Origin of the sequence: Roseateles amylovorans, assembly GCF_025398155.2 — a bacterium.
In the GTDB taxonomy this organism is placed as follows: Bacteria; Pseudomonadota; Gammaproteobacteria; order Burkholderiales; family Burkholderiaceae_C; genus Roseateles; species Roseateles amylovorans.
This window is the reverse complement of record NZ_CP104562.2, coordinates 1,317,785-1,375,078: the sequence shown is the minus strand read 5'-3', so window position 1 is coordinate 1,375,078 and position 57,294 is coordinate 1,317,785. Positions and strand designations below refer to the sequence as shown.

Genomic DNA, 57,294 nt, shown 5'->3' with positions numbered 1-57,294 from the left:
TTCCCGGTCACTGAGCTGTGGCGGGTGCTGCGTGGCGAAGTCGTCGCCCGTCGCCAAGCCGACGAAGTGACGGTGTTCGACTCGGTCGGATTCGCGCTGGAGGACTTCGCCACGCTGCGTTGGCTGCGCGACCAGTCGCAGGCGCTGGGACTGGGCCAGGATCTGGCGCTGGTGCCGGCGCTGCGGGATCCGAAGGATTTGTTCGATGAGCTCGGGCTGACTGCGGGCTTGGCCGGCGTGGAGCCGATCGCGGCCGCGCAGGGGCGTCCTGGAACTGCTGTGGCGAGCCCTGTTCCAGCGAAGCCGGTGGCACAGCCCGCCTGACGGAAGGCGTTGTGCAAGGCGCTGGTTGCAGGCGGCGCAAGCTGGCGTGCGGATCGTCGGATGCCCCGCGGGCGAGTCCTCGCCGGGCGGCCGGCCCACCACAGGGTCAATTCCCGCGGTGGCTGGCACCCCGATCGTGGCCTCTACACTGCCGCCATCAGGCGCCACGCACGCAGTCGGCGCAGTCCCCCACGCCCTCCACGCATGCACACCTACGACCCCTCCTCGCCGAACCTTGCGCACAATCCGTTCAACGCCATCGTCGGGCCCCGTCCGATTGGCTGGATGTCCACGAAGAGCAAGTCGGGCCAAGTGAATCTGGCGCCGTACAGCTTCTTCACCGCGCTGAACTACACGCCGCCGATCATTGGCTTTTCCAGCATCGGACGGAAGGATTCGCTGCGCAACATCGAAGAGACCGGGGAGTTCGTGTGGAACCTCGCGACGCGCGAATTGGCCGAGGCCATGAATGCCACCTGCGCGGCCGTGCCGCACGGCGTCAATGAATTCCAGCTCGGGCACCTGACCGAGGTCGCCTCAGTCAAGGTGGCACCGCCGCGCGTCGGCGAAAGCCCTGTCGCGTTCGAGTGCAAGGTATCCCAGATCATCCGCTTGACATCGGCGGAGAACCAGCCGGTCGACACCTGGATGATCATGGGTGAGGTCGTGCTCATGCACATCGCCCCTCACCTGTTGAAAAACGGCGTGTTCGACACCGCAGCCGCCGGGCTGATCCTGCGCGGCGGCGGCCCCGGGGACTACTTCGAACTGGGCGAGAAGTTCGTGATGAAGCGGCCCGAGTAGGCCGCACCGGTCAACCTGCTCGGACGCCACGGCGGCCCGACGCCCCCCCCGGCCACTCACGCACAGCGTCTGCCGCCGCGCGCCGCGCGCCGATCCGCCGCACCCGCCGCACCCGCCTCTTAAGATGCGGCACCCGATCGACGGCCCGGCGCCCGCCGACCCGGTCGGACGGACAGCCCATGGACTACGCCCCCCTCATCAAGGAAATCGGCCGCGGCGCTCGCGGCGCGCGCGACTTGACCCGCGACCAAGCGCGGGAACTCTTCGGCGCGCTGCTGGACGGCACGGTGCCCGATCTGGAACGCGGCGCGATCCTGATCGCGATGCGCATCAAGGGCGAAAGCCAGGACGAGTTGCTCGGCTTCGTCGACGCCATGCAGGCCCGCACCGCGCGCCTCACCGCGCCGGCCGACGGACCGCGCACCGTCGTCCTGCCCACCTTCAACGGCGCCCGCAAGCAAGCCAACCTGATGCCGCTGGTGGCGCTGCTGCTGGCGCGTCGCGGTGTGCCGGTGCTGATCCATGGTCGACATGATTTCGACAGCCGCATCAGCCCCTTCGAGCTGTTCGCCGCGCTCGGTCTGCCCGTCAGCATGGATACCGCTGAGGGGACACGTCGACTGGCCTCGCCCGAACCGCTGGCCATCCTGCCCACCGCCGTGCTCAATCCGGGCCTGGACGCGATGATGGCTGAGCGCCCTCGCCTGGGCCTGCGCAACAGCAGCCACAGCGTGGCCAAGCTGATGGACCCATTGCCCGGACGCAGCGTGCGGGTGGTGGCCGTGACCCATCCCGAATATGTGGACAGCATGGGCCAAGCCCTGCCGGTGCTCAGCGCCGACGGCGGACGCGCCCTGCTGATGCGCGCCAGCGAAGGCGAGGCCTATCTGCACCTGCGCCGCAAAGCCCATCTGCAAGGCTTCGCGGATGGGCAAGCCATCGATCTCCAGCCGTCGGTCAACGAGGATCTGGACTGGCCGCTCTCCCCGGCCTGCGAACCCGCCGAGAACGCCGCATTGATTCGCGCCATCCTGGCGGGCGATGAACCTATCCCGCCGCGCATCGTGGACCAATTGGCCGCCTTGGAGCGGCTCGCCCGCGACGCCTGATCGGGCGCCCTGAGGTGTTCAGGGTCGAGGCCGCAGCGCTGGACGGCGCCCGGGCGGGCCTGTAGAACGATCGATGGGCTCCGCGCTGCCGCCTCGAGCGGCCGGTGAGCGGATGTGGACCTTCGCACGGACCGGACGCTGCTGCCCGTCTCAGTTCCTTTTGCAGCGTGCTTGATATGCTTATTCAAGAATAAGCAATCTACGATTTTGTAGTTCCCATATATATAAAGCGTTCTTAGAGTCACCACTCCCGGGCTTCCCTGGACCGATTGCCGCACGCGTCGTGCGGTGGCGGGCCTCCGAGACCGGGCGCTCCGTCGCCATCCGCTGACACCCATGTACGCCTATACCGATTTCGACCGCCAGTTCGTCCACGCCCGCGCCGCGCAGTTCCGCGACCAGCTCGAACGCCATCTGGCGGGTCAGTTGCCTGATGACGATTTCCGGGCGCTGCGCCTGCAGAACGGCTGGTACATCCAGCGCCATGCGCCGATGCTGCGCATCGCCGTGCCGTATGGCGTGCTGTCGGCGCGGCAGATGCGGCAGCTCGCCCGCATCGCCCGGGAGCACGACCGCGGCTATGGCCACTTCACCACCCGCCAGAACCTGCAGTTCAACTGGATCCCGCTGCCGCAATCGGCCGACGTGATGGACCTGCTGGCCGAGGTCGACATGCATGGCATCCAGACCAGCGGCAACTGCATCCGCAACATCACCGCCGACGTGACCGCCGGCGTGGCTGCGGATGAGCTGGTCGACCCCCGACCCTATGCCGAAGTGCTGCGCCAGTGGAGCACGCTGCATCCCGAATTCGCCTTCCTGCCGCGCAAGTTCAAGATTGCCATCTCCGGCGCGAAGGAAGACCGGGCCGCCATCGGCTGGCATGACATCGGCCTGCAACTGCGCAAGAACGACGCCGGTGACGTCGGCTTCCAGGTGCTGGTGGGCGGCGGCATGGGCCGCACCCCGATCGTCGGTCAGGAGATTCATGCCTTCGTGCCGTGGCAGGACATCCTGCTCTATCTCGAAGCGATCGTGCGCACCTACAACCGCTTCGGCCGGCGCGACAACATGTACAAGGCCCGCATCAAGATTCTGGTGAAAGCCGAGGGCCAAGCCTTCTTCGATGCGGTCAATGCCGAATACCAGGCCATCCTGAGCGACGACACTGGCAGCCACGAGCAGATCATTCCCGCGGCCGAACTGGCGCGCGTGGCCGCGAGCTTCGTCGAGCCGGCCGGTGTGACGCCGACCGCCTCGGTGGACATCTTCGCCGGTGCCTCGCCCGCCTATCGCCGCTGGCTGGAGCGCAATGTGCATGCGCACCGGGTGAGCGGCTATCGGTCGGTGACCCTCTCGCTCAAGCGCCTGGGCCTGCCGCCCGGTGACGCCACCGACGCCCAGATGGATGCCGCCGCCGACCTGTCGGACCGCTACAGCCATGGCGAGCTGCGCGTCTCCCATGACCAGAACCTGCTGCTGCCCTGGGTGCGTGAGGCCGACCTGCCGGCGCTGTATGAAGCGGCCAAGGCCGAAGGCTTCGCCACGCCCAACATCGGCCTGCTGACCGACATGATCGTCTGCCCCGGCGGCGACTTCTGCGCCCTGGCCAATGCCCGTTCCATTCCGGTGGCCGCCGAGATCACCGAGCGCTTCCAGGACCTGGACGAGCTCTGGGACATCGGCGACATCGACCTGCACATCAGCGGTTGCATCAACAGCTGCGGCCACCACCACAGCGGTCACATCGGCGTGCTCGGGGTCGACAAGGACGGCACCGAGTGGTATCAGATCACCCTGGGCGGCTCGGACGGTTCGACGCTGTCCGGCGCGGCGGTCCCGGGCAAGGTGATCGGTCCGTCCTTCGCTGCCGACGAGGCCGCCGATGCGGTCGAAGCGGTGATCGCCACCTACCGGCGCGAGCGCCAGCCGGGCGAGCGCTTCATCGCCACGGTTCGCCGCATCGGGCTGGACGCCTTCAAGCAGGCGACCAACGCCATCCGCCGTACCACCGCCGTTCACTGACCCTCGCCGCCGCCATGAAGTTCGTCACCCCCGCTCAAGACCCCTGGCACACCTGCGCTGGCGAGGACGGCCCGCAGCCGCACCCGGCCGCCGCCGATCACAAGCTGCTCACGCTGGAGCAATGGCACGCCGTGCGCGACACCTGGCCGCAGGGCCTGGCCACCGGCGTGCTGCTGTCCAATGAGGCCGATGTGGCCGAGCTCGCCGCCGATCTGCCGCGCCTGTCGCTGGTCGTGCTGCAGTTCCCCAAGTGGGTCGATGGCCGCGCCTATTCGCAAGCGCACATGCTGCGCGCCCGCTACAAATTCCCCGGCGAGATCCGCGCCATCGGCGAGGTGCTGGTGGACATGCTGCCGCTGCTCAAGCGCTGCGGCGTCGATGCGGTCCAGCTGCGCGGCGACCAGCGCCAGGACGCGGCCGAGCGCGCGCTGGGCTTCTTCCCCGGCCACTACCAGGCCGATGTCAACGAACCCCGCCCGCTGTTCGCGCGCACCGGAGCCTGATCGATGAGCGCCGAGGAGTCGCCGCTCGTGTCGTCCCTGGATCGCGGTGCGGCCACGGTGTCGTCGCTGGATGCGCCAGGCGCGGTCTCCGCCATCGGCGCCGGTCCCGGTGCCGGGGCCAAAGGATCGGCCATCGGCCTGTACGCCCGCGCCACGCCGGGTTTCGACGAGCGTCTGGCGCGCACCGTCGAGGTCCTGCGGCAGGTGGCCGCGGACTTCGGCCCCGGCGCGCTGCAGTCCACCTCGCTGGGCGTGGAGGACATGGTGATCACCGACCTGATCGCCCGCCATCACCTGCCCATCGCGCTGGCCACGCTCGACACCGGCATGCTGCATGACGAGACGCTGGCGCTGATCCCGCGCATCCGGAACCGGTATGGTCTCGAGGTCGAGGTCTTCACCCCGGTGCGCGAACAGGTGCTGCACTTCGTGCGGGCGAACGGCGAGTTCCCGATGACCCGCAGCGTCGAACTGCGCAAGGCCTGCTGTGGCGTGCGCAAGCTGGAGCCGCTGTCGCGCATGCTGACCGGCCGCAGCGCCTGGATCACCGGCCTGCGCCGTGAGCAGAGCGCCAACCGCGCGGACGTGCCCTTCCGCGAGGACGACGGCCAGGGCCGCACCAAGATCAATCCGCTGGCCGAATGGCGTTGGGCGGATGTCTGGCACTACGTCCAGCTCCATGACGTCCCCTACAACCCGCTGCATGACCAGTTCATGCCCAGCATCGGCTGCGCGCCCTGCACCCGGGCGATCGCCGTCGGCGAGGACTTCCGCGCCGGCCGCTGGTGGTGGGAAGACAGTGCCAAGGAATGCGGCCTGCACGCCAGCCACAGCGATGCGCCCAGCGCCACCGAATCCCCGACGTCGGCCACGACGACGTCCCACGCGACCTCCGGAGCCCCGGTATGAACGCCCCCGTCAATCTCGAAAAACTGTTGCCGCTGGCGGACCACCGCCACCTCGACCATCTGGAAGAGGAAGCGATCTTCATCCTGCGCGAAGTGGCTGCCGCCTTTGAACGGCCGGCGCTGCTGTTCTCCGGCGGCAAGGATTCCTGCGTGGTCCTGCGCCTGGCCGAGAAGGCCTTCAAGCAGCGGATTGCCGGCAACGACTTCAAGGGCAAGCTGCCCTTTCCGCTGGTGCATGTGGACACCGGCCACAACTTCCCCGAGGTGATCGAATTCCGCGATCGCCGCGTGGCCGAGATGGGCGAGCGCCTGGTGGTCGGCCATCTGGAAGACTCGATGAAGAAGGGCACGATCCGGCTCTCGCATCCGCTGGAATCGCGCAACGGCCATCAGACGGTGACGCTGCTGGAGACCATCGAAGAGCACCGCTTCGATGTGCTGATCGGCGGTGCCCGTCGCGACGAGGAAAAGGCGCGCGCCAAGGAACGCATCTTCAGCCACCGCGACAGCTTCGGCCAATGGCAGCCCAAGGAGCAGCGGCCCGAGCTGTGGAACCTGTTCAACACCCGCATCCGTCCGGGCGAACACTTCCGTGCCTTCCCGATCAGCAACTGGACCGAGCTGGACGTCTGGCTCTACATCGCCCGCGAGAACATCCCGCTGCCGTCGCTCTATTACGCCCATGACCGCCAGGTCATCCGCCGCAAAGGCCTGCTGGTGCCGCTGACCGAGGTCACGCCGCCGGAGCCGGGCGAGCAGGTCGAGACCGCGCAGGTGCGTTTCCGCACCGTCGGCGACATGACCTGCACCTGCCCGGTCGAAAGCCCGGCGGCCAATGCGGCCGACGTGGTCGCCGAAACATTGACCGTGACCGTCAGCGAGCGCGGCGCGACCCGCATGGATGACCGCACGTCCGACGCCTCGATGGAGCGTCGCAAGAAAGAGGGCTACTTCTGATGTCTGCTCAAACGTCCCACGCGGCGGCCGATTCGGCTTCCGCCACCGCCGCCGGCAAGGTCCACCAATCGGAGGTGGACACCACCCACCGCGCGCTGCGCTTCCTGACGGCGGGCAGTGTCGACGACGGCAAGAGCACCCTCATCGGGCGCCTGCTCTTCGACAGCCGCGCCATCCTGGCCGACCAGCTGGACACGCTGGCCAAGCGCGCCGCCGGCCAGCCGATCGACCTGAGCCTGCTGACCGACGGCCTGGAGGCCGAGCGCGAGCAGGGCATCACCATCGATGTGGCCTACCGCTACTTCGCCACCAAGCAGCGCAAGTTCATCATTGCGGATGCGCCGGGCCATGAGCAGTACACCCGCAACATGGTCACCGCCGCAGCAGGCAGCGATGCCGCCGTGGTGCTGGTGGACGTGACCAAGCTGGACCTTGACGCCGCCGAAGTGCCGCTGCTGCCGCAGACCCGTCGCCACAGCCTGCTTGCCCATCTGCTCCGGGTGCCCAGCATCGTGTTCGCGATCAACAAGATCGATGCTGCCGCCGATCCGGGCGAAGCCTTCCGCAAGGTCGGCATCGCACTGGAGAAGTTCGCCGCTGCGGCCGGCATCCGCGTGACCGCCGTGGTGCCGGTCTCCGCCCTGCGCGGCGACAACGTCACCCAGCCGTTGGCCGCCGACTGGTACCAGGGCCCTTCGCTGCTGCAGGTGCTGGAATCGCTGCCCACGGTGCAGGAGACGGTGGAAGCGCCGCTGGCGGTGCCGGTTCAGTATGTCGCCCGGGAAGGCGAAGGCACCGGCAACCAGCCGCGCACGCTGTGGGGCCGCATTGCCCAGGGCCAGGTGCGCGCCGGCGACAGCGTGCAGATCCTGCCCAGCGGCGTGACCGCCGTGGTGGCCGAACTGCGTCGCGCGGGCGAGGTGGTGGACGCCTGTCTGGCCGGTGAATCGGCCGGTCTGGTGCTGGACCGCCAGGTGGATGTCTCGCGCGGGGACTGGATCGTCGCCCCGGGTTCGGCCGCGCCGCGCCGCAGCGTCGAGGCCACGCTCGCCTGGCTCGATACCGAACCGGCCGTGCTGGGCCGCAAATACTGGGTGCGCCACGGCAATCGCTGGGTGCAGGCCCGCATCGTAGCCCTCCACCACCGGCTGGACATCCAGACGCTGGCGGAGACCGAGGCGCAGGAGCTGTCGGTCAACGAGATCGGTCATGTCACCGTCGAGCTGCAGGCCGATCTGCCGGTCCAGCCCTATGCGGAGAACCGCGTCGGCGGCGCCATGATCGTGGTCGACCCCACCAGCAACCGCACCAGCGGCGCGCTGCTGGTCCGCTGAACGCCGCCGCCACAGGAGCCGACATGGGACGCGTCATCTTCGTCAGCGCCGGGCCGGGCGCCGCCGACCTGATCACCCTGCGGGGTGCCCGCGCCTTGGCCCAGGCCGATGTGGTGCTGTTCGATGCGCTCACCGATCCCGCCCTGCGCGAGCTGGCGCCGGATGCCCACTGGATCGATGTCGGCAAGCGCGGCTTCGCCCATTCGACCCAGCAGACCGCCATCAACGCGACGCTGGTGCGCCAGGCGCGACAACATGCGCGGGTGGTGCGACTCAAGGGCGGTGATGCCAGCGTGTTCGGTCGCCTGGAGGAAGAGCTGGAAGCCTTGGCCGAGGCCGGCATCGACAGCGAAGTCATTCCCGGCGTCACTGCGGCGCTGGCCGCTGCGGCCCAGACGGCGCGTCCGCTCACCCGTCGCGGTAAAGGTCGCAGCGTGGCGCTGACCACCGCCATGACCCGCGAAGGCGAGCTGCAGGCCGGCAAGACAGCCGACACCGAGGTCTTCTACATGGCCGGGCAGCAACTGGCCGCGCTGTCTCGCCGCCTGATCGCTGCCGGCTGGCCGGCGGACACGCCGGTGAGCGTGGTCTCGCGCGCGGGTGCGGCCGATGCGTTGGCCAGCGAGCATCGGGTCGACACGCTGCCGGCCGCCGCCATGCTTCACCGAGGTCGGCCTACAGTGGTCGTTGTGGGCGCGGGGGCCGCGCCGGTGGCGGCGTCCCCCGGGAGCGCGACGCCGGGGGCCGATGCGCGATCCCCGCACGCTGACCGTGAGAAAAGCGCGTCGGAAACGCTGCATAACCACAGGCGGGGCACGCCGGAGACACTGGCACAAACCCCGAACGATTAAAATCCGCCGTTTTCTGTCCGCGCACGCCCGGAAATCGCTTCTCTGTGGGTCGACCTGACTTGGATGGTTTGGTTGTGTCTCCCGCTGAATGGCGTGCCCAGGTGCCGCGCAGACTCCCACGGGCCGCCGATGGCCCCCGCCTTTACAAGAGCCGCTCATGACCCACGTCGTCACCGAAGCCTGCATTCGCTGCAAGTACACCGATTGCGTCGATGTCTGCCCCGTCGATTGCTTCCGCGAGGGCCCCAACTTCCTGACCATCGACCCGGATGAATGCATTGACTGCGCGGTCTGCATCCCCGAGTGCCCGGTGAATGCCATCGTGCCGGAAGAGGACGTTCCCGGCGACCAGCAGATGATGATCAAGCTGAACGCCGACCTGGCCAAGAAGTGGCCCAGCATCACCAAGCGGAAGTCGCCGCTCCCGGACGCCGAGGAGTGGAAGGACAAGACGGGCAAGCTCGATCAGCTGATCCGCTGACCTTTCTCTCCCTCTCCGCGGGCGGCCGGGCCCTGCCGGCGCCCCATCAACGCAAGAATGGAAACGCAAGTGACTGAAGCGACCTCCGCCCCGCACGCGGGCGTGATCGAAACCGATGCCGTGATCGTGGGCGCCGGCCCGGTGGGCCTGTTCCAGGTGTTCGAACTGGGCCTGCTGGAGATCAAGGCTCACATCATCGACTCGCTCGCCTACCCCGGCGGCCAGTGCATCGAGCTCTATCCCGACAAGCCGATCTACGACATTCCGGCGCTGCCGGTGGTTACCGGCAAGGAGCTGACCGACAACCTGATGAAGCAGATCGAGCCCTTCGGCGCGACCTTCCATCTGGGTCAGGAAGTCACCACGGTGGAGAAGCAGGACGACGGCCGCTTCTTCGTGGCGACCAGCAAGGGCACGCAGTTCCTCACCAAGACCATCTTCATTGCCGGCGGCGTGGGCTCGTTCCAGCCGCGCACGCTGAAGGTCGACGGCATCGACAAGTACGAGGGCTCGCAGGTCCATTACCGCGTGCGCAACCCGGCGCAGTTCGCGGGCAAGAACCTGGTGATCATCGGCGGCGGCGACTCCGCGCTGGACTGGGCGCTGAACTTCTGCGCGGCCAATGACGACGGCAATCCGCACAAGGCCGAGAGCGTGATCCTGGTGCACCGCCGCGATGGTTTCCGTGCCGCGCCGGCCTCGGTCGCCAAGATGCGCGAGCTGTGTGATGCCTACGAGATGCAGTTCATCGTCGGTCAGGTGTCGGACCTGGACGAAGGCGAGGACTTCCTCAAGGGCGTGAAGGTCACTGGCGGCGACGGCGTCACCCGCGTGGTGCCGGCGGACCAGGTGCTGGTGTTCTTCGGCCTGTCGCCCAAGCTGGGCCCGATCGCCGAGTGGGGTCTGGCGCTGGAGCGCAAGCAGATCCTGGTGGATACCGAGAAGTTCCAGACCAGCGTGCCCGGCATCTTCGCGGTGGGTGACATCAACACCTACCCGGGCAAGAAGAAGCTGATTCTCTCGGGCTTCCACGAAGCGGCCCTGGCGGCCTTCGGTGCGATGCCGATCATCAATCCCGAGAAGCGAGTCCATCTGCAATACACGACCACCAGCCCGAAGCTGCACAAGGTGCTGGGCGTGGAGACGCCGGTCTTCGACTGAACGCGCTGCGCCTCGCGGCGCATTGCCTGTCGTCGGTCTGCATGGTCGACGATCATCAACCCGCCCGGTCCTGGACCCGGCGGGTTTTTTCATCGGCCTGGGACGGCGCGCTCAGGGCCCCGCGCTGGGGTCAGGCGCGGTTCAAGCTGCTGGGCGCTTGAGGGCGGCTGCGTGCTTCGCAGCTTCAAGCACGACACCGCTCATGCCCTCATACGCCACCCGGCCAGAGCGGGTACGGTCGGCGCCGGTGCGTGAGGTCTGTGGCAACAGCGATGCACGGCGAAGATCACCGTCCAGACCGGACCAGATCGCGTCACAGGCTTGACCCCACGCATGCACCGTCGGCCACCAACGGCTCAGCGGCATCGCCTTGGCGCCCCCGGCGACGCCGGAAGTCCGAAGCGCAAAACCGATGTCGTGCGCCAGGCTATCGAAGCGCAAGGCCTCAGCCACGCAGAACACCACCAGACTGCGTAGCTCGAATGCCTTGTCGCCATGCACGGTTCCGCCCGTCAGGCTGCGCACGGCGTGCTCCAACTTCGGCGCGCTGACGGACAGTTCACCGGTCAGGCTGCCATAACGCCCCATGTCGGTGACCGAGCCAATCTGCGTGATGTAAAGGTCGCTGGGGCGAAGTCGCAGCGGCAGCGCCACGCGCCGATCGGACGTAGCGACGAGCAGAGGCACAGGTGGCCCGCTGTGGCAGCAGCGGTAGAAGGTATTGCCCCAGCTGATGAGGTTGGTGTCCTCGGTCAGACGGCTGCGCAGTTGGCTGATTTGCAGCGCCCAATCCGGGCGAATGACAAGCTCATGCATCGGTCTCTCCCTGTGTTCGGGGCACCATAGTTCAGCGACTCGCGACGATCAATAGGCTGTCCCCAATGTCGTGTGAAGCGTCTGGATGAGATCTTCGTCCCAGTCGCGCTGACGAGACCAGGAGCTGCGAGCTTGGCGCACCGGCAATGGGCCCCGGCTGCATTCAGCGGACGCCGGTGACGTCCCTTCTCGAGACAGCCCTGCCAGCCAATAACAACCATCTGCTGCCGTAGAATCGCGGTCGTTCGGCGGTTCACCGTCGAGTTTCGCTAGGGGTGCTGGCGCTGCTGATGAATCGGCGGACCGGCTGAGAAAGTCCCTTTGAACCTGATCAGCGGCTTCGGCTGCCAGGCCGCAGCGTGATCTGCGGCCCGAGGTAATCCTCGCGCAGGGAAGCACGCCATCCGACACCTTTCGTGTCCGACACCCGACTTCTCATCGGCGTGTCCGGTTTGCCGACCTGCCATCGCATCACTGGCTTCGGCATATCGATGGCAATTTCGTCTGTTTCCTTCCTCCCCACCCTCCCCGCTCTGCGGCTGAACCAACTCGCGATCGCGCTGATCGCCGGCGGCTTCGGCCTGCACGCGGCCGCTCAATCGGCGTCCTCGGACAAGCCCACCGGCAACACCGCGCTGCCCAGCGTCGTCATCAAAGGCGCGTCGGAAGCCCCGGTCGCGCTGAGCGGCTTCGGCGACACCCCCGTCGCCAAGCTGCCGATGCAGGCCGCCATCATCAGCAGCGAGCGGCTGGCCGAGCGCGGCCTGAGCCAACTCTCCGGCCTCGCGCTGCTGGATGCCAGCGTGGGCGACAGCTACAACTCGCCGGGCTACGTTTCGTATCTCAAGATCCGCGGCTATGACCTGGACAACCGCTTCAACTACCGCCGCGACGGCCTGCCGATCAGCGCGGACACCGCGCTGCCGCTGAGCAACAAGAGCAGCATCGAAGTGCTGAAGGGCACCAGTGGCATCCAGGCCGGCACCAGCGCGCCCGGTGGTTTGGTGAACCTGGTCGTGAAGCGGCCCACCGTCGAGCTGACCAGCCTCAGCCTGGGCGTCAGCGAGCGCGGCACGGTGGAATCGTCGATGGACTGGAGCCATCGCTTCAGCGACGGCCGCGGCAATGACAAGGCCTTCGGCCTGCGGGTCAACTTGAACGCCGCCCACCTCGATCCGGAAACCCGCGACGCCAAGGGCAGCCGCTGGCTGATGGCCGTCGCCGGCGATTGGCGCGTGACGCCCGACACGCTGGTCGAGGCCGAGGTCGAACTCAACCGCCAAAGCCAACCCAGCCAGCCGGGCTTCAGCCTGCTCGGCAGCGTGCTGCCGGATGCAAAGACCATCGATCCGCGCACCAACCTCAACAATCAGCGCTGGAGCCGACCGGTGGTCTTCGAGGGCCGCACCGCGTCGCTGCGAGTGCAACATCGTCTGGATGCGGACTGGAAGCTGCAGGCGCACGTCGCCACCCAGCGGCTGACCACCGATGACCGGCTCGCCTATCCGTTCGGTTGCGGCAAGGAGGACAACTACAGCGCCTACTGCTCCGACGGCACCTTCGATCAATACGATTTCCGCAGCGACAACGAGAGCCGCCGCAGCGACGCGCTCGATCTGTCCGCCCAGGGCCGTCTTCGCATGGGAGGCCTGACCCACGAGCTCACCACCGGCGTGCTCTTCAGCCGCTTCAAGAGCCGCCTGCAAGGGCAGGCCTACAACGGCGTCGGCCCAGGCAGCATCGACGGCTCGCTCCAGAACGATCCGCAACCCGACCTGCTCAGCACCAACACCAACCGCGACGAACGCAGCACCGAGCTGTACCTGCGCGACGCGGTGCAACTCAACGAGCGCTGGCAAGCGTGGCTGGGTGTGCGTCACACCCGACTCCACCGCGACAGCATCCTGGTCAACGCGGCCGCTGGCGAGGAGGCGCCCACCGGCTATCGGCAGTCCGTCACCACGCCCTGGCTGGGGCTGAGCTTTGCCATCGATCCGCAACTGCTGGCCTATGCGAGCTGGGGCGAAGGCATTGAATCGGATGTTGTGCCGAACCGACCGGACTATCTCAACAAGGGCCAGGCCTTGCCCGCGATGCGCAGCAAGCAGTGGGAGATCGGCCTCAAATCGGGCAGCCGGACGGTGGACTGGTCGATCAATTACTTCGACATCAGCAAGCCCGCTTGGCGCGATGTGCAAGCCGATGCCGACGGCAACCTGGTGCGTCGTCTCGACGGCACGCAGGACCATCGCGGTATGGAGGCGCAGGCCGACCTGAAGTGGCAGGGCGGCGGCATCCAGGCCAGCGCAATGAAGCTGCGGGCGCGCCGCCATGGCAGCGACGACGCCGCATTGAATGGCCTCAAGCCCACCAACGTACCGGAGACCGTCCTCAAATTGCAGGCGCGACAGCAGGTCGGACTGCCCGGCCTGGAGCTCCAGGCGGGCGTGGTCTATGAAGGTCGTCGCATGGTGCTGCCGGACAACAGCCTGAGCATTCCCAGCTGGACCCGACTGGACCTGGGCGCACGCTATGAGCAGAACATCGGGCGGCAGTTGCTGATCTGGCGAGTCGGGGTGGACAACGTCACCGATCGACGCGCGTGGCGCGAGTCGCCTTATCAGTACGACCATGTGTACCTCTATCCGCTCGCGGGTCGCACATGGCGAGCGTCCGTGGAGTGGGTCTTGTGAAGCGCTGACTTTTCTGTGTATACTCTTAGGCTCTGATCCCCGATAGCTCAGTCGGTAGAGCGCCGGACTGTTAATCCGTAGGTCCCTGGTTCGAGCCCAGGTCGGGGAGCCAAGATCAGATGACGAAGGTCTTAGGACCTTCGTTCTATTTCAGCCAAGGTCCGACCGAAGACCGCGGCCCAAGAATTCAGATCGACAGGATCTGATCAGTACATTTCCTCGATAGCTCAGTCGGTAGAGCGCCGGACTGTTAATCCGTAGGTCCCTGGTTCGAGCCCAGGTCGAGGAGCCAAAATTGAAGCCCCCAATATCGCAAGGTGTCGGGGGCTTTTTCTTTTCCCGCCAGGAAACAGGCTGAGCTGTCGTAGCAGCTCGAATTGCCACCTCAGCGGCAAGACACTGAAAACGTCATTTCGGTGCCTCCGCCCCGCTGGCATGCCTTCCCACGCATTGGTTTGCCTTCTTTCGGAATTCGATCACTTTCTGAAACTGCTCCGAGGTGCCGGGCCGCCCGAAGAGAATGACCGGCTCGCCGGGGTGCTTGGAAGTCCCCAGCAAGTGAAATTCCAGGCTCTTGCTCAGAGCGCCACACAACTTTGTTGTGTCCGGCACGCGGCCATAGATGCTGGCCATTTCAAACCAGAGGGCGCTCAACGCAAAGTCGTCGCCCGCCTGGACCGCCGGGCTCTCTTGCCGCAACAGCTGTTGCTCGGCCGCCTGCAGGTAGGCCAATGCCTGGGGCGTGCTGGCCCCGGTCACCACCGATTCAAATTTGTTGCCCGCGGCGCCCACATGCGTGCCATCAAAAGGCAACGGAGATCCCGCCGCTTCAAACTTCTCGATGTCTGCCAACGCCACATAAGCCAACGACAGGCCTCGGGCATCGTCTTGATATCGCGCATTGGCGAGAACGTCGCGCAGCATCTTCCGGGCGGTTGCGGGATCGTCCTGCATCACCTTGTCGTAGGCGCCCGTCACCACCTTGAAGATCTCTGTAGGGCCGACTGGCGATGCCGCAGTGGCAGTGCCCAGCGCAGACGCCAGGGCGAAGACAACGAGCAATACTCTCTTCATGATGTTGATACAAAGAATGAGGAATCAGAAAGCAGCCAAACGCGATGGCGTCTGAACGCAAAGCGGAAAGAGCGTACACAAAAACAAGTTATTTCCGGACGCCGACGAACAAGCTTTTTCATTGATTTGGCGTCGGCCCTCCCCCAGCGCCATCCCCCTACACTTGTCAGCCCCCATGCCCACGCGTCGGGGCTTTTTCATTGCCGCCCGCCAATCCCGACGCGGCCGAGGGACACATCGTTTGGATACTCTGGAGCAACTGCGCACCGGCGCCCTGCAGGGCGTCCGTCGCCTCACCCTGACCGCCGCCGGCCTGCAGACCTTTCCCGAAGCGATCTACGCCCTGGCCGACTCGCTGGAGATCCTGGACCTGAGCGGCAACGCGCTCAGCACGCTGCCGGACGACCTGCCGCGCCTGCATCGGCTGCGCATCCTGTTCTGCTCCAACAACCAGTTCACCCATCTGCCCGAGGTGCTGGGACGCTGCGAGCACCTGGAGATGGTCGGCTTCAAGAGCAACCAGATCCGTGACGTCCCCGCCGCCGCGCTGCCCGCCCGGCTGCGCTGGCTGATCCTCACCGACAACCGCATCGAGGCCCTGCCCGAGGCCATCGGCCGCTGCCATCGACTGCAAAAGCTCGCGCTCGCCGGCAATCAACTGCGTGCTCTGCCGGACAGCCTCGCCCAATGCCAGCGCCTTGAACTGCTGCGCGTCTCGGCCAATCAGCTGCAAGCACTGCCCGACTGGCTGCCCACCCTCCCGCGTCTGTCCTGGCTCGCATTCGGCGGCAACCCGTTCAGCCTGGACCACGAAGCCGCGGCGCTGCGGCAGGCCCCCATCCCCGCAGTGCCGTGGCCCAGCCTGGCGATGGAGCAGTTGCTCGGCGAAGGCGCCTCGGGCCACATCTACCGCGCGCGCCAAGCGACGGGCGACCCGGTCGCGCTCAAGCTCTTCAAGGGCGGACTGACCAGCGACGGCCTGCCCGAGAGCGAACTGGCGGCCTGCCTGCAAGCCGGTGCGCATCCGCAATTGATCTCGGTCCAGGCCCGCCTCAGCGATCACCCCGCCCAGACCCAGGGCCTGCTGATGCCGCTGATCGGTCCTGAGTTCACCACACTGGCCGGCCCGCCCAGCCTCGACTCCTGCACCCGGGACGTCTACGCGCCGGACCTGCGCTTCACCGCGCAGGCCGCCATGCGGCTCGCCACGGGCATGGCATCGGCCTTGCAGCACCTGCATGACCGCGGCCTGTTGCATGGGGATCTCTACGCCCACAACATCCTGCACGACGGACAGGGTCAGGCCTTGTTGGGCGATTTCGGCGCGGCCTCGTTCCTGTCAGCCGTCCCGCCCGCTCAGATCGAGGCCTTCAAACGCCTGGACGTACGCGCCCTGGGCTGCTTGCTGGAAGAATTGCTGGCCCGCTGCGATGCCCTGCCCCCGCCTCAACAGGCCCTGCTGACCCGCCTGCGCGATGCCTGCCTGCAGCCGGACCCGACCCAGCGCCCAAGCGCGGGCGAACTGGTCCAGGCCCTGCAGCCTTCACCCACCGGCCGCCTCACCGCCGCCTGATCCGATCCCTCTCCTGACCCGGCCTTCACCATGAGTTCCTTGCCTGCCTGCCCCAAGTGCCAATCCGCCTACACCTACGAGGACGGCACCCAGTGGGTCTGCCCCGAATGCGGCCATGAATGGTCCGCCCAGGCGTCCGACGCCGCGCCCGCCGACGAGGTGCGCGTCATCAAGGACGCCGTAGGTAATGTGCTGCAGGACGGCGACACCGTCACCGTCATCAAGGACCTCAAGATCAAGGGCTCGTCCCTGGTGGTCAAGGTCGGCACCAAGGTGAAGAACATCCGACTGGCCGACGGCGACCACGACATCGATTGCAAGATCGACGGCATCGGCGCGATGGGGCTGAAGTCGGAGTTCGTGAAGAAGCTCTGAGCCCGCCGCCGCTCAGAGCGGCGTCAGCGGTGCCTGGCCGTCACGCCAGCGCTGCACGTTGGTCACGAACAGATCCACCGTCGCCTGCACCGACTCGGGCGACCAGCCCGCGATGTGCGGCGTCAGGATCACATTCGGAAAATCCAGCAGCGCCTGCGGCGGCTGCGGTTCGGACTCATAGACGTCCAGCGCGGCGCCTCCCAGCTGACCGGCGGCCAAGGCCTGCGCGAGCGCCTGGGTATCGACCAAGCTGCCGCGCGCGATGTTGACCAAGTGCCCGTTCGGCCCCAGCGCGGCGAGCACCTGCGCATTCACCAGATGCTTGGTCGATGGGCCACCGGGCGCGGCGACGATGAGAAAGTCCGCCCACTCGGCCAGGCCCAGGACAGAGTCAAAGTACTGGCAGCCCTGCGAATCATGGCGCTGCCGGCGGTTGTGATAGCCCACCTCCATGTCGAAGGCGAGCGCGCGCCGCGCAATGCGCAGGCCGATCGTGCCCATGCCCAGGATGCCCAGGCGCCGACCGTTCACGCTCGGACGCAGCGGCAGCTCATCACGCCAGATGCCCGCCCGCAGCGCCTTTTCCTGCTGCGGCAGCGCGCGCACGCTGGCCAGCAGCAAAGCCATCGCATGGTCGGCCACGCAGGCGTCGTTGGTGCCCGCGCCATTGGCCAGGACCACCCCACGCGCCTTGGCCGCCGCGATGTCGATGTTCTCGTAACCCGCGCCGAGTGCCGCGGCAAAGCCCAGCTTCGGCATCGCCGCGATCTCGTCGGCACGCAGGCCGACCGCGCCAATCGTCAGCACCAGCTCAATCTGATCGCCCTGCTCGGCCACCGCCTTTGCACGCATTTCGGCGGTGGGGGCATAGACCACGTCGAAAAGCTGTCGCAACTGCGCCTGGTGCTGCTCCGCCATGGGCATGAGCAACAGCAGACGGGACCGAGGGCCGGCAACGGGGGGCACGATGGGAGCGATCACGGAATTCCTCGAAGGCTGGTGAGTTCGAGGACGATGATAGAAGCGCCGATGCGGTGCCCGTAGGCCGTCCGGTCGCCATGCGCACCGGGCACGGCGGCAGGTCGGACCGGCGGTGCGATGCGCTGCGACGCCAGCACCCACGCCGTCCCGCTGTGCCGTCGCCAAGCCCGCTGGTCATCGCGCCCAGGACGGACCGGATCGAACCTCCCGGCGGTGATCCGGCCCCTCGGCGCTCAGGGCGTACGACGACGCGCCGGTGGCAGCGGCGCGGAGGCGGCAGCCGCCCGCGGATCCAGCTGCTGGCGCAGGCTTTCCACGCGCCGTCGCTCCGCCTCGAGTTGGGCCTGCAGCGCCTGACGTTGCTGTTGCAGGTCGGAGAGATCCGCCTTGGACTGTTGCTGCTGCTGGTTGATCAGGGCCCGATAGCGACGCTCGGTCTCCACATCGTCCGACAGCTGACGCGCCTGCTGCTGCGCGGCCTCCAGCGCCAGCGCGGCCGCCCGCGTCTGCGCCTCCAGGTCGACCCGCCGAAGCTCCTCGGCCGCCAACTCCGCCGAGAGCCCGACGAACTCCTCATAGTTCTTCACCGCCATCGCGCTGTCCTGCGTCTTGACGACCCGCCACAGTTCGTCCTGATGCGCGATGGCCGCGTAGTACTGCGCCGTCTCGCTGTGGAACAGCAACTGGGCGGTGAACTCGCCGTTCTCGGTCTTGCGCAAGGCCTTCAGCGCTTGCGCCTCTTCCAGCCGGGCGAACTCCTGCGCCAGACGCGATGGGGCACCAGAAGGCGGCGCAGCCACCGTCGATGGCGCAGCACGGGCTGGCAGCTCGCTGGCCGACGGTGCTTGCGGGGACGGCACCGGTGGGGCCTGACGTTGGGCTTGGGCTTGGGCTTGGGCTTGGACCGGCGCTGCTGGCACGGGCACCGGCGCGGTGCGACCCGCCCGAGCCGGCTCGCTGACCATCGGTGCCGTCGTGCCCGAATTCGCCGGCCGCACAGCCGGCAGGGCGGGCATGGCCGGCTTCGAGGGGGGCGCCTCCGATGCGACTGCCGTCGTTGCTGCTGCCGCTGCTGCGGTAGCCGGTGCAGGTGCAGGTGCCGGTGTCCGAAGCACGGCGGCGGCGGACTCGGTCGATGGCGTCGATCGCAACCCACCTTGCGAGGCCAGGCGTCGGAACTCATCGAAGCCGAGCCAGGCATTGCGCTCATTGTTCAACTTCGACGCCCGGCGAATGTCGCCCTGCGCATTGCTCACGGCCACGTAATAGGTGTCCGACGACGGGTGCAGCCACAGCTCGATGGTGTTGCCCTCCACCTGCGCCCGGCGCAACAACTGCACCGAGCGGGAAGACAACCTCACCCGCAGTTCCGCCACCACGGTCGCCTCGAAAGGGGTCACCCCGGACGACCCATCGGCCGCACCGAGCTGGGCCACCTGAGCCACCTGCATCACCGGCGCCGCCGGCGGCGCTCCATCCGTCTGGCCCGCCGCCTGCGCCAGCCCGTGCAGCGCAGCCAGGGCCAACAGCGGCATCACCGCCAGCAACGGACGTCCGCAGGGGGCCGTCAGTTGCGCCGCCCAGTCGAGCCAGGCACGGGCCCGACCCTCGCGGGCCAGTAGAGAAGGGAAAGCGGGGCCGCCCAAGGGGGGGACGGGGGACAGCGACGATCGGTTCGGTGATTGCATGCGAGTGTGTCCAGCGTGGCTGCAAATGGGTCTTGCGCAAGACCCGCAGAGGAAGACCAAAGAAGATCCCGTGCCGCAGAGCGCCAAGACGGCACGGGAGTGGCAACAAAAACGGCCCAGTGCCACCTCGACAGGCAGCACAGGGCAGCCCCAGAGCGCCGTGCGGCGGGTCCTGCGCGTGATTGACTCGATCCATCACGCGGACGACGGCCACCCACCTGCGGAACGATCCCGTGCGACGCGCGTCCGCGACCGCCCACCCTCTGAAGCATTTGGCGTAGTCGGCGACCTCGCGCAGTAGTTCCGAGTCAGCGACCCGACAGGTTTCTGAAGGTCATCACCGGCATGCTTCGCGCCTCGGCGCCCTCGCCTCAATGCACGCCGTTCACCGCCCTCTTTGCATCGCCGCTGGCCACCCGGCCGCCTCGCCGCTTCATCCACGTCGAACGATAAAAGTCCCCCATGGATCGCCGACAGTTCTTCCCTCGCCAGGTCGTCGACGCCGGTGCCAACCGCTGGGACTGGGCGCTGCTGCCGCTGGTGCTCGCACTGCTGGTGCTGTTGGCTTATGGCGCGGCGCAGATGACCCGGCCGTTCGAACTGGGCGATCCCATGCCGTTGTCACTTGACCCGGCCCAGTTGCCCTATTACCTGCTGCGCACCAATCTGCGGATGCTGGCGGCGATGGTGCTGGCCTTGATCTTCAGTGCCGCCTTTGCCGTGCTGGCGGCCAAGGTGCGGGCCGCGGAGAAGGTGCTGGTGCCGATGCTGGACATCCTCCAGTCGATCCCGATCCTGGGGTTCCTGTCGATCACCGTGACCGGTTTCATCGCTCTGTTTCCCGGCAATCTGCTGGGTGTGGAATGCGCGGCGATCTTTGCGATCTTCACCTCGCAGGCCTGGAACATGGCCTTCAGCCTGTACCAGTCGCTGCGCACCGTGCCCTCGGAACTGGATGAGGCCGCCCGGGTGTTCCAGCTCTCCGGCTGGCAGCGCTTCTGGCGGCTGGAGCTGCCGTTCGCGATGCCGGGGCTGCTGTGGAACATGATGATGTCGATGTCCGGTGGCTGGTTCTTTGTCGTCGCGTCCGAAGCGATCTCGGTGTCCCACCAGAACATCAAGCTGCCCGGCGTGGGCTCCTACATCGCCATGGCGATCGAGGCCCGTGATCTGGGCGCCATCGGCTGGGCGATCCTGTGCATGCTGGCCGGCATCCTGCTGTACGACCAGTTGGTGTTTCGCCCGCTCATCGCCTGGGCCGACAAATTCCGTTTCGAAGACAGCGGCACCGACGCGGCGCCCCAGTCCTGGATGCTGGCCTGGTGGCGCCGCACCACGCTGACCCGCCGCATGGCCGGCTGGGCCACGCAGCGATTCGAGAACAGCCTGCTCTGGTTCCGTCGCCACCATGACGGCACCTCGATCCGCGCCCGGCCGCGGATCCCGGGGGTGGCCTGGCAACGCGCGTGGGATGCCGTGGTGGCGGCCGCGGTGATGGTGGCGCTCTATCACCTGATCCGGTTCGTCCACACCGAGGTGGGCTGGCATGAGGCGGGCCATGTCTTCCTGCTGGGCGGCGCCACACTGCTGCGGGTGCTGGTCCTGATCGCCCTGGCCGCGCTGGTGTGGGTGCCGGTGGGCATCTGGATCGGGATGAATCCGCGCTGGTCCGGCCGCTTGCAGGCGGTCGCCCAGTTCCTGGCGGCCTTTCCGGCCAACCTGCTGTTCCCGGTGGCCGTGGTGCTCATCGTGCGCTGGAAGCTGAATCCGGATGTCTGGCTTTCGCCGCTGATGATCTTCGGCACCCAGTGGTATCTGCTCTTCAATGTGATTGCCGGCGCCTCCGGCATTCCCGCTGAGCTGCGCCATGCCGCCCGCAACCTCGGTCTGCGCGGCTGGCTCAAGTGGAAGCGCTATCTGCTGCCGGCGGTGTTTCCCAGCGTCGTCACCGGCGCGATCACGGCCAGTGGCGGATCATGGAACGCCAGCATCGTGGCGGAGTACGTCTCCTGGGGCGACACCACCTTGAAGGCACACGGCTTGGGCAGCTACATCGCTGAGATGACCGCACGCGGCGATTTCCCGCGCATCGCCCTGGGCATCGGCGTGATGTGCATCTTCGTGATGGGCCTGAATCACTTCGTCTGGCGGCGTCTGTATCGGCTGGCCGAAGACCGCATGCACTTCTGATGGCCCGCCCCGAACGTCAAGGCCGAGCCCCGAGACCCGAGACCCGACACCTGTCCCGCATCCACCCATTCAGGATCTGACGATCCCAAGATTTCCTGCAGAGGAGGCGCCCATGACCGCATCCATCGTCGAACTCCACGGCGTCGGCAAGAGTTTCCGCTCGGCCGACGGCCATTCACGGCCGGTGCTGGAACAGGTGGATTTCCATCTTCGCGAAGGCGAGATCGTCGCGCTGCTGGGCCAGTCCGGTTCCGGCAAGAGCACCATGCTGCGCATCATGGCCGGCCTGGTGCCGGCCGATCGCGGGCAGGTGCGCTATCGCGGCCAGCCGATGTCCGGCCCGGCGCGCGGCATCAGCATGGTGTTCCAGTCCTTCGCGCTGTTCCCGTGGCTGACGGTGCGCCAGAACGTCGAACTCGGCCTGGAAGCCCGCGGGGTGCCGCGTGCCGAGCGCGAAGCCAAGGCCGAGGCAGCGATCGCGCTGATCGGCCTGTCGGGCTTTGAGGGCGCGCTGCCGCGCGAGCTGTCAGGCGGCATGCGCCAGCGGGTGGGCATCGCGCGGGCGCTGGTGACCGAGCCGGAAGTGCTGCTGATGGACGAAGCCTTCTCGGCGCTCGACGTGCTCACGGGTGAACGGCTGCGCGAGGACATCCTTGACCTGTGGGACAGCGGCCAGATGCCGACCCAGGCCATGCTGGTGGTCTCCCACAACATCGAGGAAGCCGTGATGATGGCCGACCGGGTGCTGATCTTCGCCAGCGATCCGGGCCGGATCCGCTGCCAACTGTCGGTGCAACTGCCCCGCCCGCGTGATCCGGACAGCGCCGATGTGCGGGCACTGATCGACGAGGTCTATGCGCTGATGACTGCCGGCGCCGCCCGCCCCGCCCGGGTGCACGGCATCACCGAGGCCGCCGCCGCCCCCACGCCGCTGGCGGAACGCCTGCCTGCGGCCGATGTGGCGCGCATGGACGGGCTGCTGGAGCTGCTGGCTGAGCCGCCTTTCGAGGGTCGGGCCGACCTGCCTCAACTCTCCGAGGAGGCCGGCCTGCCGGATGCGGACCTGCTGCCGGTGGCGCATGCGCTGGCGCTGCTGGGCCTTGCGCAGCTCGACAGCGGCGACCTGCAGCTCACCGCGTTGGGACGGCGCTATGTGGACGGCCACCACGGCCTGCGGCGTGACCTCTTCGGACAGCAACTGCTGGCCCATGTGCCGCTGATTGCGCACATCCGGCACCGCCTGGAGCAGGCGCCCTCCGGCCAGATGCCCGACAAGCCGGTGCTGCGCTTGCTGAGCGAGCAACTGGACGATGTGGAGGCCGATGCGGTGCTGCAGACCGCCGTCACCTGGGCGCGGCACGGCGAGGTGTTCGAGTACGACTACAACACCGGTGCGCTCCGGCTGCCGACCGGCGATGAAGAGACAACGCGCTGACCGCGCGGGTCGCGATGACCGAAATCACCGCACCCACCTCCGCCGCGGCCGCCTCCTCGTCAGCGGCGGCGCCGCCCCTCACGCATCCACATAGGCCGCCGCGATCATCTCGCCGGCGTTGATCGGCGCGGACTCATCCTGTCGCGGGGTGTAGACCATGTCGCCGATGCGGATCTCGCTGCCGCTGAGCACGCACACGCCGGTCTGCTTGGAGGGCGCCATGTCCCAGATCTGATAGCCGTAGTGACAGGCGCCCGGGTCGGACCAGGAAATCGCCGCCGTGCGCGGCGTCGGGCGGTCCAGCACATGGATGGTGGGACGCGGCCGCAGCGCCAGGCCATCGTCGGACGAACGGCTCAGCCGCGCGGGCCGCGGCGTGTCCGGCACCCCGCCGTTGCCCAGCCAAGCCACCGTGCGCAGCCATCCCTCCCGGGTCGTGTCACTCGCGATATCCCTGTGCATATCGCACCGCCTTTCCCCGCCGCCGACAATCTGGCGGCATTGCCTGAAATAATTCAACGGGTGATGAATATAGCAAAGGCCATCCCGTCATGAACAAAACCCCGAGGTCCGTCGGGGCGCCGCGCGGTCGCGGGCGTCCCAGCGCGAACTGTGCACAAGGGGCGGACACGCTGTTGCGCAGCGCGCGGCGCACCTTCGCGCTGCGCGGCTTCGAGGCGGCCAGCGTGCGGGAGATTGCGCGCCAGGCGGGAGTCGACGCGGCCTTGATCTCGCATCACTTCGGATCGAAGGAGGCGCTGTGGATGGCGGTGGTGGAGCAGATCGCCCGCCAGGTGCAATCGATCTTCGACACCGCCGCCGACTTGCGCGGGGACGCCACGCTGACGCCGCGCCAGCGGGTCGAGCAGGGCCTGATCCATTTCAGCGATCGGGTGTTCGAGGACCCGGACATCGGCATGTTCTTCTCCACCGCGGCCACCGAAGAAGGCGAACGTCTGAATGCGCTGGTCGACCAGTTGGTCCGGCCGTTCCACAACGTCTTCATGCCGCTGCTGGAAGATGCGATGGCCGCCGGCGAGATCACGCCCTGCGATCCCCATCTGCTGTTCACCCTGCTCACGCAGGGCATCAGCAAGACCGTGGCCTACAGCCATGTGCTGCGCGCAGTCTCGCCGTTGCCCGACGATGCCGTCCGGTTCAAGCGGGAATTGCTGGAGACGGTGTTCCGCTTGCTGGGCCCTGCGACGCGCGACTGAGCGGCCAGCGGACGCGGTGGATCAGTCGCATCCGTCAAGCCCCGCGCTGTTCATGGCTTCTGTGGACAACGCTGTTGGCAGTCCGGGCAGGGATGCGCCAAGTCATTGATCTGACAGGGGAAGTGTTTCACTGCCCGGTTTTGAGGCAGCGTGGAAAACAGGGCGACTGACGGACGGCGTCGCCGATGAAGGCCGCCTGCAGCGCCCGGTGGTCGCACGTTTGACGCCCAGTTCCTGCCGCTCGGCATTCACCTTGCGAAGGCCCGACGTCCATCGCATTCCCCAAGCGTCCTGAGGCGCGTCCGCCGTGCTTGAACAAGCGGGTGACACACGCACCTTGGCCATCGATCGACTGGGCAACGAATTCAAGAACGGATTGGCCCGATCCACGTCCCCCCGCAGCCCTGTTTCGGCCATGTTCAGAGCCGACAGACACGGCTTGCAGTCTGTCCACCCCTTCTGTGGACAAGTCTGTTGGCACCCCGGGCAAGGATGTCGCAAGCCCTTGATCTGGATGGGAAAACCTTTCAATGCCTCGAAAATAGGCAATGCCGGAATCGACCGGCTGGACGGGTGATGCGAGCCCAAAATGGCTGTCCCCGCGATCTGTGGACAAGTCTGTTGGCTGTCTCTGCAGGGGTGACGCAAGTGACTGTCACCAAAGGGAAAACCTTGCCGTGCTTCGCAAAGAGGCAGTGCAAAGAGCGGGGCGCGTGCCGCCCGAATCCGCTTGACCGCCCCCTGCTTCCCAGGCAGTCAATCGCCGGGCCGGCAGCGAGATATTCACAATGCCCTTGAACGGTGCGCGGCCAAGTGTGACTGTCCCCGCCTTCTGTGGACAACTCTGTTCACCACCCGGGCAAGGATTCGCCAAGTGCTTGTCGCAACAAGAGGTTTCTTGGGTTGCCCGGGAATGAGGCAGAGGGTGATCCGAGGCGGGCGTCGAGGCGGGTGTCGAGGCCGATCAGGACCGGTCCAGGCCGGTTCACCGCGCCTTCGGCGACGTCACCATCCCCTGCGCCGCCGCCCAGGCGTTCACATCATCCCGACGGATGGCCGCGGCCATCAGGCCGGGGAACGCATCGGGCGTGCAGGCGAACGACGGCACGCCCAGCGCCGCGAGTTGCGCCGCCAGCGCATGGTCATAAGACGGCGCGCCCTCGTCGCTCAGGGCCAGCAGGGTCACGAACTGCACGCCGCTCTCCACCAGCTCGGCCGCGCGACGCAGCAACTGCGGCTGCACGCCGCCCTCGTACAGGTCGGAGATCAGCACGAAGATGGTGTTGCGCGGCTCGCGGATCATCGACTGGCAATAGGCCACCGCACCGTTGATGTCGGTGCCGCCGCCCAGTTGAACGCCGAACAGCAGATCGACCGGATCATCCAGTTGCTCGGTCATGTCCACCACGGCGGTGTCGAACACGACCAGCCGGGTGCTCACCGCCGGCAGCGACGCCATGACCGCGCCGAAGATGCTGGCGTAGACCACCGAGTTCGCCATCGACCCGCTCTGGTCGATGCACAGCACCACCTCCCGCTGCGGCCGACGCGCCTTGCGGCCGAAGCCGTGCAAGGTCTCGGGAATGACGGTGCGATGCGACGGCTGCCAGTGCCGCAGGTTGGCGCGGATGGTGCGATGCCAGTCAATCTCGGCCAGACGCGGCCGACGGTTGCGCTGGCTGCGGTCCAGGGCGCCGGTGATGGCGCTGCGCATCGGTTCTTCCATGCGCTTCATCAGGTCGTCCACCACCTGGCGAACCACGCTCCGGGCCGTGTCCTTGGTGCCCGCCGGAATCACCTGCGACAAGGCCATCAGGTTGGCCACCAGATGCACATCGGGCTGCACGTTCCGGAGCATCTCCGGCTCCAGCAGCAGCTCCCGCAGGTTCAGCCGCTCCAGCGCATCCTTCTGCAGCACCTGCACCACGCTGCTGGGGAAGTACTTGCGGATGTCGCCCAGCCAGCGCGCCACCTTGGGCGCGGAGCCGCCACGACCCGCCCGGCGGTCGGGTGTCAGTCCCTGTCCGTCGTCCTCATACAGCGCGCTCAGCGCCTGGTCCATGTCCTGGGCGATGCCGTCCAGGCCGCCGCAGCTGTCCTGCGCCTCTCCGCCCAGCACCAGGCGCCAACGGCGCAGGCGGGCGGCATCGTCCACCGGTGAGGTCATCGGGTCACTCCCAGCAACTGTCGCAGCAGCGGCAAGGGCCACTGCGCGCGTGATTCATCCCAGTTCAGGGCCGCCGACGCCGCGGCGGTCGGGCCGCCCTGGCGTGCCGCACGTGTGCCAAGGTCGCGCCGCTCGCCGCTGTCGAAGCGGGAGAAGGTGCGACGCACCAGCGGCAACACCTGCACGAAGTGCTCCTCGGACAGGCCAGCCAGCCAGCGGTCCACCAGCGGCCACACCCCATCGTGATGCAGCAGCACCACCGCATTGCGGTTGAGGAAGCCGTCCAGCCAGGCGGCGGCCTTCAGCGGCTCGGTCCCGGTGCTCAGGTGCAGCGACAGCGCGTTGCCCGCCTCCTCCGCAGCGATCAGTGCCTCGTCCAGCATCAGCCGGGTGCACAACCCCCGAAGCAGCTCATGCGCGCCCTCGCGGTCCGCCAGCAGCCCGATCGCGCGCAGCCACTGCTGAGACGGCTCCGCCTGACGCCCCGGATCCCGCAGCTTCAACGCCGCATGGGCCGCGAGCAACCGGTCGCGCAGGACCTCGGCCGCCGAGTCATCGATGGCACTGCCCAACAACGGCAGACCGATCGCCGCCCGCACGACCAGACCATCGAACACCTGCCCGACCAGCGCCGCATCGGTGCCCCGCACATTGCCGTACCGGAAGACATTGGCCAGCGGCGGCAAGGCGGCCATGAGCTGATCGGCATCCCCGGTGATCGCCGCGTGGTCCTGCAGCGCCTGCGAGGCCACGGCCACCGCCTCCGGCAGGTCCGCCAGCAGCACTTGATCCACCCACTGGGCCAAGGTGCCGAGATCGCGCTCGGACCGGCACTGCTCCGCCACCCGCGCGGTCGCGGCCTGCGCCACCGTCTGGCCGAAGCGACTGGTCTCGATCAGGCGAATCGCAAACGCCGGCTCCCACTGCAGCGTCCAGACCTCATGGAAGGTGCCCCGCGAGGATCGCCCCACCTTCGCCAGCTCGCCCCAGCGGATGCCCAGCAAGCTCAGTCGGTGCAGCAGATGACTGCGGGCCAGGTCATTGGGCTGACGCAGGTCCAGGTCCAGCGTCTTCTGGGACGCCTCGGGCTTGAGGCGCAGGGACTTCTGCCACTGCTCCAGATCCCGTTGCAACGGCACCTTCGGCACGCTGGCGGGCACCTGACCCAGACGGTCTCCGATGATGAGCTGGTCGCGGATGAACGACAGCACCGACTCGTCGCCCATCGTCATGACGGTGCGGGTGGCCTCATGCAGCTCTTCCAGCCCCGGGGCGGGACGTTGGCGCAAAGCGGCCAGCGCATCGGCCAGACGGGCGGCTTCGATCAGATGGGCGGAGGAGCAATCCAGCGAGCGCTCCCGCATCAGCCGTGCGACACGGGCCAGCCAGCCCACCGCACGCGGCGTGGGCGCCTGGCCGTCGCTGCGGGGCTCGCTGCTGCGCCACAGATGGTCGTACCAACCGGGTGACTGGATGCCGGCGCCATAACCGCTGTCCAAGGCGAGATGGCGGTAGGTCCAGGGCACCCAGGTGCTGGCGACCTTGAGCTTGGGCAGACCCTTGAGCAGGGCCTGGTCGGCCTTGGCCGTGGCCGGTGCCTTCAGGCCGCCCAGGTGCCAGGCGCCGCAGATGACGGCGATCGTCCCGAAGCCGTCCTTGCGGGCTGCGCGGATGCACTGGCGCATGTAGGCCTCGCGAAGCGCTTCGCGCCGAAGGTGGCGTTCGGGCAGGCGGCCTTCATCAGGCAGTTCCGCCCGCAAGGTGACCATGGCTTCCTCGATGGCCGCGAACAGTTCCTCGCCGTCCCCGCGCTCTTCGACCATGTGGTTCCACCACGCCTCGCCGTCCGCATAGCCGGCCGCACGCGCCAGCCAGTCCAGCGGATCGCCACGCCGATCCGCCTCGGCGGCGGCGGGCGCGGGCGCCGTGTCATCGGAGGGCACCGGCGCTTCAAGCGAGGATGGCAGCGCATCATTGGTCGATGCGCCCTCGCCCACCGCTTCGCCTGCGGCCTTGTCGATCAACTCAGTCGCCTGCGCCTGATCCTGATCCTGAGACTCGCGCGGCGCAGTCTCCGAGGCCGCAGCTTCCTCGGCCTTGCTCAGCGCCAGGCTGTGCGCCATGGGCAGGTCGATGAACCGCACCGTCACGCCGGCACGGGCCGCCCAACGCAGCGCCTGCCATTCCGGGGAAAACTCGGCGAAGGGGTGGTAGACCGCGCACTCGGGGTCATCGACACCGTGGGTGAGCAAGGCCACCGGCGGCACCATGTCCGGCGCCAGCACGTCCGCCACCAGGCCATCCGCCTCCGGGGCGCCCTCGATCAGCACGCAGTCCGGACGCAGCGAGTCCAGCGCGCGCAGCAGGCTGCGGGCGCAACCCGGGCCATGGTGGCGCACGCCGAAAAAGTGCAGATCGCCGCGCGGTACATCGGTGCGCGGCATGTCGATGCGCGGCATGTCGATGCGCGAAGAGCCAGGCGCCTCGGCCGCCCCTTCGGCGGGGGCCTGGTCAGGCGCTGTCATCGGACCATTCACAGGGTCGCTCCCGGCCACGTCGGCTCAGACCTGCTCGCGGCAGGCGCGGTAGAGGTCCTTCCAGTCGGCACGCTCCTTGACCACGGTTTCCAGATACTCGGTCCACACCACCTGGTCCTGCACCGGGTCCTTCACCACCGCACCGAGCAGTCCGGCGGCCATGTCGCGCGGGCTCAGCAGCCCGTCACCGAAGTGGCCGGCCAGGGCCATGCCGCTGTTGATCACCGAGATCGCTTCCGCGGTGGACAGCGTGCCGCTCGGCGACTTGACCTGGGTCTTGCCGTCTTCGGTGCGGCCGTTGCGCAGCTCCCGGAAGATCTGCACCACCCGCCTCACCTCCTTGAGCGCCGGGGGCTCGGCCGGCAGTTGCAGCGCCGCACCCATCTCGGTCACGCGCTTCATCACGATGGCCACTTCCTCGTCCTCGGTGGCGGGCACCGGCAGCACCACGGTGTTGAAGCGGCGCTTCAGCGCAGCGGAGAGTTCATTGACGCCCTTGTCACGGTTGTTGGCGGTGGCGATCACGCTGAAGCCGCGCACCGCCTGCACCTCGCTGCCCAGCTCCGGCACCGGCAGCGTCTTCTCGGACAGCACGGTGATCAGCGAATCCTGCACATCGGCCGGGATGCGGGTCAGCTCTTCCACCCGGGCGATCTTGCCGGCGCGCATCGCCTTCATCAGCGGGCTGGCCACCAAGGCCTGCTCGGACGGCCCATTGGCCAGCAACTGGGCGTAGTTCCAGCCGTAGCGCAGCTGTTCCTCACCGGTGCCGGCGGTGCCTTGGATCAACAAGGTGGAGTCCCCGCTGACCGCCGCCGCCAAGTGTTCCGACACCCAGGACTTGGCCGTCCCCGGCACCCCATACAGCAGCAGGCCGCGATCGGTGGCCAGCGTGGCCACGGCGATCTCCATCAGCCGCGGATTGCCGATGTACTTGGGGCTGACCTGGAAGCCGTTGTCCAGCGTGCCGCCCATGAGATAGCGCAGCACCGCCCAGGGCGAGAGCAGCCAGTTCTCGGGACGGGCGCGCGCATCCTGGCGCTGCAATTCGGCCAGTTCTTCGGCGAACTGCTGCTCGGCATGGCGGCGCAGCACGTGGGCGTTGGGAGTCGTCATGGGGTCCTCGAAGGCAACCGGGGCAAATGGAAGAATGCACGACGCAAGGCCGCCACCTGGGTGATGGCATGCATCGCATCGGCATGCGAGGCGGTTTCGCCGTCGCGCTGGATCTGGGCCACGGACGCGAACGCGTCCAGGCTGTCGGGATGAATCACGGCACAGAATTCGGGCAGCAGGGGCCGCGCGCCGAAGTCGTCCTTGAGCTTGCCGTCACGGGCACGAGACAACACCAACTGGGTCACCGCCTGCGACAGCGGCAGCCCCAGCCTCGCACCGTCCAGGCAGGCCGACAACAGCACCACCAGCGGCAATTGCGCCTGCTCGACATGCCGCTGCCAATGGCGCTCCCGCTGGTCCTGCGGCAGCCACTGCAGCAGTTGAGCGGACTGGGGCGACATCGGCGGCAGCGCGCCCGCCTGGTCATGGCGCCGGCCCGCCAACATGGCTTGCGCCCAGGACGGCTCGCGGGTCGCCGCCAACGCGTCGAACCAGCCGCGCGACAGCGCCTCGGCCCATTCGGTCCGGGACGCCCAGGTCAGCAGCGCCTCGACACCCATCCCGGTGTGGCGTTCCCACCAGGCCACCGGCACCTGACGCACCAGTTGATAGAGCCACCAGGCGCGTTCGCCCAGGCTGTCGTGCTGCGGCCGGGTGGTCACGATCTGATCGGCCTCCCAGTCCGGTGCCGATTCGGTCGGCGCGTCCAGCAGCCAACGGCCGCCGGTCGCGCCGCTCGGGGCATGGAGCAACGCGGCGAGCCGTGCCTGCGCCCGCGCGGTGTGCGCGGCGCCGGGCAGTTGCATCAGCAGGCGTGCCGCCAGCTCGCGCACCTCCCGGCTGCGGTCGGCGCGGCAACGCTCCAGCAAGGGCTCGTCGTCCGGGCCGATGCCGACGGCCAGCACCGCCAGCAGATCGGCCCGCTCCTTGGCCGGCAGCTCCGGCAGGCTGCGGGCCAGACGTTCGCGTCCCGCAGCGGGGTCGGTCTGGCGCGCCTGGCGCAGGAACGCGCGACGCTGATCCAGCGTGCCCTCGGTCCAGTGGCTGTCCTGCGGCTCGTCGCCGCTGGCGCCTGCGGCATAGCGCCAATCCTCGCGTTGGCTGGCCAGCCACAGGCCGCGCTCACCCAGCGCCTTCAACAGGCTCGGACGCAAGGCCACCGATCGACGCCCCAACTCCAGCGCCTGCGGCAGCAAGGCCGGCGGCAGGCGATAACCGTGATCGGCGAGCAGCGTGCAGACCTGCTGATGCAGCCGGGCCGGTCCTTCGTGCAAGGCCCAATGCAGCAAGGGCTGCAAGGCCGCGGGCGGGACAGGCCGGTGGTCCTCCGGCGAGCAGGCCGGCAGCGCCGAGGCCCACTCCCTGCCCCGCGCCCCGGCCGACAGACACGGCGCCAGCACCGCCGCAGCGCGCAGCAGCCGGGCCGCCGCTGTCTCGTTGGTGGCCGTGGCCTGGGAGACCAACGCGCCGATCTCGCCGGGCCAGTCGGGCAACGCGCCGGGCTGGCGTTCGGTGCCGACCATCGCGGTGGGCAGCAGGGGCGTCCAAAGACTCATCGGTGATTCTCCCGAGGCGAGTGGCGCGGTGTCGCGCCCGCCGGGCGCCGGTGGGCGACGGCCCTCATGTCGGGCTCCTTGTCCACACGGGTGCGGCGTGGTGGTCTGCCCAGGCGGTCAACGGCTTGAACTGGTCACCGTCCCATTCGCCCATCACCGTCAAGGCCTGGCCGCCGGACACCGCCAGCAGCGGCCAGCGGTCCTGTTCACTGAGGACCAGCGGCAGCGATTGATCCCCAGCCACCAGATGGCTGCCGGTGTCGGCCACCACCAGGGTGGCCTGGGTCAGCACCAGCGGATGCAGCTGGATCCACGGATGGGCCGCGATACGGTGGGCCATGGCCTGCCATTCGGGCTCCCACGGATGCGCTGGCGCGGCCCCCGTGGCGGTGATGGGTGATGGCCCTGTGACGGTGTCGTTGAATGACGATGACGATGGCGATGACGATGGCAAGAGCGACGACGTCGCCTCGGTCGATGGCGGTGACGCTTGCGCGTTCGCTGTCCCATCGGGCGGCCACGCGGACGCTGTGGACAACTGATCCGGCGCCACGGCCATCGCCTCGACGGACAAGACATGACCCTCATCGCTGCGCTGCACGACCAAGGCCCGCAACGGACTGGCGCCGGGGAAGTACGCCAAGGTGCCGGACACCGCCGTGCCGGGCGACCACAGACCAGCGAATCCCCGACCACCGTGGGCATGGTCCAGCAGCCAGGCGCGTCGCCCGGTCCGCTCGCCTTGCAGCCAGACGCGTCGCTCCATCAGCCGTCCGTCCCGTTCCTCGATGACCTGGGCCAGCACCGCCCAGCGGTCTTCCACCCGCTCACCGCTGACCATCACGTCCGCCTGTTCCAAGGGCCAGCCGCAGAGCGTGCGAAGGTCGGCCTGGACCGCAGCCGGCAACGCCTGCCGACGGGCGATCGCGTCCGTGGCCAGTTGCAGCAGACCGAATCGCGACAGCAGGCGCTCCGGCCAATCCGCGCCCTGGCGCCAGCAGGCAGCGGCCGCCAGCAGGCGCTGGCCCAGGCCGGGCGCCTGGGCATCGACCATGCGGGCGGCCATGGTGCGCCAGCCCTGGATCGCGTTGGCATCCAGCGCGCCCAATCCCTGGGTGACCTGGTCGCCCAGCCAGCGCTGAAGCTCCTGCGACGCGGATTCGATGCGGTGCCAGCGTTGGGATTCGCGCTTTGACAGCGCATCGACCGAAGCCGTGTCGATCGCCCCCACCTCACCGGCCTCGCCGCCCTCGGCACCGTCACCCGGCTCGCCGCGAGCGGCGCGGGCTTCGGCACGCTGCGTGGCCTCGCGCTCCCGCTCGTCCTTCTTCTCCGCCCGCTCGGTGCGGGAGGCCAACCACTCGCTGACCCAGGCGGGCGACTCGGTGGCGGTGAAGCGGGCCGCGTCCTGCGCGCGCATCATCAGCAGGGCCAGGCCGTGCTTGCACGGAAACTTGCGGCTGGGACAGGAGCACTTGAAGGCGGGGCCGCTCAGGTCCACCTGGGTTTGATAGGGCTTGGCGCCGCTGCCCTGGCACTCGCCCCAGGCGGCCAGCTCATTGGCGCCCAGCAACGGCCATTTGGCCGGCGCGGTCAGCCCTCGGGCCGCCTTGGCCGACGCCTCGTCCGGCGCCAGCGCCAGCACGCTCTCCATGGTCAGCGACATGCTGGCCCGCTCCCCGATTGATCTGTCGAATGCGGCGCAGTCTATCGAAGAAGCGGGGGGGTTCCGAGGTGTCCAAAGTCCTGTCGGCAGGTCGCCGAGCCGGCGGCTCAGACCTCGCCGGCAGACAGGATCGGACCGGTCGGCGCGCCAGTCCTGGATCCGCCGACCGGCTCCAGGCTGACGGCGAAGGCATGGGTGTCGCGCAGCAGGCCGGTCCGCACGATCGTCGTGGACGCATCGCCGGCCTGGATCAGGCCCAGCGAGCGCGGCGCGCCGCCCTTGGGCACCGCCCACAGCTCCAGCGCATGCTGTGCGTCGATCGTCACCGGGGCCAGCGGACGCAACACCAGCGCCTGGCCGTCGGCGGTCACGCTGGCCACGAAACCGGTCTTCAGCACCGCAGCGCCATCCGGTGTGCTGTGCAGCACCACCACGACCGGCGGTGCCACCGGCACCGGTTGCATCACCAGCACCGCCAGGGTCAGGGCCGCCACGCTCGCGGCCGCACTGAAGCCCCGCCACGGGCCCACCCGCGCCCACCAGCGGGCCGAGGTGGACGGCTCGTCATTCGCAGCGACTCGTGTGCCGGGGGCGGCGCCGAACAGGCGGCTCTGCACCGCCGTCCAGACGCTGTCCGGCGGGGTCACCGGTTCGACCTGTCCGGCCAGCAACTGCAGCCGGGCCAGCCAGTCCGCCACCGCGGCCGACAGGGCCGGATGCGCCGGCAGCAAGCGCTCGAATCGCCGGCGTGCGCCGCCGCGCAAGGTGCCGAGCGCGTACTCGGCGGCCAGGCGCTGGGCGCGCTCGGGATGACCGTAGTCCATCAGGCCGTCCTCCCCATCGCACCGACCAGGCCGGCGGCCCGGTCCAGACAGGCGCGCAAGCTCTGCAGCCCCCGTCGCACCCAGCTCTTCACCGTGCCCAGGGGCTGGGCCAGGTGATCGGCCACCTCCGCATGGGACAGGCCCTGGTAGTAGGCCAGCGCCAGGCTGCTGCGCTGCTCGCCGCTGAGCGCGGACATGCAATGTTCCAACGCATGCGCCTGACTGGCGTGGTCCAGCAGGTCCAGCGGTCCGGGCCCCTCGCCCGGCAGGCGGGCCAGCAGATCCTGGTCCTCATCGCCGGAACCGCCGTCGCCGTCCAGGGGGCCGTATCGACTGATCGTCACCGGCTGGGTGGCCCGGCGGCGCAGGCTGTCGATGGCCCGGTGGCGGGCGATGCTGGTCAGCCAGGTCAGCGGCGCGCCTTGGCGGCCGTCAAAGGCCGAGGCCTGCCGCCAGACGGTGATGAACACCTCCTGCAGCACCTCCTCCGCCTGTCCGCGCTCACGATTGATCCGCAGCACCACACCGAACAGCTGCGCACTGGTGGCGCGGTAGAGCTGCTCGAACGCGCTGCGGTCGCCCAGCGCCACGCGCGACATCAGCGCCGCCAGGGTGGCATCTCGCTCGGTCGTGCCGGCTGCGGATGCGCCAGCAGGGTCGCCAGCCGCGGAGGGTGCCGCCACCGGCGGCACCGGATCATCGGAGGATGGAGTCATGAGGGATTCTTACGCCCGAAGGCCAGGTTTGGATGCAAGGGCTGACCCCAGGTGGGGGGCCTTAGCGGGGCAACGAGCACGCCTGCCCCGGCGCGATCGAGACCGCGTCAGGGCAGGTGCGCCGTCCAGGCGCCGGCCGCCGTGTGCGTACCGGACGCACCGGGCGGGCCTCACCGATGGGAGATCAACCCGCTCAGCGCATCGCGATGGCGGTCCAGAAGATGTAGTCCGCCTGGTAGTCGACGATCACATTCTGACCGCTGCGGCTGGCGTCGCACGGCGCCTGAGGCGCCACGCCGCCGCGGGTGGCCACGCGCTGGATGTGGCTGACGCCCTGCATCGCGCCCATGCCAGTGGCCGGATTGGCCTTGACCAGTTGCAGCGGCAGACTGCCTGCCGCGCCCGGCGCCACCGCCAACTGCGTGCCGGTGACCTTGGAGCCGTCCTTCGACTCCCAGGTGGCCGGCGGGCCGTAGTACTTGCCGACGGTCTGGTTGCGGCGGTCCATCAGCGTGGCCTCGGGACCGACGAAGGCCCATTCGAACTGGTCGGCCATGTCCTTCTTCGCGCGGCATTCATAGGTGATCTTGCCCACGCCCACCGTCTCCATCGTGACCTTGTGGCCCTCGGGCACCTGCACCGCCGGCGGCAGGCTGAGCTGCGAGAACGTCGACATAGGCGCCGGCATGGGCGCTGCCATCGGCGCGGACTTGGACGCCTGGCCGGACATGGCACAGCCGCCCAGCAGCGCCATCGGCGCCAGGATCACCAGGGCGGTCTTCGTCATCGGGGTCATCTTGTGCATCGCAGCTCCTCATCGGTTGAAGCGGCACGGACCCCACGGTCCGTGCCTGCCCACTGTTACGCAAAAGCGAACCGAGTGGATGCAGCCGGATGCATCGGGTTTTCCATAGTTTTAGCGCGACGAAACCGAACTAAGGCGCAGGGGGGCACCGGCGGTCCCGCATCGACTGATCGACGAGCCTCGACAGGCTCATTCACCGCGCTCATTCACCGCGCTCATTCACCGCGCTCATTCACCGCGCTCATTCACCGCGCTCATTCACCTCGATCATCACGTCCGTTCCGTGGGCGCGGTCAGTTGCTCGGCAATCCAGTGCAGGCTCTTCAGCGCGGGCGACGGGTCGCCGCTGAACTGCGCCTGCACGATCGCGCCATCCACCGCCACCGACAGCGCCGCCGCCTGACGCTTGCGCAACCGCGAGGCCGGCAGCAGCGCGGCAATCGCGGCCGTCATGGCCTCCTTGTGCGCCCGGGTGATCTCCACCACCTCCGGCAAGGCCGGTCCCATCTCGCCGACGCCGTTGAGGAAGGCGCAGCCTCGGAACGCCCCCAGCGACTCGCCGCGCAGCCATTCGCCCAGCGCCGGGGCCAGGGCCGCCGCCCCTTGGGTCGGTCCGCCGTGACGCTGCAGCGCCTCGGTGAACCAGCCCATCCAGCGCTCGTGCCGCAGCGACAGATAGGCCAGGATCAAATCATTCTTGCTGGGAAAGTGCCGATAGAAGGTGACCTTGGTGACGCCCGATTCGGCAATCACCCGATCGATGCCGGTGGCGCGGATGCCTTCGGCATAGAACAGGTCGTGGGCGGTGTGGAGGATGCGCTCACGCGGCGGCAATTCGAACTCGACCGGACGATCAATGGCAGTGCTCATGAGGGGATTGTCGCCGCATGTAGACAGACCTGTCCACATGCCCTAAAGTGCGGCACGTAGACAGACCTGTCTACATTCATCGAAAGCCGCACCGGCGGGACGACGCACCGCGCACCGTCCCGCCCCGCCCGGCCCGACTTCACCCCACCGACGTTTGGAGATCCACCATGGACACACGCCCCCCGCTGCCGCCCTTCAGCCGCGAAACCGCCATCCAGAAGGTCCGCCTGGCCGAAGATGGCTGGAACAGCCGCGACCCGGCCCGCATCGTGCTGGCCTACAGCCCGGATACTCAATGGCGCAATCGCGCCGAGTTCCCTCGCGGCCGCGCTCAGGCCCAAGCCTTGCTGGAGCGCAAATGGGTGCGCGAGCTGGACTACCGCCTGATCAAGGAACTCTGGGCCTTCGAGGGACGCCGCATCGCAGTGCGCTTTGCCTATGAATGGCACGACGACGCCGGCAACTGGTTCCGCAGCCACGGCAACGAAAACTGGGAGTTCGACGACCAGGGCCTGATGACGCACCGGCATGCCAGCATCAATGACCAGCCGATCCAGGCCGCGGACCGCAAGTTCCACTGGCCTCTGGGCCGCCGTCCGGACGACCATCCGGGGCTGAGCGACCTGGGGCTTTGAGGCGAGCAAGCGCCCTCCCCCCTCACGGCCACAGCATCAACGCGCGCTGCAGCAACACCAGCGCACCGAACACCACCACCATCGCACCGATCAGGCGTCGCAGCCCGGTTCGGCGCGATCGGGCCAGGGAACGAGGAATCGCCACGGAATTGACCATCGTGTCAGCCTCTCAGCAAGGAAGTCGCCCGCCGCCGGCCCCTTCCGGGGGCACCACGCCGAGCCGGTGATCGCCGCCAAGGACGCCCACCCAAGCAGGCGGTGCACCGGCGGAACAGGCGCGGGCAAGGAGGGGATGGCCCACCTCCGCCGGACGGCGGGCCGGTTCAATCGCGTCGCCGGTCAGCTGTAAGCACTGCTCATGGCCAGCGACCCGTTCACCCCGGCGGGGAAGAAGCCGCCCTGGGTGACCGCGTCCTTGCTGAGGTAGACGATGTTCAGCACATCGCCAGGCGACCGGCTGAAGGCCACGCCGTTGTCATCCAGCGGCACGATGTTGGAGATGTCGGCGGTGGGGCCGGCAATGCCCTGGTCGACATCGGTGGATCCGTCCAGGCTGTCGCGGGCGTTGGAGATCGCCAGGCTGGCGCTGGCCAGACCCTTCGCGTACATCACCGTGCGCACCAGTCCGGCGTGGTAGGCCTCGGCGGCCAGGATGCCGGCGGCCGCTTCCAGGAAGGTCTTGCTGGAGATCAGCGGTGAGGCCCCCTTGTAGGCGGTCACGCCGACGTCTTCGAACAGATAGGCGCCCAGCAGGAAGCTGTTGTCGTCGGCATAGGGATTGAAGACCTGCCCGTCGCCGATCAGACCGGCCGCACGGGCCGCGACCGAAAACGGCCCATTGGGATCGGTCCCGCTGATGTTGATGGCCGGATGCGCCACCGCGGAGGCGCCCAGCGCTGTGCGCAGGAAGCGGACATGGTCCAGCTCGTCCTTGGCGATCTCCTTGGCATAGGCGGCCACGATCGGATCGGAGAACGGCACCTGCGCGCCACCGGTCACCGCGCCCTGGGTGCCGGCCCCGGTCACCAGGTTGGCGGGCAGCCCGGCGCCGAAGACGGCATATTGATAGAACTGCGCCTCCAGGTACTCCAGGTTCAGGGCGAAATTGAGGATCTCGGCATCGGTCGGGCCCGATTGCGCCGCCGCCTCGTCGCCGCCGCCGCAGGCCCCCAGCAGGGTCCCCATGGCCAGACCGGCGGCCACGCCGCTGGATTTCCGAAAGAAGCTGCGCCGCTCTTCGCGTCGGAGGACGCGCTGCTCGAGCATGTCGATGATCGGTGAGTGCTCAGACATGGGGACTCCTTCAACATGGACAAAGGTCGGACGACCCTGTGCAGAGGGCGTCGTCCGTCAGGACGCGAGGGCCACGGAACGTGACCTTGTTCACGACCTGAGCCGTACTACGCGTCGGCGCTTCGGATGGATGCATCCCGGTCGTCGGAAGGGTCATGACCGTTTTTCGACACGCGCTGTGTCAGCGGGATGACGAGCCTGCGCCGGCGTGGCCGATGCGCCACGTCCCGATCCGGGATGGCCATGGGTATCGGATTCGCCGTTGCGTGCACCCATCCCGGCCGCGACCGCGTACTCGCAGAACCGCGTGCGACGGATGGGCACGTGACGGCGCCAACTGACCCGCAATGCCCCCCAACGTCGTGGAAGTGCGTGTCAGCGCACCGCCCAGCTGCCCTGCTTTTCAACCTTCCGGACTGCGCCCTCAACCTTCCGAAAGACTGCCCAAGCCCCACTGGAGCGGGCCTGGCACCTTCCGGAAGGTTTCCGGAAGGTCGTGCGGCGTACGGCTGACTAAGGTTGCGGCCATGGCATCGACCAGCCGCGATGCCGGCGATTGGAAGGGGGGCGGATCGGGCGCCGTCCCCTCTCCCGCATCAGAGCCGACGGGCTGATCCACCGACCAAGAACGGCGGACACCGCGTCGCACACAGTCAGAGAGGAATCCCATGAACGGAATGCACCACAGCGCCGCCCGCAAGTCGGAGACGCCGGCGCCCCGCCGCCCCGGCACCTGCCGCAGCCCCCGCAACGACGCCCCGCGCAAACTCGTCGGGCGGCTGCGAAGCGGCTCGATCGCCGAGGCCCTGACCGCCGCCGAAGCGCGAGAGCGTGAGCGCATCGCCTGCCTGCTGCACGACGACGTCGGCAGCCTGATCGTCCAGATGCGCCTGCGACTGGGCGAATGGCGCCACGCCCCCCAGCGCCCGGACAACGTCGAGATGGAGGAACTGTGCAGCTGGCTGTCCCGGCTGTCTCACACAGTGCGCACCTTGACCACCGCGGTGGCGCCGCCGTCCTGGCACGGCGGTCTCGGTACCGCCCTGGCCGATCTGGCCCGGGAGATGCGTCTGGGCCTGTCCGGTGCGGCGCCCGAGTTCCGCATCGACACCGCCGAGCCGGAGTTCGACATCCCCGCCCCGCTCCGCACCGTGGTGTGCCGGGTGGTGCGTGAGCTCTGCCTGAATGTGGTCAAGCATGCCCGCGCGGGTCAGGTGGACATCACGCCCCGGCTGCTGGACGGCTGGTTGTGCATCCGCGTGCAGGACGACGGCGTGGGCTTTCCGGTCGACGCGGGCGCCGAGGGCGAGGCCGACAGCGAGCGCGACAGTCATTGCCTCCCTGCGTCCGAAATCACCACGGCCGTGTGCGCCAAGCAGGACGCCCTGGCGGCCCGGCCCGGCGCGGGCGACCCGCTCGTCCACGCTGACACGTCGGCCGATCGGGCGCCTTGTGTCGCGCCTGGCCCCACGCCTCGGCCACGTGCCGAAGGGCTGGGCCTGGCAGGCGCTCGGGCACAGCTCCGGACGCTGGGCGGCTCCTTGCATCTGCAGTCGGTCCCCGGCCGCGGCACCTGTGCCACGGTGCTGGTGCCGGTTCGGGGTCTGACCACCAGGAGCCTGCCATGAGCTTGCGCATTGTGTTGGCCGATGACCATCGGCTGGTGCGCGAAGGCCTGCGGGCCTTGCTCACCCGGGAAGCCGACGTCGAAGTGGTCGGCCTGGCGGAGGATGGCGCCGCGGCGGTGCGGCTGGTCCGGCAACTGGAGCCCGACCTGCTGCTGACCGACGTGGCCATGCCCGGCCTGAACGGCCTGGAAGCGGCCCGGCGGGTCAAGGCCCAGCAGCCGCAGGTGGGGGTGATCTGCCTGTCCATGCATGGCGACCAGCGGACGGTGGTCGGTGCCCTGCATGCGGGGGCCTCGGCTTTCGTGCTGAAGGACGCGTCCAGCGAGGAACTGGTGCAGGCGGTGCGGGAAGTCGCCGCCGGCCGGATCTTCCTGAGCGCCGGCCTGATGGGCGCGGTGGTGGAGGAACTGCGCTCCCGCCAGCGACTGCCCAGCGCGCCGCTGCGGGAAGCGGAGGGACCCAGCCTGACCGCGCGCGAGCGGGAGATCGTCCAGCTCTTCGCCGAGGATCTGAGCACCCAGGAGATCGCCGACCGGCTGCACGTCAGCGCCAAGACGGTGGCGACCCATCGCGAGAACGTCACCCGCAAGCTCGGGGTGCGCGGCGTCGCGGGGCTGACGCGCTATGCGGTGAAGGAAGGCCTGAGCACCGTTGAACCGGTGCCGCACGGCTGAACCGCTGGAGTCGTCATGCCCTTGTGGTTCTACACGTTGCCGAACGGGCTGTTCGGCCTGATCATCGTCGCGGGTTGGTTGTGCGTCGGACTGGGCGGGCTGTGGCTGTGCCAGCGCTGGCAGCGTCAGGCGCTGTCGGACGCGGAGCGCTCCCTGTCGCTCGCCCTGATGGGGCTGGTGACCGTGCTCAACACCCTGCTGCTGGCGGTCTGCGCCTTTTCGGTCTGGACCGCCTTCACCCAGGCGGAGAGCGCGGTGAGGCGGGAGGCGAGCGCCATCAGCGAGCTGTCACGCGAGCTGGCGGTGATCAACACGCCGGAGTCCCGGCTGGCCCGCGAGCAACTGCGGGCCTATGCGCGGGCCGTGGTCAACCGGGAATGGCAGGCCATGCGCGACGAGCAGCACAGCCAGGTCACCTGGGACGCCTTCGACACGCTGTTCCGCAGCATGGCCGACATCCAACCCGGCAACACCAGCGACCGGCTGCTCCTGCCGCAGATCTGGGTGCGGGTCAATGAGCTGCTGAAGTCCCGACAGGAGCGGCTGGAAGCCAGTCGCGGGCAGTTGCCCGGCACGCTCTGGGCGGTCGCGGTGTTGAGCACGCTGCTCACCCTGGGCCTGGCCTGCGTGCTGGCACCGGTGCGGTGCCACCGCGCGGCCATCACCGGGGCGGCGCTGGCGATCGGGCTGGTGTTCTTCTTCGTCGCGGCGATGGACCGGCCCTTCGTCGGCCGGGACCGGGTGTCGGCACGGCCGATCGAAGCCTGTCTCACGCAGATGGAGCGTTGGGAAGTGCGGGCGCCCCCCTTGGACGCCCGCCGGTGACAGACGCTGCAGGGGCGCTTCAGTCGCCGCTGCTGCTGCCTGCCTTGATTTCCGGATCGGACGTCGCGATCAGGCCCTGGACGTCCCCGGTCAGCGGGAAGCGGAAGACGAGGATCACACCGCGGGTCGTCCCCGACGTGATGTCAATGGCGATCTTCGCCTCACCGGGCAGCCCGCTCGCGTCGTAATTGGTCGGGAGCGGCGACGCCTGATTGAGCGTCTTGGCAGTCCCGGAAAACAGCGTGACCTGAGAGTTCACTTCCCAACCGATGAGCTTCAAGCCCTGTTGGATGGGCTTGGGAACACTGTCCGTCTGCTCCTGCAGTGTGACCGTCGTCTGGCCGGCGTTCACCAACAGATTGTTTGCAGCAACGTTGTTCCAGCTGGTGTCGTAGTAGAGACAGTGCTCGATGCTGGCGTCCGGACCGTTGATCTTTCGAATGGGCACGACGTAGAAATCGGGCAGGGTGGGCGATGTCATAGATGATGTTCCTGTTGCCAAGGGTTCAAGGTGATAGCAATGCGGCATGAGCCGGGACGTACCCTCCGGCCGTCAGCCGCGCCTTCCAATCCGGGTCGACGCCAGGGCTGCCACTGCATCGTTGCGCGATCAACCACGCTTCGAGCACCAGACCACCCTGACCTGCATCGACCGCAGGTTGAATCTCGTTGCGCAAGCGCGCGCACAGCGCCGCCAACGACGGCTGTGCGTTGCCTGCGGCCAACTCGGTTCTGATCCGCAGCAGGCTCAGCCGGGCCTGAAGCTCACGGCTTTGCCAGTGCAAGGGCCTGAGCAGCACCAGCGCACTGATCTCTCGCAATGCGACGTCCGCGCGCTCAGCGGCCTGGGACCAATGCCCCGCACGCACGGCCAACTCCACCTCGGCCACAGAAATTCTCGCCATGGATTCCCTCCGAAGGAATTCGCGGCCAGCGTCGGCATCGACAGCGAGTGGCACCTGGGCCCGCAGACTCTTCAAGGAGGCCTCGATCGGCCACCCGGCGTCTGCTTGGGCCAGCAGCAGATTGGACTCGGCATGAAGCCGATCGGCCCGCCAGTACTGATTGCGGGCATCGTGGCTCTCGGCCTGGCGCAGCATGGCGACACCGCCGGCCATCACGCGCGCCGCCTCCTCGCGCTGGCCCAGCGCCCTCAATGCATCGGCGCGACGCAGTTGCACCGTCCCCAGGTCACGAATCCGGGCAAACTCTTCCGGGTGGCGGGCGGTCAGCGCAGCCGCCATCGCCTCGGCGGCCTCGAACACTTTCAGCGCCTGGAGCGGTTCTCCACGCACATGCGCCACCTGGCCCAGCCAGTTGCGGGAATTCACCACCCCATCCAAGGCTTCTTCGCTGCCCGGATCCTGGTTCAGGAAGGTGAGCTTCAGCGCCAGCGCCTGTTCAAACCAGCGCTGAGCCTCCGCCCAGGCACCGCGCCGGAACGCGATCGATCCAAGGCTGTTGACTGCAAAGGCCAGTTCCACCTGTGCGGTGGCATCTTCTGGCAAGGCCGCGCGCCAGCGCTCGCAGGCGTCCTGGTAGCGCAGCATCTCCTGCGTCGCCCGCTCCAGGTCGCCTGCATCAAAGGCCATCTGTCCCAGCCAGAAGGCCGCCGCACCGGACGTCCGGTAGTACTCCGCCGGGTCTTGCTCCGCCGCCTGCGCCAAGGGCTCCAGCAACCGCTGCGCGGCCTTGAGTGCATCGGTGGCAATGTCGGTCCGCCCCTGCCCCCGGCTGCTGTTGACCTCCCCGATCACCACCAGCGCCTTGGCCCGCTGCAGGGCGTCCAGCGGCGACTCCGACGACCCGTCGATCGGCGCCAGCAGCTTCACGCCCTGCTCGCCGATGCGGCTGAGCAGCTCCAGCTTGCCGATCGGCCGCAGCTTGTCCGCCAGATCACCCAGCATGAAGGACGCCAGCCGCTGGCTCTGCCGCTCCCGCTCCGCCGCCACCTGGGCCTGGCGGGAATAGGCAAAGGCCGCAATCACCGCCAGCACCCCCAGCATCAGCGACGCCACCACCGCGCCCCAGCGCCAGACCCGCTGCCGGCGCGCCCGGGCCAGCGAGCGGTCGATGAAGCCGCGCTCATCCTCGGTGAACAGGCTGGGCGCCTCCGCCAACATGCGGGCCGCCTGCCACAGCATGGCCCCGCGCGGCAGCAGCAGCAGCGGCGACTGCTCGCCCTCCTGCCACCGCGTCAGCCAGGGTCGCAGCTCATCCCGGCTGGCCAGGGTGGCCCGGTGCTGGCCCACCCAGGCCGTCACCCGCGGCCAGCGGCGCAGCAAGGCCTCATGCGCCACCCGCAGGCCGATGGCCTCGCCCACCCGGTCGGCCACCAACAGACGGGCATCCACAAAGGCTCGGGCCAACGCCCGTTCGTCATCCCCGGAGAGCTCGCTGGCGGCCACCCAGCGACTGGTGGGCGAGGCGTCTTCGCCGGCCATCGTCACCAGCCGAGGCAGCAGGCGGCCCAGCGCCTCCTGTTGAGGCGCGGGCAAACCCGCCAGCACCGCTTCGGCACGCCGGCCGATCGCTCCCTCCAGGCCGCCCAGGGCTTCATAGGCCTCCCAGGTCAGCGCATCGCCGGCCCCACGGTTCAGATAAAGCTCCTGCAGCGTGTACTGCAGCAGGGGCAAGGCGTCGGGCGCGTGGATCGCATCGGCACACAGCCGGTCGTCCAGCCGGTTCAGGCCGTTCGCATCGGCGCCGAAGACCAGCCCCGCCGCACGCGCCGGCAAGCGGATCATCTGGGCAATCGCTTCCGCATCCGGCGGTGCCAGATCCAGATGGGCACCATGCTCCTTGTCGCGCATGAAGGCCGGATGTCGGGCCAGCCCCGGATAGAAATCATTGCGGCACACCGCCAGCACCAGCACCCGGCCGCTGCGGACCAGGCGGTCCACGCAGGCCACGAATGCCTCCACATGGGCCTCCGCGGCGGGCTGGAACAGCGCCTCCAGGCGATCCAGCACCAGCAGCGGCGGACCTGGCGGGGCCGCCTGGGCGCCACGTCCGGTGCCGGCGGCCAGGGCGTCCAGCACGATCTCCAGCAGCCGCAGCACCTCGTCGAGGCGATGGCGCAGCTCGCCGGCCAGCGTGTCGATGCTGTGGCCGGACAGCAGCGGTGCGTCGCCGAGCTCCCAGTCCAGCATGGCGCCCGCCAACGCCGACCACGGGTCCAGGTCGCCCAGTGCGGCCAGGTCCACCGTGGCCGCGGTGCAGACCGACAGCGGCTGGTCCGCCGGCGTCGCGGTCGTGGGGCGGCGGCCCGTCCGCGGGGCGGCGTCGTCCGACGGATCCGCCTTGGCGCACAAGGCCGGCAACAGGCCGGCCTGCACCAGCGAGGTCTTGCCCGAACCGCTCGGACCCAGCAACACCACCAGCGGCTGGCGACGCCGCCACTGCGCGGTCAGCCGTGACTGCAGCGCGGCCACCGCATCATCCCGACCGAAAAAGACCGCCGCATGTTCCGCCTGGAACGGCTCCAGGCCGCGGAATGGCGACTGGCCGCGCCAGCCGCCTTCATGGCTGCGGGTGCCCTGGGCCGACAGCACGCCGATCGGCGCCACCAGCCGGTAGCCCTGCTTGCGGATGGTCTCGATGTAGCGCGGCTCGGTGGCGCTGTCCCCCAGCGCCCGTCGCAGGCCGGCGACGACCTTGTGGATCGGGTTGTCGCCCACCACCGCCTCCGGCCAGCAGCGCTGCAGCAGGTCCTCCGCCGCGATGACCTCGCCGGGCCGGCGGCACAGCTCCACCAGCACCGCCATCGGGCGCGGCTCCAGCGTCACCTCCACCTCGCCCAGGCGCAGGCGCCGGGTCGGCACGTTCACCAGCCAGTCACCCAGCGTGAAGCGCGCAGGCGCACCCCCTCCCGCGCGCGCGGCAGCACCCGCGTCACGCGTCGTCGTCGACCGCGCCGCGGGCGCCGCAGCGGGGTTCACACCGCTGTCGGACGTCCGTTCCATTCTTGTTCTCTCCCTCCGGGCCGACGCCTGTCGCGTCAGCGAGGCACGCAGTCTAGGAGTCTGGCGTGACGGCGTCCATCGTCATGCGTCAGACGCTCACCGCGCTCTCGCCAACTTTGCGGAAACGACATGCGACGCGGCCCCACCTGCAGCGGCCACGGACGTCGCGCCGCGGCCGATGAACGATCTGGATCCGCAGCGCTGTTCGCACACGTCGTGGATCGACCGCCGGACCTCATCCCCGATCGCCCGCCCAGGCGCCGGGCCGGCTGACGTCAGGTCGGTGGGCGTCCGCTCTCAAACCCTCAGCAATGCGGAAGGCCAAGCTCAGCTTTCGTCCGATGGGTGAAGCCGAGCGCCCCACCTATCGTTCCGACATCGCCTGCCAGCCGCCTGTCCTCCGTGTGACGACCGCTGCCGCCAGCGCCTCCCTCCCCTTGTTGCCTCACCCGCGCCCGACCGCCCGCCCACCACCATGATCGACGCCGCCATCGTCCAGATCGCCAACCAGCTGAACCTGGCGCTGCGCCGCAGCTATCAGGTGGCCGAGGACCTGGTGGTGGTGTCCAGCCTGCATGAGCAGGACGGCGGGCCGGCGGCCCAGTCGGCCAACCGCATTGCGGTCTTCCTGGTCAACATCGAACGCGACACCGTGCCGGGTTCCGGCCCGCGGCCGCTCGGCACCGGCCGCCTCACCGTCTCGCAACCGCCGGTGAACCTCAACCTGATGCTGATGTTCGCCGCCAACTTCGGCGGCAGCACCTATCCGGAAGCGCTGAAGCTGATCGCCAGCACCATCTCGTTCTTCCAGTCCCGCCCGGTGTTCAACCATCAGAACACGCCGGAACTGGACGGCCGCATCGACCGCCTGGCCCTCGACATCGAGAACCTGCCCACCGGCGACCTGGCCAACCTCTGGGGCATCCTGGGCGGCCGCTACCTGCCCTCGGTGCTGTACCGCATGCGCATGGTGAGCATCGACGCCGGCCAGAGCGAAGGCCAGCTCAGCACGGTCCGCGAGCCGCTGACCTCGGTGAGGACCTGAGCCATGGGCCCCTATGTCACCCTGCTGCGGATCGATGTGGCGCACGGCTACTTCGCCGACGGCCGCTGCCGCGGCCTGCGCTTCGTGCCCACCCCGGACACCGCCGACCGACTGCGCCGCGCCGACACCATCGTCCGTGAGGACGGCGCCACGCTGCTGATCCTGGGCGCCGGCGACAGCTCCCGTCAGTACCTGTGCGAGGACCCCGACGGCGTCCCGCTGACCTGGCAGGTCTACGGCACCGACAGCGCGTTCGCCTACTACACCGACGACACCGCCCAGCGCCCCGGCGAACTGCTGCTGCTGGACGCCGGCACCGCCACCCCGGACGACGCCGACGCCGCGCGCCACCTGCAGTTGAGCGCCCGGCCGGTGGCCCTGAACGATCCCCGCGTGGCGCCGTCGCTGCACGGCGCGGCGCGCCTGCGTCCGCCGTTCGCCTTGCTGTCGCTGCCGCTGCAGACCTTGGCGGCACCGGCGCCGCTGCAACTGCGCTGGTCACTGGCCGCGCGGGCGACGGTCTGGAAGTACTGCCTGTTCGGCGAATGGGCCGAAACCGCGCTGGAGGTCATCGACCTGGCCGGCACCACCGCATTCACTGCGCCGCAGGACGACCGTCTGGACGACGGCCGGCCGATGCTCGCGGTGCGCTCGCGCGAGCCGATCGCGCTGGCACAGCGCGCCTCGTCGCGCTTCCAACTGCGCTGCCGCAACGGCGCCGGCCCCAAGGTGCTCATCAAGCGCCTGCCGGTCGCCGCCGCGCTGCAGCTCGGCCGAGAGGAGATCGATGGCGTTCCCACGCTGATCTCCGAAATCCATGTCCATCGATAACCCCGCAGTAACCCGCAGAGGAGGCCGCCATGGCTATGAAGACACCCGGTGTCTATATCGTTGAGAAAAACGCCTTTCCCAACTCGGTTGTGGAAGTGGCCACCGCGGTGCCAGCCTTCGTCGGCTACACCCGTCGGGCCGACAACGCCGGCAAATCGCTGTCGATGCGCCCCTGGCGCATCAGCTCGATGGCCGAGTTCCACCACTATTTCGGCTTGGGCCCGGACGCCAAGCTCACCATTGCCGAGAAGACCGACCCGCATGCGCAGGCCGCCTTTGGCGCGCAGGGCAAGGACTATCTGCTGACCCAGGCCGACGGCAAGGACGGCGGCAAGTTCCTGCTCTATTACGGCATGCTGCATTTCTTCCAGAACGGCGGCGGCCCCTGCTATGTCGTGTCGGTCGGCGACTTCAACGGCGCGGTGGAATCGGACCGGCTCATGGCCGGCATCGACACCCTGGTCAAGGAGCAGGAACCGACGATGCTGGTCATCCCGGATGCGGTGCTGCTCGATGAGAAGAACTGCATCTCGGTGCAGCAGGCCATGCTGCAGCACTGCGGCGGCCGCATGCGCAGCCGCGTCGCCATCCTGGACGTCTGGGGCGGCGACCGCGACCGCCAGGACCCCGCCGGCGATCCGATCGAGGCCTTCCGCGGCGCGCTGGGCGTGAACTACCTGGACTTCGCCACCGCCTACTACCCGTGGGTGAACACCACCATCGTCCAGGACAAGGACCTGGACTACACCCACATCGCCAATCCCGACCTGCTGGTGACCCTGCTCAGCCAGGAGCTCAAGCTGCCGGACAAGCTCGACGACACCGCCCCGCCGCGCCTGCGCCAGCAATGGCAGGCGGTGCAGGATGTGGCCAAGACCGACGACCAGTGGGCGGCGGCCATCACCGACGAGATCAACAAGTCCGACAAGTCCGACGACGACAAGCGCAAGCTGACCGCGCCGGATGCGATCAAGGTCGCGGTCGAGACCCACAAGGCGCTGCTGCACAAGAGCCTGGTCTCGATGAGCGGGCTCTACGGCACGCTCATGACCGAGTCCAAGAACAAGCTCAATCTGCTGCCGCCCTCGCCCGCCATGGCCGGCATCTACACCATGGTCGACAACACCCGCGGCGTGTGGAAGGCCCCGGCCAATGTGAGCATGAACGGCGTGGTGTCGCCGGCGGTCAGCATCTCGCATGAAGACCAGGAAGACCTCAACGTCACCACCCAGGGCAAGTCGATCAACGCGATCCGCAGCTTCATCGGTGAAGGCGTGCTGGTCTGGGGCGCTCGGACCCTGGACGGCAACAGCCTGGACTGGCGCTATGTCAATGTGCGCCGCACCATGATCATGCTGGAGGAGTCCTGCCGCCTGGCCGCCAAGGCACTGGTGTTCGAGCCGAATGTGGCCAACACCTGGGTGACCATCAAAAGCATGATCTCCAACTTCCTGACCAGCATCTGGAAGCGCGGCGGCCTGGCCGGCGCGGTGCCGGAGGACGCGTTCAGCGTCTATGTGGGCCTGGGCGAGACCATGACGCCCGAGGACATCCTCGAAGGCATCCTGCGGGTGAGCGTGATGGTGGCCATCAGCCGTCCGGCGGAATTCATCGAGATCACCTTCCAGCAGCAGATGCAGAAGTCCTGATCGCGCCGGTGAGGCGGGTCGCCCCGACCCGCCGCCACCGCCGCGTCATTCACGCATCCATCCCTTCATTCGATTCATTCGATTCATTCATTGATCCCCGGATCCGTCCCCGATCGTGAGCGATCGACCGGACCGCGGTGCATCCATCAACCTTGCGGAGGCAGGCAATGGCAGACGACGGCTCAACCCAATCGACCACAGTGTGGCCGCTCCCCAAATTTCGCTTCCAGGTGAAGTGGGATTCGGCGGAAATGTCCTTTCAGGAAGTCTCCGGCCTCGATGCCGAGGCCCAGCCGATCGAATACCGGCACGGCAACAGTCCCGAGTTCTCGGTGATGAAGATGCCGGGCCTGAAGAAGTTCAGCGACGTCACCATGAAGAAGGGCGTCTTCAAGAGCGACAACAAGTTCTGGGACTGGTTCACCGAAATCAAGATGAACGTGGTCAAGCGCAAGCCGATCACCATCAGCCTGCTGGACGAGGAAGGCAACCCCACCATGGTGTGGACGCTGACCAATGCCTGGCCGACCAAGGTGACCGGCACCGACCTCAAGTCCCAGGGCAATGAGGTCGCGGTCGAAACCATCGTGATCGCTCACGAAGGTCTGAAGATCGAGAACAAGTGATGGCCACCACCGCGCAACAGCAGACGCAGACAGGCAGCACCGGCCGCAAGCGGGAGAGCCCGCTCACCCAGCCGGTGACCTATCCCTACGCCTTCTATTTCGCGGTGGCCATCGGCAAGACCAACGCCCGCGACATCGAGGCCTCCTTCCAGGAGGTCGGCGGCCTGTCGGTGGAGATGGACATCGAAACCGTGGTCGAGGGCGGCCGCAACGAATCGGTCCATCAACTCCCCAAGCCGGTGAAGTACCCGCGTCTGACGCTCAAGCGCGGCGTCGCGGAACTCAAGAGCCCGCTGGTCCAGTGGTGCAAGAACGTGCTGGAGGGCGCACTGGCCAAGCGGATCGAGACCCAGCCGCTCACCGTGCGCCTGATGGACCGCGAAGGCCAGCCGCTGCGCATCTGGGCCTTCACCGACGCCTTCCCGGTCAAGTGGGAGGTGGACGGCCTGGAGTCCACCGGCAACAAGCTGGCGCTGGAGCGCATCGAACTGGTCCATGGCGGCTGGAAACGCGTCGTCTGAGAGACGAAGAACATGAGCATCGAAGTCCGACAACTGCTGATCCGCACCCAGGTCACCCCGGCCGCCGCCACCGACGCGCCGCGGCCGTCGGTCGCTGCGCGCGACCTGCAGCGCCTGCGGGAGCAGGTGCTCGCCGAGTGCAAGACCTGGCTGGCCGAACGGCTGCGCGCCCAGCGGGAGCGTTGACATGCCCAGCAATGCCGATGGCGAACTCACCCGCCTGCTGCTCACCCGCTATTCGCTGAACAAGGACGGGACGGTCAAGCTCGACAGCGACACCACCTTCCTGACCCAGATCAATCCGGCGGACTTCAAGCACAACTTCAGCATCGGCTACGACACCACCAAACAACAGGGCGGCGCCGGCACCGAGCCGAAGTTCTCCGCCCTTGGCGACGAAGAGGTGAGCTTCAGCTTCATCCTCGACGGCACCGGCATCGTGCCCGCGGCCACCGGCCAGTCGCTGGACGTCAAGGAACAGCTGCTGCAGCTGAGCAAGGTGGTCTACGACTATGTCGAGCTCAAGGCCGAACCGCCCTATGTGCGGGTGCTGTGGGGCACCCTGATCTTCTTCGGCCGGCTCAAGAGCCTCAGCGCCCATTACACGCTGTTCAAGCCCAGCGGTGATCCGCTGCGGGCGAAGGTGGATGTCAGCTTCGTCGGCGCGATGAGCAAGTCCGAGGAACAGCGCATCACCAGCCGCTCATCCTCGTCGGAACTGTCCAAGCGCCAGACCGCCAAGGAAGGCGACTCGCTGCGCACCATGTGCGAGGCGGTCTATGGCGACCCCGACATGGCCGAGCAGGTGGCCCGCCACAACAACATGGTCGAGACCCGGGAACTCAAGCCCGGCCAGGAAATCCTCTTCCCGGCACGCGCCTAGGACATCCCATGCCAGCTGCCTCCCCCATCGAGAACGCCGTCGGCGTCGTCCGGCTCAGCATCCTGGTCGACGGCAACCGTCTGCCGGAAACCGCCGAGCTCATCTCGGTGAACATCCGCCGCGCCGTCAACACCGTGCCCACCGCCCGGCTGGTGATGACCGACGGCGACATGCCCGCACAGACCTTCCCGCTCAGCGACAGCGCCCATTTCAAGCCCGGCACCACCATCACCGTCAAGGCGGGCTACATGGACCAGGAGGAGACCCTGTTCGAGGGGCTGGTCGTGCGGCACGGCATCCAGGTCAGCGGCGCCAACGATGCGCGGCTGATCGTCGAATGCCGGGACAAGGCGGTGCTGATGACCGTCGGCCGGCGCAATGCCAACTTCGTCGATCAGAAGGACAGCGACATCATCGCCACCCTGGCCCAGGGCCACGGCCTGGAAGCCACCGTCGACGCCACCACCGCCACCTACACCGAGCTGGTCCAGCACTACTGCAGCGACTGGGACTTCATGCTCGCCCGCGCAGACGCCAACGGCATGCTGGTGGTGGCGCAGGACGGCGCGCTGTCGATCAAGACCCCCACCGCCGCCGGCGAGGCGGCGCTGTGCGTGACCTACGGCCATGACCTGATCGAGTTCGACGGCGACATCGACGCCCGCACCCAGTACGGCAGCGCGCAGGCCTTCTCCTGGGACATGAAGAACCAGGCCGTGCTGGAGGGCACGGCGGCCGATCCGGCCGCGCTGCCGGTGCAGGGCGACCTGGATTCGGCCACGCTGTCCGAGGTCATCGGCCTGGACGCCTTGCAGCTGCAGGCCGGCGCACCGCAGACCGAGGCCACCCTCACCCAATGGGCCAAGGCGCTTCAGGTCAAGGCCGGCCTGGCCCGCGTGCGCGGCCGGGTGAAGTTCCAGGGCAGCGCCAAGGCCGTGGTCGGCGGTGTGATGGAGCTCAAGGGCTGCGGCGCGCGCTTCAGCGGCAAGCTGTTCGTCACCGGCGTGCGCCATGAGATCGGCGACGGCAACTGGTTCACCGAGGTCGACTTCGGCCTGGCGCCCGACTGGTTCACCGACCGGCCCGACGTCAGCGCCACGCCCGCCGCCGGCTTGCTGCCGGGCGTGCACGGCCTGCAGGTCGGCGTGGTGATGAAGCTCGATGCGGATCCGGCCGGCGAGCACCGGGTGCAGGTCAAGGTGCCGGTGTTGCGGGCCGAGACCGAGGGCGTCTGGGCGCGGCTGATGCAGTTCCACGCCAGCAATGCCTTCGGCGCCTTCTTCCTGCCGGAGGTGGGTGACGAGGTGGTGCTGGGCTACTTCGCCAACGATCCCTCGCACCCGGTGGTGCTGGGCAGCCTCTACAGCAGCAAGCTCACCCCGCCCTATGCCTTCGCCGCCGAGAACGACACCAAGGCCATCGTGACCCGCTGCAAGTCGCGCATCGAATTCAACGAGGCCGACAAGATCATCACCATCACCACCCCCGGCAAGAACAAGGTCGTCCTGAGCGACAAGGACAAGTCCATCCTGCTGGAGGACCAGAACCAGAACAAGGTCGAGCTCAGCCCCTCGGGCATCGTGCTCGACAGCCCCAAGAACATCGAGATCACCGCCAAAGGCACGATCACGCTGGACGCGGTCGGCAAGATTTCAGTGAGTTCCAAGGCGGATGTGAAGAGCGCCGGCATGAACGTCATGTCCGAGGCCCAGATCGCCTTCAGCGCCAAGGGCAATGCCAGCGCCGAACTCAACTCCACCGGCCAGACCGTCGTCAAGGGCGGTCTGGTGATGATCAACTGAGGACGCCGACATGCCCCCCGCCGCCCGCATCACCGACCTGCATGTCTGCCCGATGGTCACCCCCGGCCTGCCGCCGATCCCCCATGTGGGCGGACCGGTGATCGGCCCGGGCGTGCCCACGGTGCTGATCGGCAACCTGCCCGCCACCGTAGTCGGCGACAGCCTGACCTGCGTCGGCCCGCCCGACACCCTGATCCAGGGCTCGACCACGGTGCTCATCGGCAGCCGGCCCGCGGGGCGGATCGGTGACCCCACCGGCCACGGCGGCATGATCACCCTCGGCTGGCCGACCGTGATCATCGGCGGATGAGGAGGCCAGCACCATGACCGGCGATCCTGGCTTCCTCGGCACCGGCTGGGCCTTCCCGCCCGCCTTCGACGGCCGCACCCAAGGCGCGGTGATGGTCGACGGCGCGGCCGATGTGCGCGAGAGCCTGCGCATCCTGCTGTCCACCGCGCCCGGCGAACGCATCATGCATCCGACCTACGGTTGCGGCCTGCGCCGCATGGTGTTCGAGCAGATCAATACCAGCGCCATCACCGAGATCCGCAGCATGATCGAGAAGGCCGTGCTGTTCTTCGAGCCGCGGGTGACCCTGGAGCACACCCGCATCGAGACCGACGCGCTCGATGAAGGCCTGCTGCGCATTCGCCTGGACTACTGCATCCGCAGCACCAACAGCCGCGACAACCTGGTCTTCCCGCTCTACCTGCAGCCCGGTGAACTGCCCCGCCTGATCGAGGAACCGACCTCATGAGCGCCGGTACCGCCCAGCACGAGCGCTTCCCCGCAGCCTTGGAAGACGGCTACTTCCATGCCGACGCGCTGCGCTTCGAGCAGCGCGTGGCCATGGCCGCGGCCCTGGCGGCGCAGCTGCGTTTCGTCGACCTCGACAACCGCGACGGCGGCAACTGGGGCACGCTGTTCAACGGCGACACCACGCTGGTGCTGGCCCGCATCGCCGCCATCGACCTGGAAGCCATGCAGGCCCGCCTGACGCGCGACATCGATGCCGCGCCGCTGGAGTCGCTGGCCTTCGACATCACTGCGCTCTCGCTGCGCCTGGACCGCTGGTTCAAGGCGCTGGACGGCACGCCCAACCCCGGCGCGCAGGCGCTGCGCGACCGGATCCGGCAACTGGTCGAGCAGCAACTCGCCAGCGACCTGCAATGGGTGCAGACGCGCTTCGGCCAGCGTGCCTGGCAGAACCAGGCCATCGGCCTGGGCGCCGGTCGGCTGTCGGGCATCTGGCGACCGCAGCCTGACCAGCCCACACCGATGCTGGACGGCCGACGCCGCAGCGAGCGCGAGCACCTGCGGGACCGGCATGTCGCCTTCCTCAGCGCGATCGAGAGCATCCAGGCCAAGGCCTGCGAGATGCTGGAGGCCTCGCTGTCCACCGGCGGCCATGAGCCGGCCGCCGCCCTGCTGATCGCCTTCCTGAAGGTGCATGAGCTGGTGCAGGACGATCTCAACCGCTTTGCGGCCCGGCATGCCGAGTTCTACTACCGCGACTGCCTGGGTTTCCAGCCCCGCGGCGCGGTGGCGGACGCCGCGCTGCTGGTCTGCCAGCGCGATCCGCGCGCCCTGGGCCAGGTGAAGGTGCCGGCCGGTGCCTTGTTCGACGCCGGCAAGGGACCCGACGGCCGCCCGCTGCGCTTTCGCGCGGACGAGCCGTTGACAGTCACCGATGCGGTGGTCGCCTCGTTGTGCACCCTGCGGCTGGAACGCGATCCACTGATCTCGCCGGAACGCGACTTTGGCCTGGTCACCCGCGCCAAGGCCACGCTTCTCAAGCCCGATGGGCGGACCGCCTGGCCGACCTTCGGTGGTGGACGCGGCGAAGGCGCGGGCAATGCGCGCCTGGGTTTGGGCATCGCCTCCCCGCTGCTGCTGCTGGCGGAGGGCGAGCGGGAGATCCGCGTGGACCTGCGCATGCGGCCCGACGAGCGGGACCACACCGTCGCGCGTGCCACGATGGAAAGCCTGATCGCCCGCGTCGAGGCGGCGGCACAGGCCGATGGCCCGCCGGCGCAGCGGGTGCAGCCACTGCGCGCGGCGCTGGCCGCGCTGCTCACCCATTGGCTGTTGATCGACGGTGCCCACACCGAGGAGGCCCAGTGGGACCGGGTGCGCAGCGCCTGCCGGCGGGTGCTGGGCGACGACACGCCGGAGGCCGCGGTGGCCGGCGATCCGCTCAGCCTGCTCAACGGCAGCGGGGTGCCGGACCGGCGGCTGATGTTCAGCCTGATGTTCGACGACGTGTTTCGCTTCTCGCTCAGCGCCGCCACCGGCTGGCTGAAGGTGACCGACGTGGTGGTGGAGCCCGCCGCCGGCGGCGGTCTGGCCGTGCGTCTGCATCTGCGCAACCAGGCGCCGGCGATCGTCGGCTGCAACGCCGAACTGCACGGCGACGGCTGGGACACCACGCTGCCGATGCTGCGCATCGAGCTGAGCACCCGCGGCCGCCTGTATGCCTATTCGCTGCTGAACCAGCAGCCGCTGAGCGAAGTGGCGCTGCAGGTCAAGGTCAGCGGCGTGCGCAATTTGCTGTTGTCCAACAACCTCGGCCGGCTGGATGGCACCAAGGCCTTCACGCCGTTCGGTCCGCTGCCGACCTTGTCCTCCTATTTCATCGTCGGATCGGAAGAGGCGGCGCGAAAAAGCCTGCGGCAATGGACCCTGCACATTGAATGGGGTGGCCTGCCCACCGAGCCCGGCGGCTTCGACACCTACTACCAAGGCTATGACGGAGCGCTGCGCACCGACCGGTTCACCGCTGCGCTCGCCCTGCTGCGCGACGGCCAGTGGCAGGCTTGCGGCGGCGCCTCCGCCGACCAGCGGCTGTTCGACGACCTCGATGAACGCGGCCTGCTGCGCCAGACCCTGACGGTGGACATCGACCCCGGCTCGATGCGCAAGCACTTCCGCGCCAGCCATGAAGACTGGTCGCTGCCCACCCTGCCCCGGAACGGTCTGTGCCGTCTGCAGCTCAGCGGCCCGCGGGGCGGCTTCGGCCATGCGATGTATCCCATCAAGCTGTCCGAGACGGTCACCGCCAATGCCCGGACCAAGCACCCGGCGCCCTTGCCGCTGCCGCCCTACACCCCGCTGATCGAGCGCATCACCGCCGACTACGAGGCCACCAGCGTCATCGCCGTCGACCGGGACGACGAGTCCAGCGCCGGCGACGATCCGGAACGCCTGCTCCACCTGCTGCCCTTCGGCATCCGCACCCTGCGCGCCGCCGCCGCGGGCGCCGGCCATGCGTTGCTGCCCAACTTCCAGTGGGGCGGCCACCTCTGCATCGGACTGAAGACCGGCGACACCTCCGCGCCCGGCGGCCTGCTGACGCTGCTGTTCGACATGCGCGAAGCGGCGGCCGAGCCCGGCATGCTGGCCCAACGCGGCCGCCTGCGCTGGTCCACCCTGCGCCAGAACGAGTGGCGCGAGCTGGCGCCGTCACGGGTGCTGTCCGACAGCACCCATGGCTTCCTGACCTCCGGCATCGTCACCCTGGACCTGCCGCGCGACCTCGATCGCCACAACACCGTCATGCCCGGTGGGCTGTACTGGCTGCGCGTCAGCGCCGACGGCGGCTTCGAAGGCTTCGCCAGCCTGTGCAACGTCCGCGCCCAGGGCCTGAGCGTGGTGCGGGTGATGGCGTCTCCGGCGCCCAGCACCGGCACCGGCACCAGCACCGACCCGCTCCCGCGCGAACGCCGGACCGCCGCCGCCCTGGCGATTGCCAAGGCGCAGGCCCGGCATGAGGCCCGCACCGCGGTCCCGGCCCCCGTGCCAGCGGTCTCGGCCGCACCGGCCCCGACGCACGAGCCGCTGCCGGAGGGTCGCATCACCAAGCCGGCGAGCAACCTCACTGGCGTCGCTTCGGTGAGCCAGATCGGGCCGTCTTTCGGTCTGCGGGCCGCCGAGGACCAGCGGGCGATGTACACCCGCGCCGGCGAGCGGCTTCAGCACAAGAACCGCGCCACCAACGCCTGGGACATCGAACGGCTCCTGCTCGACCAGTTTCCCGAGGTGTTCAAGGTGCGCTGCCTGACGGCCGACCATCCCGGCGCGGTGCCGGGCCAGATCACCGCGGTGGTCGTGCCCACGGTGCCGCGCAACCGGCCCGAACTGGTGCTGGCCGCGCCGCGCTT

Annotated in this window: 50 protein-coding genes and 2 tRNA genes (2 of these 52 only partly in view); 34 read left to right on the top strand and 18 right to left on the bottom strand. The window is 68.4% G+C overall.

Annotated elements, in window-relative coordinates; all coding sequences use genetic code 11:
- The 11 genes from ocd to N4261_RS05890 all read left to right on the top strand — a co-directional run.
- Positions 1-324 carry the 3' portion of an ornithine cyclodeaminase gene (ocd, locus tag N4261_RS05940; RefSeq protein WP_261759285.1) on the top strand. The gene continues 795 nt to the left of window position 1, outside the view, so 324 of the gene's 1,119 nt are visible here — the last part of the coding sequence; its start codon lies off the left edge, out of view; the stop codon is at positions 322-324.
- 204 nt (positions 325-528) lie between these two features.
- Positions 529-1,128 (top strand): flavin reductase family protein, encoded by a 600-nt coding sequence (locus N4261_RS05935; protein ID WP_261759284.1) that lies wholly within the window; start codon positions 529-531, stop codon positions 1,126-1,128.
- A gap of 179 nt (positions 1,129-1,307) precedes the next feature.
- A complete protein-coding gene (gene ybiB, locus N4261_RS05930; RefSeq protein ID WP_261759283.1) occupies positions 1,308-2,237 on the top strand; it encodes a DNA-binding protein YbiB in 930 nt (309 codons plus the stop codon).
- A gap of 336 nt (positions 2,238-2,573) precedes the next feature.
- Positions 2,574-4,262: a nitrite/sulfite reductase gene (locus N4261_RS05925; RefSeq protein ID WP_261759282.1), complete on the top strand. Its 1,689-nt coding sequence runs from the start codon at positions 2,574-2,576 to the stop codon at positions 4,260-4,262.
- 14 nt (positions 4,263-4,276) lie between these two features.
- Complete coding sequence (locus N4261_RS05920) at positions 4,277-4,765, top strand: DUF934 domain-containing protein (RefSeq protein WP_261759281.1); 489 nt, start codon at positions 4,277-4,279, stop codon at positions 4,763-4,765.
- A 3-nt stretch (positions 4,766-4,768) separates the two neighbouring features.
- Entirely contained in the window at positions 4,769-5,674 is a 906-nt protein-coding gene (locus N4261_RS05915) for a phosphoadenylyl-sulfate reductase (protein WP_261759280.1), read from the top strand.
- Positions 5,671-6,630, top strand: a complete 960-nt coding sequence (cysD, locus tag N4261_RS05910; RefSeq protein ID WP_261759279.1) for a sulfate adenylyltransferase subunit CysD — start codon at positions 5,671-5,673, stop codon at positions 6,628-6,630. Before N4261_RS05915 ends, cysD begins: the two co-directional genes overlap by 4 nt.
- Positions 6,630-7,964, top strand: a complete 1,335-nt coding sequence (locus N4261_RS05905; RefSeq protein WP_261759278.1) for a sulfate adenylyltransferase subunit 1 — start codon at positions 6,630-6,632, stop codon at positions 7,962-7,964. Before cysD ends, N4261_RS05905 begins: the two co-directional genes overlap by 1 nt.
- Positions 7,965-7,987: 23 nt before the next feature.
- A complete protein-coding gene (cobA, locus tag N4261_RS05900) occupies positions 7,988-8,815 on the top strand; it encodes a uroporphyrinogen-III C-methyltransferase (RefSeq protein ID WP_261759277.1) in 828 nt (275 codons plus the stop codon).
- 157 nt (positions 8,816-8,972) lie between these two features.
- The gene (gene fdxA / locus N4261_RS05895) at positions 8,973-9,296 is read left to right on the top strand and encodes a ferredoxin FdxA (RefSeq protein ID WP_261759276.1); all 324 of its coding nucleotides are present in this window, start codon (positions 8,973-8,975) and stop codon (positions 9,294-9,296) included.
- Between the two features lie 69 nt (positions 9,297-9,365).
- Positions 9,366-10,457 carry an NAD(P)/FAD-dependent oxidoreductase gene (locus N4261_RS05890; protein ID WP_435532008.1) on the top strand — a complete coding sequence of 364 codons (1,092 nt, stop codon included), beginning with the start codon at positions 9,366-9,368 and terminating at the stop codon, positions 10,455-10,457.
- A gap of 141 nt (positions 10,458-10,598) precedes the next feature.
- On the opposite strand, the gene N4261_RS05885 is transcribed toward N4261_RS05890, so the two are convergent.
- Positions 10,599-11,273: a hypothetical protein gene (locus N4261_RS05885; protein ID WP_261759274.1), complete on the bottom strand. Its 675-nt coding sequence runs from the start codon at positions 11,271-11,273 to the stop codon at positions 10,599-10,601.
- A gap of 416 nt (positions 11,274-11,689) precedes the next feature.
- Here N4261_RS05885 and N4261_RS05880 point away from each other — a divergent pair, with 416 nt between their 5' ends.
- The 3 genes from N4261_RS05880 (at position 11,690) to N4261_RS05870 (ending at position 14,258) form a co-directional block, all read left to right on the top strand.
- Positions 11,690-13,966 carry a TonB-dependent siderophore receptor gene (locus N4261_RS05880; protein WP_261759273.1) on the top strand — a complete coding sequence of 759 codons (2,277 nt, stop codon included), beginning with the start codon at positions 11,690-11,692 and terminating at the stop codon, positions 13,964-13,966.
- Positions 13,967-14,002: 36 nt separating this feature from the next.
- Positions 14,003-14,078: transfer RNA gene (locus N4261_RS05875), tRNA-Asn, on the top strand.
- A 104-nt stretch (positions 14,079-14,182) separates the two neighbouring features.
- A tRNA-Asn gene (locus tag N4261_RS05870) sits at positions 14,183-14,258 on the top strand.
- Positions 14,259-14,374: 116 nt separating this feature from the next.
- On the opposite strand, the gene N4261_RS05865 is transcribed toward N4261_RS05870, so the two are convergent.
- Positions 14,375-15,040 (bottom strand): hypothetical protein, encoded by a 666-nt coding sequence (locus tag N4261_RS05865; RefSeq protein ID WP_261759272.1) that lies wholly within the window; start codon positions 15,038-15,040, stop codon positions 14,375-14,377.
- Between the two features lie 241 nt (positions 15,041-15,281).
- Between N4261_RS05865 and N4261_RS05860 the strand changes: the two genes are divergently transcribed.
- A complete protein-coding gene (locus N4261_RS05860; RefSeq protein WP_261759271.1) occupies positions 15,282-16,613 on the top strand; it encodes a leucine-rich repeat-containing protein kinase family protein in 1,332 nt (443 codons plus the stop codon).
- 30 nt (positions 16,614-16,643) lie between these two features.
- Positions 16,644-16,988: a zinc ribbon domain-containing protein YjdM gene (locus N4261_RS05855; protein WP_261759270.1), complete on the top strand. Its 345-nt coding sequence runs from the start codon at positions 16,644-16,646 to the stop codon at positions 16,986-16,988.
- Positions 16,989-17,000: 12 nt separating this feature from the next.
- On the opposite strand, the gene N4261_RS05850 is transcribed toward N4261_RS05855, so the two are convergent.
- On the bottom strand, positions 17,001-17,912 hold the full coding sequence (locus N4261_RS05850) for a 2-hydroxyacid dehydrogenase (RefSeq protein WP_261760621.1): 912 nt from the start codon (positions 17,910-17,912) through the stop codon (positions 17,001-17,003).
- Between the two features lie 290 nt (positions 17,913-18,202).
- Positions 18,203-19,657 (bottom strand): DUF2968 domain-containing protein, encoded by a 1,455-nt coding sequence (locus tag N4261_RS05845; protein WP_261759269.1) that lies wholly within the window; start codon positions 19,655-19,657, stop codon positions 18,203-18,205.
- A 462-nt stretch (positions 19,658-20,119) separates the two neighbouring features.
- Here N4261_RS05845 and N4261_RS05840 point away from each other — a divergent pair, with 462 nt between their 5' ends.
- Complete coding sequence (locus tag N4261_RS05840) at positions 20,120-21,847, top strand: ABC transporter permease (RefSeq protein ID WP_261759268.1); 1,728 nt, start codon at positions 20,120-20,122, stop codon at positions 21,845-21,847.
- A gap of 112 nt (positions 21,848-21,959) precedes the next feature.
- Entirely contained in the window at positions 21,960-23,282 is a 1,323-nt protein-coding gene (locus tag N4261_RS05835) for an ABC transporter ATP-binding protein (protein ID WP_261759267.1), read from the top strand.
- A gap of 78 nt (positions 23,283-23,360) precedes the next feature.
- Here N4261_RS05835 and N4261_RS05830 read toward each other — a convergent pair whose 3' ends face one another.
- Positions 23,361-23,744: a DUF3331 domain-containing protein gene (locus N4261_RS05830; RefSeq protein WP_261759266.1), complete on the bottom strand. Its 384-nt coding sequence runs from the start codon at positions 23,742-23,744 to the stop codon at positions 23,361-23,363.
- 89 nt (positions 23,745-23,833) lie between these two features.
- Between N4261_RS05830 and N4261_RS05825 the strand changes: the two genes are divergently transcribed.
- The gene (locus tag N4261_RS05825; RefSeq protein WP_261759265.1) at positions 23,834-24,499 is read left to right on the top strand and encodes a TetR/AcrR family transcriptional regulator; all 666 of its coding nucleotides are present in this window, start codon (positions 23,834-23,836) and stop codon (positions 24,497-24,499) included.
- 985 nt (positions 24,500-25,484) lie between these two features.
- On the opposite strand, the gene N4261_RS05820 is transcribed toward N4261_RS05825, so the two are convergent.
- From N4261_RS05820 to N4261_RS05780, 9 genes are all read right to left on the bottom strand, one after another.
- The gene (locus N4261_RS05820) at positions 25,485-26,666 is read right to left on the bottom strand and encodes a VWA domain-containing protein (protein WP_261759264.1); all 1,182 of its coding nucleotides are present in this window, start codon (positions 26,664-26,666) and stop codon (positions 25,485-25,487) included.
- On the bottom strand, positions 26,663-29,191 hold the full coding sequence (locus N4261_RS05815; RefSeq protein ID WP_261759263.1) for a DUF5682 family protein: 2,529 nt from the start codon (positions 29,189-29,191) through the stop codon (positions 26,663-26,665). Before N4261_RS05815 ends, N4261_RS05820 begins: the two co-directional genes overlap by 4 nt.
- Positions 29,192-29,227: 36 nt before the next feature.
- Entirely contained in the window at positions 29,228-30,319 is a 1,092-nt protein-coding gene (locus tag N4261_RS05810) for an AAA family ATPase (protein ID WP_261759262.1), read from the bottom strand.
- Positions 30,316-31,875 (bottom strand): DUF5691 domain-containing protein, encoded by a 1,560-nt coding sequence (locus tag N4261_RS05805; protein WP_261759261.1) that lies wholly within the window; start codon positions 31,873-31,875, stop codon positions 30,316-30,318. The genes N4261_RS05810 and N4261_RS05805 overlap by 4 nt, the downstream gene beginning before the upstream one ends.
- A gap of 64 nt (positions 31,876-31,939) precedes the next feature.
- The gene (locus tag N4261_RS05800; RefSeq protein ID WP_261759260.1) at positions 31,940-33,541 is read right to left on the bottom strand and encodes an SWIM zinc finger family protein; all 1,602 of its coding nucleotides are present in this window, start codon (positions 33,539-33,541) and stop codon (positions 31,940-31,942) included.
- A gap of 107 nt (positions 33,542-33,648) precedes the next feature.
- Positions 33,649-34,365, bottom strand: coding sequence for an anti-sigma factor (locus tag N4261_RS05795; RefSeq protein ID WP_261759259.1), 717 nt, complete (start codon positions 34,363-34,365; stop codon positions 33,649-33,651).
- The gene (locus N4261_RS05790; RefSeq protein ID WP_261759258.1) at positions 34,365-35,081 is read right to left on the bottom strand and encodes a sigma-70 family RNA polymerase sigma factor; all 717 of its coding nucleotides are present in this window, start codon (positions 35,079-35,081) and stop codon (positions 34,365-34,367) included. The genes N4261_RS05795 and N4261_RS05790 overlap by 1 nt, the downstream gene beginning before the upstream one ends.
- Before the next feature lie 193 nt (positions 35,082-35,274).
- Positions 35,275-35,886 (bottom strand): DUF3455 domain-containing protein, encoded by a 612-nt coding sequence (locus tag N4261_RS05785; protein WP_435532007.1) that lies wholly within the window; start codon positions 35,884-35,886, stop codon positions 35,275-35,277.
- A 270-nt stretch (positions 35,887-36,156) separates the two neighbouring features.
- The gene (locus tag N4261_RS05780) at positions 36,157-36,756 is read right to left on the bottom strand and encodes a TetR/AcrR family transcriptional regulator (RefSeq protein WP_261759257.1); all 600 of its coding nucleotides are present in this window, start codon (positions 36,754-36,756) and stop codon (positions 36,157-36,159) included.
- A gap of 167 nt (positions 36,757-36,923) precedes the next feature.
- Here N4261_RS05780 and N4261_RS05775 point away from each other — a divergent pair, with 167 nt between their 5' ends.
- Positions 36,924-37,391: a nuclear transport factor 2 family protein gene (locus N4261_RS05775; protein ID WP_261759256.1), complete on the top strand. Its 468-nt coding sequence runs from the start codon at positions 36,924-36,926 to the stop codon at positions 37,389-37,391.
- Positions 37,392-37,413: 22 nt separating this feature from the next.
- On the opposite strand, the gene N4261_RS05770 is transcribed toward N4261_RS05775, so the two are convergent.
- A complete protein-coding gene (locus N4261_RS05770) occupies positions 37,414-37,548 on the bottom strand; it encodes a hypothetical protein (protein ID WP_261759255.1) in 135 nt (44 codons plus the stop codon).
- A 182-nt stretch (positions 37,549-37,730) separates the two neighbouring features.
- Positions 37,731-38,684, bottom strand: coding sequence for a ferritin-like domain-containing protein (locus tag N4261_RS05765; RefSeq protein WP_261759254.1), 954 nt, complete (start codon positions 38,682-38,684; stop codon positions 37,731-37,733).
- A 668-nt stretch (positions 38,685-39,352) separates the two neighbouring features.
- Between N4261_RS05765 and N4261_RS05760 the strand changes: the two genes are divergently transcribed.
- The 3 genes from N4261_RS05760 to N4261_RS05750 are packed head-to-tail and all read left to right on the top strand — an operon-like array spanning position 39,353 to position 41,811.
- The gene (locus N4261_RS05760) at positions 39,353-40,312 is read left to right on the top strand and encodes a sensor histidine kinase (RefSeq protein WP_261759253.1); all 960 of its coding nucleotides are present in this window, start codon (positions 39,353-39,355) and stop codon (positions 40,310-40,312) included.
- Complete coding sequence (locus N4261_RS05755; RefSeq protein ID WP_261759252.1) at positions 40,309-40,986, top strand: response regulator; 678 nt, start codon at positions 40,309-40,311, stop codon at positions 40,984-40,986. Before N4261_RS05760 ends, N4261_RS05755 begins: the two co-directional genes overlap by 4 nt.
- Before the next feature lie 15 nt (positions 40,987-41,001).
- Positions 41,002-41,811, top strand: a complete 810-nt coding sequence (locus N4261_RS05750) for a bestrophin-like domain (protein ID WP_261759251.1) — start codon at positions 41,002-41,004, stop codon at positions 41,809-41,811.
- A 19-nt stretch (positions 41,812-41,830) separates the two neighbouring features.
- On the opposite strand, the gene N4261_RS05745 is transcribed toward N4261_RS05750, so the two are convergent.
- Positions 41,831-42,292, bottom strand: coding sequence for a hypothetical protein (locus N4261_RS05745; protein ID WP_261759250.1), 462 nt, complete (start codon positions 42,290-42,292; stop codon positions 41,831-41,833).
- A gap of 25 nt (positions 42,293-42,317) precedes the next feature.
- Complete coding sequence (locus N4261_RS05740; RefSeq protein WP_261759249.1) at positions 42,318-45,776, bottom strand: nSTAND1 domain-containing NTPase; 3,459 nt, start codon at positions 45,774-45,776, stop codon at positions 42,318-42,320.
- 475 nt (positions 45,777-46,251) lie between these two features.
- Between N4261_RS05740 and N4261_RS05735 the strand changes: the two genes are divergently transcribed.
- The 11 genes from N4261_RS05735 to N4261_RS05685 form a co-directional block, all read left to right on the top strand.
- Positions 46,252-46,821, top strand: coding sequence for a Pvc16 family protein (locus tag N4261_RS05735; protein ID WP_261759248.1), 570 nt, complete (start codon positions 46,252-46,254; stop codon positions 46,819-46,821).
- A gap of 3 nt (positions 46,822-46,824) precedes the next feature.
- Complete coding sequence (locus N4261_RS05730) at positions 46,825-47,652, top strand: hypothetical protein (protein WP_261759247.1); 828 nt, start codon at positions 46,825-46,827, stop codon at positions 47,650-47,652.
- 29 nt (positions 47,653-47,681) lie between these two features.
- Positions 47,682-49,301 carry a phage tail sheath family protein gene (locus N4261_RS05725; protein ID WP_261759246.1) on the top strand — a complete coding sequence of 540 codons (1,620 nt, stop codon included), beginning with the start codon at positions 47,682-47,684 and terminating at the stop codon, positions 49,299-49,301.
- A 167-nt stretch (positions 49,302-49,468) separates the two neighbouring features.
- Positions 49,469-49,927, top strand: coding sequence for a phage tail protein (locus tag N4261_RS05720; protein ID WP_261759245.1), 459 nt, complete (start codon positions 49,469-49,471; stop codon positions 49,925-49,927).
- Positions 49,927-50,448, top strand: a complete 522-nt coding sequence (locus N4261_RS05715; protein WP_261759244.1) for a phage tail protein — start codon at positions 49,927-49,929, stop codon at positions 50,446-50,448. Before N4261_RS05720 ends, N4261_RS05715 begins: the two co-directional genes overlap by 1 nt.
- Positions 50,449-50,460: 12 nt before the next feature.
- A complete protein-coding gene (locus N4261_RS05710; RefSeq protein ID WP_261759243.1) occupies positions 50,461-50,634 on the top strand; it encodes a DUF5908 family protein in 174 nt (57 codons plus the stop codon).
- Between the two features lies 1 nt (position 50,635).
- Complete coding sequence (locus N4261_RS05705) at positions 50,636-51,331, top strand: CIS tube protein (RefSeq protein WP_261759242.1); 696 nt, start codon at positions 50,636-50,638, stop codon at positions 51,329-51,331.
- Positions 51,332-51,339: 8 nt separating this feature from the next.
- The gene (vgrG, locus tag N4261_RS05700; RefSeq protein ID WP_261759241.1) at positions 51,340-53,133 is read left to right on the top strand and encodes a type VI secretion system tip protein VgrG; all 1,794 of its coding nucleotides are present in this window, start codon (positions 51,340-51,342) and stop codon (positions 53,131-53,133) included.
- 10 nt (positions 53,134-53,143) lie between these two features.
- A complete protein-coding gene (locus N4261_RS05695) occupies positions 53,144-53,443 on the top strand; it encodes a PAAR domain-containing protein (RefSeq protein ID WP_261759240.1) in 300 nt (99 codons plus the stop codon).
- A gap of 13 nt (positions 53,444-53,456) precedes the next feature.
- Entirely contained in the window at positions 53,457-53,891 is a 435-nt protein-coding gene (locus tag N4261_RS05690) for a GPW/gp25 family protein (RefSeq protein ID WP_261759239.1), read from the top strand.
- A protein-coding gene (locus N4261_RS05685) for a baseplate J/gp47 family protein (RefSeq protein WP_261759238.1) crosses the window boundary here: on the top strand, positions 53,888-57,294 show its 5' portion. 538 nt of this gene lie beyond the right edge of the window; 3,407 of the gene's 3,945 nt are visible here — the first part of the coding sequence; it begins with the start codon at positions 53,888-53,890; its stop codon lies off the right edge, out of view. The genes N4261_RS05690 and N4261_RS05685 overlap by 4 nt, the downstream gene beginning before the upstream one ends.

Coding starts and splice junctions, on each gene's coding strand:
- N4261_RS05845 (WP_261759269.1), bottom strand. CDS start 19,657: ATGCAATCACCGAACCGATCGTCGCTGTCCCCCGTCCCCCCCTTGGGC.
- N4261_RS05850 (WP_261760621.1), bottom strand. CDS start 17,912: ATGCCCATGGCGGAGCAGCACCAGGCGCAGTTGCGACAGCTTTTCGAC.
- N4261_RS05810 (WP_261759262.1), bottom strand. CDS start 30,319: ATGACGACTCCCAACGCCCACGTGCTGCGCCGCCATGCCGAGCAGCAG.
- N4261_RS05835 (WP_261759267.1), top strand. CDS start 21,960: ATGACCGCATCCATCGTCGAACTCCACGGCGTCGGCAAGAGTTTCCGC.
- N4261_RS05920 (WP_261759281.1), top strand. CDS start 4,277: ATGAAGTTCGTCACCCCCGCTCAAGACCCCTGGCACACCTGCGCTGGC.
- N4261_RS05730 (WP_261759247.1), top strand. CDS start 46,825: ATGGGCCCCTATGTCACCCTGCTGCGGATCGATGTGGCGCACGGCTAC.
- N4261_RS05800 (WP_261759260.1), bottom strand. CDS start 33,541: ATGTCGCTGACCATGGAGAGCGTGCTGGCGCTGGCGCCGGACGAGGCG.
- N4261_RS05755 (WP_261759252.1), top strand. CDS start 40,309: ATGAGCTTGCGCATTGTGTTGGCCGATGACCATCGGCTGGTGCGCGAA.
- N4261_RS05760 (WP_261759253.1), top strand. CDS start 39,353: ATGAACGGAATGCACCACAGCGCCGCCCGCAAGTCGGAGACGCCGGCG.
- N4261_RS05785 (WP_435532007.1), bottom strand. CDS start 35,886: ATGCACAAGATGACCCCGATGACGAAGACCGCCCTGGTGATCCTGGCG.
- cysD (WP_261759279.1), top strand. CDS start 5,671: ATGAACGCCCCCGTCAATCTCGAAAAACTGTTGCCGCTGGCGGACCAC.
- N4261_RS05865 (WP_261759272.1), bottom strand. CDS start 15,040: ATGAAGAGAGTATTGCTCGTTGTCTTCGCCCTGGCGTCTGCGCTGGGC.
- N4261_RS05825 (WP_261759265.1), top strand. CDS start 23,834: ATGAACAAAACCCCGAGGTCCGTCGGGGCGCCGCGCGGTCGCGGGCGT.
- N4261_RS05820 (WP_261759264.1), bottom strand. CDS start 26,666: ATGACCTCACCGGTGGACGATGCCGCCCGCCTGCGCCGTTGGCGCCTG.
- ybiB (WP_261759283.1), top strand. CDS start 1,308: ATGGACTACGCCCCCCTCATCAAGGAAATCGGCCGCGGCGCTCGCGGC.
- fdxA (WP_261759276.1), top strand. CDS start 8,973: ATGACCCACGTCGTCACCGAAGCCTGCATTCGCTGCAAGTACACCGAT.
- N4261_RS05765 (WP_261759254.1), bottom strand. CDS start 38,684: ATGTCTGAGCACTCACCGATCATCGACATGCTCGAGCAGCGCGTCCTC.
- N4261_RS05710 (WP_261759243.1), top strand. CDS start 50,461: ATGAGCATCGAAGTCCGACAACTGCTGATCCGCACCCAGGTCACCCCG.
- cobA (WP_261759277.1), top strand. CDS start 7,988: ATGGGACGCGTCATCTTCGTCAGCGCCGGGCCGGGCGCCGCCGACCTG.
- N4261_RS05690 (WP_261759239.1), top strand. CDS start 53,457: ATGACCGGCGATCCTGGCTTCCTCGGCACCGGCTGGGCCTTCCCGCCC.
- N4261_RS05720 (WP_261759245.1), top strand. CDS start 49,469: ATGGCAGACGACGGCTCAACCCAATCGACCACAGTGTGGCCGCTCCCC.
- N4261_RS05855 (WP_261759270.1), top strand. CDS start 16,644: ATGAGTTCCTTGCCTGCCTGCCCCAAGTGCCAATCCGCCTACACCTAC.
- N4261_RS05750 (WP_261759251.1), top strand. CDS start 41,002: ATGCCCTTGTGGTTCTACACGTTGCCGAACGGGCTGTTCGGCCTGATC.
- N4261_RS05905 (WP_261759278.1), top strand. CDS start 6,630: ATGTCTGCTCAAACGTCCCACGCGGCGGCCGATTCGGCTTCCGCCACC.
- N4261_RS05815 (WP_261759263.1), bottom strand. CDS start 29,191: ATGACAGCGCCTGACCAGGCCCCCGCCGAAGGGGCGGCCGAGGCGCCT.
- N4261_RS05840 (WP_261759268.1), top strand. CDS start 20,120: ATGGATCGCCGACAGTTCTTCCCTCGCCAGGTCGTCGACGCCGGTGCC.
- N4261_RS05695 (WP_261759240.1), top strand. CDS start 53,144: ATGCCCCCCGCCGCCCGCATCACCGACCTGCATGTCTGCCCGATGGTC.
- N4261_RS05770 (WP_261759255.1), bottom strand. CDS start 37,548: ATGGTCAATTCCGTGGCGATTCCTCGTTCCCTGGCCCGATCGCGCCGA.
- N4261_RS05935 (WP_261759284.1), top strand. CDS start 529: ATGCACACCTACGACCCCTCCTCGCCGAACCTTGCGCACAATCCGTTC.
- N4261_RS05740 (WP_261759249.1), bottom strand. CDS start 45,776: ATGGAACGGACGTCCGACAGCGGTGTGAACCCCGCTGCGGCGCCCGCG.
- N4261_RS05805 (WP_261759261.1), bottom strand. CDS start 31,875: ATGAGTCTTTGGACGCCCCTGCTGCCCACCGCGATGGTCGGCACCGAA.
- N4261_RS05725 (WP_261759246.1), top strand. CDS start 47,682: ATGGCTATGAAGACACCCGGTGTCTATATCGTTGAGAAAAACGCCTTT.
- N4261_RS05780 (WP_261759257.1), bottom strand. CDS start 36,756: ATGAGCACTGCCATTGATCGTCCGGTCGAGTTCGAATTGCCGCCGCGT.
- N4261_RS05775 (WP_261759256.1), top strand. CDS start 36,924: ATGGACACACGCCCCCCGCTGCCGCCCTTCAGCCGCGAAACCGCCATC.
- N4261_RS05830 (WP_261759266.1), bottom strand. CDS start 23,744: ATGCACAGGGATATCGCGAGTGACACGACCCGGGAGGGATGGCTGCGC.
- N4261_RS05745 (WP_261759250.1), bottom strand. CDS start 42,292: ATGACATCGCCCACCCTGCCCGATTTCTACGTCGTGCCCATTCGAAAG.
- N4261_RS05715 (WP_261759244.1), top strand. CDS start 49,927: ATGGCCACCACCGCGCAACAGCAGACGCAGACAGGCAGCACCGGCCGC.
- N4261_RS05790 (WP_261759258.1), bottom strand. CDS start 35,081: ATGACTCCATCCTCCGATGATCCGGTGCCGCCGGTGGCGGCACCCTCC.
- N4261_RS05885 (WP_261759274.1), bottom strand. CDS start 11,273: ATGCATGAGCTTGTCATTCGCCCGGATTGGGCGCTGCAAATCAGCCAA.
- N4261_RS05925 (WP_261759282.1), top strand. CDS start 2,574: ATGTACGCCTATACCGATTTCGACCGCCAGTTCGTCCACGCCCGCGCC.
- N4261_RS05795 (WP_261759259.1), bottom strand. CDS start 34,365: ATGGACTACGGTCATCCCGAGCGCGCCCAGCGCCTGGCCGCCGAGTAC.
- N4261_RS05915 (WP_261759280.1), top strand. CDS start 4,769: ATGAGCGCCGAGGAGTCGCCGCTCGTGTCGTCCCTGGATCGCGGTGCG.
- N4261_RS05705 (WP_261759242.1), top strand. CDS start 50,636: ATGCCCAGCAATGCCGATGGCGAACTCACCCGCCTGCTGCTCACCCGC.
- vgrG (WP_261759241.1), top strand. CDS start 51,340: ATGCCAGCTGCCTCCCCCATCGAGAACGCCGTCGGCGTCGTCCGGCTC.
- N4261_RS05735 (WP_261759248.1), top strand. CDS start 46,252: ATGATCGACGCCGCCATCGTCCAGATCGCCAACCAGCTGAACCTGGCG.